Source organism: Phyllobacterium lublinensis, from assembly GCF_020164435.1.
In the GTDB taxonomy this organism is placed as follows: Bacteria; Pseudomonadota; Alphaproteobacteria; order Rhizobiales; family Rhizobiaceae; genus Phyllobacterium; species Phyllobacterium lublinensis.
The window spans coordinates 228,709-285,082 of sequence record NZ_JAIUDQ010000001.1; the positions used below are offsets into that span (position 1 = coordinate 228,709).

The following is a 56,374-nucleotide window of genomic DNA, read 5'->3' on the forward strand; positions in this document are numbered from 1 at the left end:
GCTTGGTCGGGAAGGAACACTGGCCCGACGACCCTGACCTTGCGGTTGGGATCGAGCGGCTTGTCCTCTGTCAATGGTTTTGGCTTCTCTGTCTTTTCTGCAGCAGGCTGGCCCAATTGAATGATTGAGGAGGGTTTTGCCTCCGGCGCGGACGTATTGGTTTCAGCCGGTTTCGCCGGCTCCACCTTGGCTTCTACCGGCTTGGCCTGCGGCGCTTCAGGAGCCGGAACGGGTGCCGGCTTTACTGGCTCGACTGCCGCTTGCCCCGGATTTCCCAAGGTCTGGAATTTTCCGGCACTCTTCTGGCAGGTGCACTGCGCTGTGGCGGTGGCGCCGACACTCCTGAATTTGAACGCGTTCGGCATGTTCTTGTAGACGTCGCCCCGAAGCGAAATCATCGTCTCGGGGTTTGGCCTGTCGGTCGGCTGGTAGTAAAGCTTCGCGCCCGGGCATTGGGCCTGGCATTGGGTCTGGTCCCGCGAGAAGTTCTCGGCACCGGTTTCGTAGGAGATAGGGAAATAATAGCCGTCGCAGCTGCGCACGCACAGGGTCTGATACCGCCCGCCATAGACCGGTGCCGTGCTCAGTTCAGGCTCGATCACTTGCTGTTCGGTTCCCAGAATCTCGTAGTTTGGTTGCTGCGCTGCCTCGCGCTGGGGCTCCTCACGCACAGGATAGTCACGCTGCGGCTCCTCGCGAACCGGATAGTCACGCCGTGGCTGGTCGCGTAGCGGAAGATCATATTGGGGATCATCCCCGAGCGGCTGATCGAGTATGGGGCAATCATTTGCATCAAGCGCGGCCACGATGCGGTCACGGCGAAGGGAAAGCTCGTAATCATCCGAATCGCTCTGGCTGTCGAGGCTGTCGAGACGCGCCTGCATCCGCGAGCAAATATCTGAATTGGCAAACGAAAGCTGCGTTGTCGCCATGATGGCGCCAACGGCAACGAGGACTATCTGCAAATTTCGGTACATTCCGCCGCCTCGGTTTGTCATGCGTATTCCATCACTGTTGGCAACCGAACACGCATGAGACCATCCATAATCATGCGGCAGCAATGAGACAGTCATTCAACCCGCTGCGAGGCCTCTACCACCGCAAGTGCAGTCATGTTCACAATGCCGCGCGACGTGACCGATGGCGTCAGGATGTGCGCGGGTTTGGCCGCGCCCAGCAGGATCGGACCAACGTGCAGGGCGTCGGTTACGGATTTGACGACATTCAGCGTGATGTTCGCGGCATCGAGATTGGGGAAGACCAGCAGATTGGCTTCACCATTCAGGTTTGAGTGAGGGAATACACGCTCCCGCAGTACCTGGGAAAGAGCCGCGTCGCCGTGCATTTCACCGTCCTGATCGAGCTCAGGCGCCTTGGTGCGCAGAATTTCCGATGCAAGGCGCATTTTGACCGCGCTTTCGGAATCCCGTGAGCCAAAGTTGGAATGAGAGAGCAGTGCTGCATTTGGCTCGATACCAAACCGGCGAATCTCGTTGGCGGCGAGAACAGTCTTCTCGGCAATCTCCTCCGCTGTGGGATCGGTGGAAACATAGGTGTCGGTCAGGAACAGCACGCCGCGCTGCGAGATCAGCAAGCTGAGTGCCGAGAAATTGCGAATTCCCTGCGCCTTGCCGATGATCTGGTCAACATTTCGTAAATGCCGCTCGAAACGGCCTTCCAGCCCGCAGATCATTGCGTCGGCTTCGCCGCGCACGATTGCCAGGGCCGCAATGACGGTGCTGCTGGCACGGACCATCGTGCGGGCAACCTCAGGTGTTGTGCCGCGCCGTCCAGTCAGGCTGACCAACAGATCGACATAGTCACGATAACGCGGATCGTCCTCGGGGTTGATGATATCGAAATCCTTGCCGATCCTGATCTTCAGTCCATAGCGCTCCAGGCGCGATTCGATGACCTGTGGCCGCCCGATCAGTGTCGGAATGGCAATGCCCTCTTCCAGAACAACCTGTGCGGCGCGCAAGACGCGTTCGTCTTCGCCGTCTGAATAGATAACGCGCTTTTTCTCGGCCGTCTTTGCCGCCGTGAAGATTGGCTTCATGATCAACCCGGAACGGAAGACGAAACGGTTGAGCCGATCAAGGTAAGCATCGAAATCCTCGATTGGCCGTTCGGCGGCACCGGTTTCCATGGCTGCCTTGGCGACTGCAGGGGCGATGCGCAGGATCAGGCGCGGATCGAAGGGCGAAGGGATGAGGTAGTTCGGGCCGAAGGTTGGGGTTTCGCCGGAATATGCACGGGCGGCGACATCGGATGGTTCTTCGCGGGCAAGGGCTGCAATGGCCCTCACTGCCGCCATCTTCATTTCCTCATTGATCGCCCGTGCACCGCAATCGAGGGCGCCGCGGAAGATGTATGGGAAGCAGAGAACATTATTAACCTGGTTGGGGAAATCCGAGCGGCCGGTGCAGATCATCGCGTCGGGGCGAACCGCACGCGCCTCTTCCGGCATGATTTCGGGATTAGGATTGGCGAGCGCCATGATCAGCGGGTTGGGCGCCATCTGCTTGAGGAGTTCAGGCTTCAATACGCCGGCAGCAGACAAGCCGAGGAATACATCGGCATCGCCGATCACATCGGCAAGAACGCGCGCATCGGTCTTCTGAACGTAAACCGACTTCCAGCGGTCCATCAATGTGTTGCGCCCTTCATAGACGACGCCATCGAGATCGCAGACCCAGATGTTCTTCCGGTTTGCACCAAGCTTGACCAGCAGGTTGAGGCAGGCGAGGGCGGCTGCACCCGCACCGGACGCAACGATCTTTACCTTGGACAGATCTTTGCCTGCCAGTTCCATCCCGTTCAGGATCGCGGCCGCAACGATGATGGCGGTGCCATGTTGATCGTCGTGGAAAACGGGAATGTTCATCCTGGCGCGAAGCTGTTCCTCCACCTCGAAACATTCCGGAGCCTTGATATCCTCTAGATTGATGCCGCCGAACGTCGGTTCGAGGGCGGCAACGACTTCAACGATCCTGTTGATTTCCGGCGCATCGATTTCGATGTCGAATACATCGATATTGGCGAACTTCTTGAACAGAACAGCTTTGCCTTCCATTACCGGCTTGGAGGCGAGGGGACCGATATTGCCCAGGCCAAGCACCGCAGTGCCGTTGGAGACAACTGCAACGAGGTTGGCTCGGCCCGTATAGTCGGCCGCCGTTGCCGGATCCTTGTGAATTGCCAGACACGGAGCGGCAACCCCTGGCGAGTATGCAAGCGCAAGGTCACGCTGATTGCCCAGAGTCTTCGTCGCCTGGATTTCCAGCTTACCTGGTTGAGGAAAGCGATGATAAAACAGAGCGCTTGCCTCAAGGTCAGAGCTGCTGGGTAAGTTGTCCTTGGCCATGGAACAGGTCCTCCGGGAATTTTGGTCAGGCGGTCACAAATCTTCGATTAACGTTGTGTAGCATGCTTAAATAACACCCCGAGGCATAAATGAAGTCTATTTTGTTACAAGTGTTTATCTTCCCAAAACCCCCACTTTTCGGGACCGTCATATGATTGTGACATGAATCGGGTTTCTGTCAGCGCAACCGGATGCCATTGCGTCAGCGCTGAACGGAGATCAGCCCATGGTCGAGAACGAGACCCGTAAATTCCGCACGCTATTCCTGTCCGACGTTCATCTCGGATCGAAGGGCGCAAAGGCGGGGTTTCTGCTGGATTTCCTGAAGCACCATGATGCGGACACGATCTATCTCGTCGGCGATATCGTAGATGGCTGGCGTTTGCGCCGCAGCTGGCATTGGCCGCAGGAGCACAATGACATTGTGCAGAAGCTCCTGCGCAAAAGCCGCAAGGGCGCGCGTATCCTATACATTGCAGGCAACCACGATGAGTTCCTGCGCGACTTCCAGGGGACGCATTTCGGCGGCATCGAGGTCATGGATCGCACGATGCACGAAACGGCGGATGGCCGGAAGTTTCTGGTCATCCATGGTGATCAGTTCGATGTCGTGGTGCGCAATGCCCGCCATATCGCCTATCTCGGCGACTGGGCCTATGATGCAGCGCTTGCCATAAACACCATCATGAACAAGGTACGGCGCACGCTCGGTCTGCGCTATTGGTCGTTCTCCGCATGGGCGAAATTCCGTGTCAAGAAAGCGGTTAATTTCATCGGCTCTTTCCAGACGGTCGTTTCAGACGAAGCGCGCCGCATCGGTGCCGATGGCGTGATTTGCGGGCACATCCATCATGCAACGATCGAACACATCGACGGCATCGAGTACATCAATACCGGGGATTGGGTGGAAAGCTGCACGGCGATTGTCGAGCACTTCGACGGTCGCATGGAACTCCTTTCCTGGACACATCTGATCGGCGAGCAGGCCGGGTTTGCGCCTGTTGTCCGGCTGGACTCGAAGCGTCCAAAGGCGGCGAATGCCGCCTGAGGGAAACGCCCAGCCAAAACGGCTCGTCATTGTTTCGGACGCCTGGCACCCTCAGGTGAACGGTGTCGTGCGGACCCTGACAAAGCTGCGCGAACAGATGGAGGCTCGCGGCTTTGAAGTAACCATCATCTCCCCCGCCGACTATCATTCCGCACCGTGCCCCACCTATCCGGAAATTCGTCTGGCGCTGACCCTTCCGATCTCTGTCAGGGCTCGGATAGAGGCGCTCCAGCCGGCGTTCGTCCATATCGCTACCGAAGGGCCGCTTGGCATCATGGCGCGCAGCGCATGCCTGAAGAACAATTGGCGCTTCACCACCAGCTTTCATACGCGCTTTCCCGAATATCTGCGCGAACGGCTGCCGATCCCGCTTTCATGGTCCTATCGCTTCCTGCGGCGTTTCCACAATGCAGCGGAAAGTTGCCTTGTCCCGACGCAATCCATCCATGACGAACTCTTGGCGCGCGGCTTCAAGACCTTGAAGGTGTGGACGCGCGGCGTCGATCGCCAGCTTTTCCGCCCCCAGCCCGAGGTGGATATCGGCCTGCCCAAACCGGTTTTCCTGTGTGTCGGCCGCGTTGCACCGGAAAAGAATCTCGAGGCATTCCTGTCACTTGATCTGCCCGGTACGAAACTCGTCGTTGGCGCCGGTCCTGACCTCGACGAACTGAAGCGCAAATATCCCGACGCGGTGTTCGCCGGCAAGAAGGAGGGCGAAGAGCTTGCCCGCTACTATGCCGGTTCCGACGTCTTCGTATTTCCGAGCCGTACCGATACGTTCGGCCTCGTGCTGCTGGAGGCCATCGCCTGCGGCCTGCCGGTTGCCGGTTATCCCGTACCGGGGCCAAAGGACGTGATCGGCGTCTCCGGGGCGGGGGTCCTGTCCGATGATTTGCAGACGGCCGCTCTCGAAGCGTGGAGGATGGGCCGCGTCGATCCGGAAGTCAGGCTTCAGGGATTCAGCTGGGAAGCCTGCGCCGACATTTTCGAGAGTATCCTCACCACCGTCGTCGGGAAGAGAGAACTGCCGGTCGGCAGCGTGAAACCAAACCGGATTGCATCGGCGCGCTAGATCGCGGTGGCGATGGACAGTTGGACATTCCCGCCGGCAATGGCGCGCAGATATCAATCTGTCACTCCGGCCTCGCAGTTGGTCTGCGCGACCAGGTTTGGCAACGACATAATTTCACCCGCATTTCTAGGCGTCCGTTGAATTTCGTGATAGTTGCGCATTGTGGGCAACGCACGGTTGCGATTCTGCCTCGACCAATCCGACCTTCCGAAAGTCCTCCAATGATAGCCGCCGCCTCAGCGGACACCTACCAGGAAAAGCCGCCTCGTTTCGAGCTGCGTGTTGCCCTGGCCTATTTCGCGATCTTCACTTCCAGCGGACTGCATCTGCCTTATTTCCCTCTATGGCTGGAATACCGTGCGCTGACGCCGACCCAGATCGCCATTGTCCTGTCGATGCCGCTGTTCGTCCGGGTCATCGCCGCGCCACTCGTTTCCATGCTGGCGGATCGATCGAACGACAGGGCGCATATTCTCAGCATTGCGACTGTCCTGGCCGTCATCGTTGCGGCCTTCTATTTTGTGCCATTCGGCTTTGTCGGCATTCTGATCGTTTCACTGGCGCTCGCGCCGCCGTGGACCTCACAGGTGCCGCTTGCTGATACGATCGCGCTGTCGGGCGTGCGCCGATATGGCGCCGATTTTGCGAAGATGCGGGTGTGGGGATCGATTTCGTTCCTGCTGACCTCCTTCATCGGTGGAATTTTCATCCAGCGGGTGGGTGAACACATCATCCCGTGGGCACTCCTCGTGCTTCTCGCCGCCGCATGTGCGGTAAGTTTCATCGTCCCGCGTATCGGCAAGCCGCGTCGATTGTCGCCGCTTTCAGATGTCGACATGGCCGATGCCGGCAGGGCGTTGCGCAGGCCCGCCTTCGTTACGTTCCTGATAGCGACCGGCATCACACAGGCCAGCCATGCCTATGGCTACAGTTTCTCAGCGATCTATTGGAAGTCGATCGGCATTGAGGAAACGATGATCGGTGCGCTCTGGTCGATCTCGGTTGTTGCTGAAGTGATCATGTTCACCTGCTTTCGCCGGGTCTTCGGTAGCATACACCCGGCCAGGGTGTTGATGATCGGTTCGGCGGTGGCCATGTTCCGGTGGACAGCGTTCCCGCTCATAGCCCCGGCGGGTTTCGGTGTAGTGGGATTCCTGCTTATCCAGAGCCTGCATGCCTTTTCATTCGCGCTGTCGTTCCTGGGCATGCAGAAGATGATTGCGCTGACCATCCCCGAAGAACGCGGTGGGACCGCGCAGGGGCTGTCGACGTTTTTCATCGGCACGTCGCTTGCCATCGTCACGATGGTTTCAGGTCCGCTTTACAGTCTAAGCGGGATTTACGGGTTCTATGTGATGGTGGCGCTTGCGGCGTGCGGCCTCTTGCTGGCGAATGTCTCGCTGAGGCTCGAACAGCGGGAGAAGTAGGTTGCGCAGTCCAACCTACCCCCATAATGCCGGCTTCGGCGGCGACACGCGGCTGCCCTCGAAAACCAGGCCAGGCCTGCGATCTTCCTTCAGGATCAACGGTCCGTCCAGATCAACAAAATCGGCGTCCTGAGCAAGGAGCACGGCGGGAGCCATCGCCAGCGACGTTCCGACCATGCAGCCGACCATGATCCCGAAGCCGAGCTCGCGCGCACGCTTCTGCATGCGCAATGCTTCGGTCAGCCCGCCCGTCTTGTCGAGTTTTATGTTGATGCTGTCATAACGGCCGAGCAAAGTGTGAAGATCGTCCGTGCCGTGGGCACTCTCATCCGCACATATCGGCACCGGATGGGGTATCCTGGCCAGAATCGCGTCCTTTCCGGCAAGCAAGGGTTGCTCGATCAACACGACTCCAGCCTTGGCGGCAGCCAGCATGTTCTCCACAATATTGTCGTCGGTCCAGCCTTCATTCGCGTCGAGAATGATGCGGCTTGCGGGTGCCGCCCGTGCGATGGCGCGAATGCGCTCGGCGTCGTTTTCGCCGCCAACCTTGACCTTAATCAAGGGGCGGTCGGCAAACGCCATTGCCGAGGCGGCCATGGTGTGGGCATCGCCAAACGAGATCGTCACAGCGGTCGTCAAATCGCGCAAAGGCGGCAGCCCTGCGATCTGTCGCGCGGATGTTCCGCTCCGCTTAGCCTCCAGATCCCACAAGGCGCAGTCGACTGCATTGCGGGCTGCACCGGCGCCAATCAGCTTTTGCAAGTCCTCTCGAGTGATGCCGTTTGTCAACGCGTCCCGCAGGCTTTCGATTTCTGCGCAAACCGAATCGAGACTTTCGCCGTAACGGCCGTAGGGCACGCACTCGCCCCGACCGCTATGGCCGTCCTCTGTCAATGTGCACAGTACCACGGCCGCCTCGGTTTTGGAGCCGCGTGAGATCGTGAAAGTTCCTGCGATCGGCCAGCGCTCGACGCTCAACTCCAGTCGTATTGTCATATTCCCTCCGGCTGAATGCTTCAGTCCAAACCTGACAGGGTCTAATTGTTCAAGTGACATCAGCATAGAGACTCGATATGTGTGTGTGATGTTGACCGATAGAGCAAACAATTCAAGTGCTTCTACCGCCGCACATCCCCACGTTGAATTCAGCAAGGATGGCGATCGTGCGACGATCGCGCTATCGGGCGCATGGACAACGCGCAACGTCCGTCGCGTCGACGACCGCATGCGCGAGATTGGACACGCGAATGGCTTCTCAAGCGCAGTAATTGACCTTTCGGGCGTGCAAATGCTCGATACTGCGGGAACTTGGCTGGTTGAGCGCCTGCGAACCGCGCTCATGCAGGCTGGCAAGGAGGTCCGGATCGAGGGGCAGTCCGCGAGCTGGGGGGCCCTGTTCGATGCGGTGGGCGAAGCCGCCGCAGCACCTTCGGACGTGGTTCCGGTTGAGCATCCGTCGTTGCTGATTCGCTTCCTGGAGACGATTGGGAAAACCGTCTACGCCTTTGGCGGCGACTTCATGAAATCCATGCACATCCTGGGAGCGACCGTTCGTGGTGCCCAGATGAAGGGCAGCGGAAGAAGCGGCATCAGACCTGCAGCCATCGTCCATCAGATCGACAGCATGGGCATCGGAGCAGTTCCAGTCGTCGTGCTGATGTCGACCATCATTGGTGCGATTATCGCGCAGCAAGGCGCATTTCAGCTTCGCTACTTCGGCGCCGAGATATTTGTCGTCGATCTCGTCGGCATTCTTGTATTGCGCGAGATCGGCGTATTGCTGACCGCGATCATGATCGCCGGCCGTTCCGGAAGCGCCATTACGGCTGAAATCGGTTCGATGAAGATGCGCGAGGAGACCGATGCGCTCACCGTCATTGGTCTCAACCCCGTCGGTGTACTGGTATTCCCGCGGCTGGTGGCGCTGGTTATTTCCCTGCCGTTGTTGACCATCATCGCCGATTTTGCAGCGCTTGGCGGAGCAATCGCAATTACATGGGCCTATTCGGGAATCACACCCGATGCGTTCATCCAGCGATTGCGCGATGCCATCGACCTGTCGAGTTATCTCGCCGGTCTGATCAAGGCGCCCTTCATGGCGATGATAATTGGCATCATGGCCTCGGTCGAAGGCATGAAGGTTGGCGGCAGCGCAGAATCGCTCGGCCAGCGTGTGACCGCATCAGTGGTCAAATCAATCTTCGTCGTTATCGTGGTCGATGGTATTTTTGCCATCTTCTATGCATCGATCAATTTTTGAGCGCCGCGGAAATGACACCAACAGCCAGCAGACAGAACGGCGGACCGGACGCAAGGGAGGTCATCCTTTCCGTTGAGGATGTCAGCGTGTCGTTCGGCCGGGCTAAAATTCTCGACAAGCTTTCGCTTGATGTCTACCGCGGCGAGATACTGGGCTTTGTGGGAGCGTCGGGGACTGGCAAATCGGTGCTGATGCGCGCGATCCTGGGCCTGAACCAGAAGCAAAGCGGCAAGATTACCATATTCGGCCATGATCTGGATCGCGCGTCAGAACAGGAACGGCTGGGCGTCGACATGCGGATAGGCGTCCTGTTTCAGCAGGGCGCGCTGTTCTCATCGCTGACTGTCCTGGAGAATATTCAGGTTCCGATGCGCGAGTATCTCGATATCCCGCAACGGTTGATGGATGAACTTGCACGTCTGAAGATAGAACTGGTCGGCCTGAAACCCGATACGGCGGAAAAATATCCTTCGGAACTCTCGGGCGGCATGATCAAGCGTGCCGCACTCGCCCGCGCCTTGTCGCTCGATCCGGAGATTGTCTTTCTCGATGAACCAACCTCGGGCCTTGACCCGATCGGTGCTGCGGAGTTCGACGAGCTGATTGCGAATCTGCGCGATACGATGGGTTTGACAGTATACATGGTGACCCACGATCTCGACAGCCTGTTCGCCGTTTGCGACCGAATCGCTGTATTGGGTAAGAAGAAGGTTCTCGTCGAAGGAACCATCGAGGATATGCTGGCGTTTGACGATCCGTGGGTTCAGGAATATTTCCGCGGTAAGCGAGCTCGCCAGATTGTTAACAACGGTACTGTCAGGCGGCGTTCGGGAGGCGATCGGGCCGCGCCAGGCCCCGTTCAGGAACAGCAGGGTCAATAAAGCAGGCAATGGAAACCAAAGCCAACTATGTTCTGGTCGGTATCTTCACGCTGGTGATCTGTGCGCTCGCTTTCGGATTCGTCTATTGGATTGCGCGTTACGGCGACCGGAGCGAAACCGCGACCCTCGAAATCCGAATTCTTGGATCGGTTACTGGTCTGTCGGAAGGCAGCCAGGTGCTGTTCAACGGCATCAAGGTCGGCAGTGTGCGGCGGCTGTTTATCGACGCCAACAATCCGGATGCGGTTATCGCACAGACAGAAGTCAATGCCACGACGCCGATCACGCGATCGACGCAGGCCACGCTTGGCTTTGCCGGCCTGACCGGACAGGCCTTCATTGAGCTCAAGGGTGGCAAGCTCAACGAACCGAACCTGCTGGAGGAGGCCGCCAAGGACGACCAGGTGGCCCGCATGGACGCCGACCCCTCCGTGGTAAACAACCTTTTGCAGAAAGCACAGGCCATTCTCGAGCGTGTCGATGGTGCGGTGAGCACCATCGAGAGCTTCATCACCGAAGTGAAGGGGCCGCTGGTCGATACGGTCAACAACACGAAGAAGTTTACCGACGCACTTGCCAGCAATTCCGAGGTTATTGACAAGTTCAGTCAAAGCGCTGAGGACGTACAGGCTGTCGTCCAGGAAGCGCGTGAAATGATGACGAAGCTCAACTCGGCATCAACACGAGTTGATGGCGTTTTGGCCAAGCTGGACAAGCAATTGTCGGATCAGGATGGCAGTGTCGTGCGCGAAGCGCGCGATACGCTCAAGTCCTATCGCGTCATGGCCGACAATCTCAATGCCCGGCTCGGACCCATCACCGACAACATCAACCGATTCTCCGGCCAGGGCCTTCGCGATGTTCAGGCGCTGGTTACCGAGAGCCGTCAATCGGTCCAGCGCATCGAGCGAGCCATATCGGATCTTGAAAAGAACCCGCAGCGCGTGATTTTCGGCGGCGGCGGTAGTGTTCCGGAATATGACGGTCGCACGCGCCGTTGACTTTAACCGATTCGCAACGCATGAAGGTCATGAGACCGAAGTGCTTCGTGGGGACAGGGATTGGTGAACTCGAAAGTGACAGTTGCCGTTCTGCTGATGGCTTTGTCCGTTTCAGCCTGCGCCAGCTCCAAGAAGCTTGATACGTTCGACCTCACCAGTGCGACTCCTTCCGTGACTTCACCGAGGAAGTCAGGTCGACAAATCCTTATAGCAGCACCATCGGCACTCAAGGCACTCGACGGCGAAAACGTCGTCGTCAGATCGGGACAGAATTCGATTTCCTATCTCAAGGGGGCCCAGTGGGCCGATCGACTGCCGAACATCGTGCAGTCGCGCCTGGCACAGGCATTCGAGAGCACCCATCGTCTTGGCGGTGTGGGGCGGCCGGGCGATGGGCTTGCTATCGACTACCAGGTCATCAGCGAAATCCGGACCTTTGACATAGATGCCTCGGCGGGCGAAACCGCAGTCGTCGAAATAGCGGTCAAGATCCTGAACGACAAGAACGGGACAGTGCGCTCATCACGTGTGTTTCGGTCGACCTCTCCAGTTGGCGGTCCTGGCAATGCGTCCTACATCGCCGCCCTCGACCGGGCATTCGAAAGCACGACAGGCGACATAGTCACTTGGACGCTGTCGATCATCTGAACCCAGACGCTATTTCATTTTGCAACAATGTCTGCGTGGTTCGGGAACCACGCATCATGGCTTGCACGGTTCTACTTCCAGAGCTTACCAACAAAAAACGCGGCCCTGGAGGCCGCGTTTTTTCGTGTCATTGGCTTCGCGCTAGCGCAGGCGATTACTCGCGTGGGCGAGCATCGTATAGACCTTGCCGGTATCCGACGTCAGATAGTTCTGGGTCATGACATTGTCGCGGTCATTGCGCGTGACATCGGCGAGCAGGCGTTCGAAATCATCCATGTAACGATCGACGGCGCGGCGGAACTCGCTGTCCGACTGATATTTGCGCTTGATCTCGTCAAATGTCTGCTGGCCCTTGAGCGTATAAAGGCGACGGGTGAAGACATTGCGCTCACCGGCGCGGTAACGCTGCCACAACTCGACCGAAGCCTCGTGATCAATTGCCCTGGTGATGTCGATCGACAATGAATTCAGCGATTCGACAACCTGTCCGGGTGAACGTCCAGTCGCCTCGGGCGTGGTCGCCTTTGGCTCGGCCTGGGCTTCGTCGCTCGATGCGCGGCGAAGCAGATCCGACACCCAGCCATTGCCGGCCGGACGCGCCTGAGCCGCATTGCCACGCACATCGAGGGTACCGCGAATGGCGGGGGCCGCTGCTGCCGGAGCTGCCGGTGCGGTTGCCTGCGGTTGTGGTGAGGCGACAGGTTCGGAACGCTGGGGCTGGGCAACGACAGCAGCCGATCCACGGGCCGATGCGCGCGCAGCACGGCTTTCGCCAACATCAGTAAGCCGTCCAGACTTCTGAACAATTTCAGAAAGTTCCTTTAGCGCATTGATCTGCTCGGAAACGGCCTTGCGCATCTGCGCGGTCGACTGCTTGGCCTCTTCCGGCATGTCCATGACGCCACGCTTCAGTTCGGAACGGGTCTCTTCCAGCTCAGCCCGGATCGCAGCAGACGAACGCCGGATTTCATCGGTTGCATTGGCGAATTTCTGCGATGCCTGTTCGACGACTTCGGAGATTGAATTGCGGATCTGCTCGGTCGTCTGCGATGCGCGGCCTTCGGCACGATCGAATGCCGAGGACACCAGCGATTCAAACGAACGCATGGTCTTTTCAACGTTCTCGGACTTTGCAATCAGCCCATCGGCAAGTTGCTTGAGCGCTTCCTGGCGTTCATCGAAGGTCGAAGCAAGATTCGACTGCGATGCACCAATCAGTTCGGACGCAGAACTCAGCATGCTGCCATGCTCTTCGAAGCGCTTGGCGATGGCGGCGATGTCCGTCAGCGTCGAGTTTGAAAGCTCCGACAGCTTGCCGAGATTGCCGTCGATGAGGCGTGTCGAGGTCTGGAACGATTCCGCGGCCTTGGTCGCATTTTCAGCGAATGCCGTGGTCGTATCCAGAAGCCGCCCGTCAATGTCACCGAGGTTCTTCGTCGCCATGTCGATGAGTTCGCCGAGCTTGGCGTTGGAGGCCGAGAGCCGGTCAATCAGATTGCTGACGTCGTCGGTGAGACCAGCCTTTGCGGCCTGGACCGCAGTGATGGTCTCAGCGGTACGGCTGGCGATCGCATTGATCAGCGCGGCGTTCTCGACACGCAGGCGTTCGGTTGCGGCCGTGGTTGCCTCGACGAGCTGCGAGGCGAGGGTCCTGCCATTGTCGGCAAGACTGTCGACCAGCGGCTGTGCCGTATTGTCGAGAATACCGATGATCTCCTGTGAACGCGCCGAGAGAACTTCATTGAGCTCACGTGTGCTCTCGGCAAGCTTGGATGCCGTGGTATCGGTGGCCGCCGAGAAGCGCGCTTCAAGCGCTTCGAGATTGGCTGCGGCTTCACGTGCGCGCTCGCCGAGACGGTTCTCTGTCTGGGCCAAGCTCTCGTTCATGCGCTGGCTGAATGCTTCGCCGTGACCGTCGAGCGCTTCGCCAGCCTTCTGTGCTTCTCCGGTGAGCGAAGAAGCGGCCTCGGAGATCTTTTCGCGCAGGGTGCGTGCGACCACCGATGCGCTCTGTTCCAGGGACTTGCGGACATTGTCGACGCCGATTGCCAGGGCATTCTGCATCGTTGTGGTACGCTCGTCGATCGTGCCGCCGTGGTTTTCGAAGGCTTTCGCCAGAACCTCGGCGCTGTCCTGCAGGACGGCCTGGAGTGCAACAGTGCGGTCGCTGATAGCGCTGGCCCGGCTGTCCAGCGTCTGGTCAAGCACGGCAGCTCCCTGTTCCATGGCGGCCCTGATGCCGGCGATGCGCTCGTCGAGCTGGCTCGCATGGGCATTCAGCGTGTCGCCAATGCGGGTGTCGCTCTCGGAAAGGGTCGCTCTGATCGTCGCGGCGCGTTCGTCGATGGCGCCGATATGCGAACCAAGCGTCTCGCTGATCTGGCTGTTGCTGCCTTCGAGCAGCGAACGGATGTCCGAGGTACGCTCCTCGAGTGCACTGATGTGGGAGGCAAGTGTATTGCCGATCTGATCGTTGTTGCTGTTCAACAGCGAACGGATGTCCGAAGTGCGTTCCTCGAGTGCACTGATATGCGAGGCGAGTGTCTCGCCGATCTGGTCGTTGTTGCTGTTCAGCAGCGAACGGATGCTTGACGCGCGATCCTCGAGAGCAACGACATGCGAGGCGAGTGTCTCGCCAATCCTGTTGTTGCTCTGGTCGAGAACGGAGCGGATGCCCGCTGTGCGTTGCTCGATATGATCTGAGTGCCGGGCAAGGGTTTCGCCAATTCGGACGTGGGTATTGTCCAGCGCTGTCTGGATTCCTGCGGTTCGTTCATCAATCGCAGAAGCATGCGAGGCCAGCGTCCGGCCAATCCGCTCGTCGCTGTTGGTGAGGGCCTGTTCGATGCCGGCCGTACGATCTTCGATGGCGCTGGCATGGGATGCAAGCACATCGCCGATGCGTGCATCGCTGCTGGTAAGCGCCGATTCGATGCGATTGGTGCGATCGTCCACGGATTCGATGAAGCCGCCAAGCGTGTCGTCGATGCGCGCGCCGCTGTTGAGCAATGTCGACTGGATCTCGGCATTGCGGGCATCGATGGCATGGGTATGGGCAGAAAGCGTCTCGCCCAGTTTGATATCGCTGCTGGAAAGCGCCAGGTGGATTTCCTGGTTGCGCTCATCGAGGCTCTTGGAGTGCTGATCGAGCGTCTGCGCGATCTTGGCGTGCGTGTCGACGAATGCGGCGCGCATGCCCGATGTGCGGTCGTCCATGATTTTGGCATGGGCGTCGAGCGTTTGGCCAATTCTGGAATCGTTGGCCTGAATGGCGGTTTCGATCTGGCCGTTGCGGGCGTCGATCGTGCGAACGTGCTCATCAAGAGTCTGGCGGATCTTGGCATCCGTGTCCGAGAAGGCAGCATGCATGCCGGAGGTACGATCTTCGATCGCCTTCGCATGCTGGTCGAGGGTAGCTCCGATGCGAGCATCGTTGTCATCAAGCGCCGAACGCAGTCCTGCTGTCCGCTCGTCGAGGGAAGCGGTATGTCCGGCGATGATTTGGCCGATCGTCGACGTGCTGCTTTCAAGCACGCTTTTCAGATTGGAGGCATGATCGCCAAACTGTCCGGCACGCTGGCTGATGATCGAAGCGGCCCGTTCCGTTTCGCCCGAAAGCGTTGCGGCCAGTGCTTCGCGGTTTTGCACAAGCTTGTCGGCAAAGGCGGCTGCGTTGGTAGATAACAGGCTTTCGACCGATTCCGAAAGGCTCGACAAATCATTGCCGATCTTGGCCTTGGTCTCGTCGACGATGCCATCAATCGAAGCGCGTCCATCGGTGAAGGTCTTGGCAATGTCGCGGGTGCGTTCAATCAACTGTTCGTTGATCTGGCGCGCACGGGCCTCCAGGGCCGAATTGAGACGTTCCGTGCTGGTATCAAGCGACTGGGCACGGGTTTCGAACTCGGCAAGCAGAGAACGTCCGCGTTCGTTGATCGTGGTGTCCAGGCCGGCAAGCCGGCTGTCGAATTCGCCGACCAGCGTCTGGGTGGCATTGCCCAGCAGCGAAAGCATGCTGTTGGTGCGGCCATCCAGCGTATCGGCCAGCTTCATCGTTACGGCATCGGTCTGCTCTGAAAGGGCAGCGATGCGCATTTCCAGAAGGTTTGCAAAGGCTTCGCCGGAAGTGCTGATCTTGTGCGAGATGTCGTCGGAACGCGATGTAATCGATTCCGAAATTGCTGCGCCGCTCTGGGTAAGGCGGTCGATCAACGTCTCGCCAGACTGGCTGATGGACATCGTCAGGTTGGTCGAGGCATTCGAAAGGTTCTCGCGCAGCGATTCACCCGCCTGCGACAGCTCGTCCTTCAACTGTTCGTGGGCACTCGAAATCGAGGCACGGACGCGTTCCGCGTGGCCGATGACCGATTCGCGCTCGCCGCCCAGGCGGTCGACGAGTGTGCGGATGCGGAATTCATTGTCGGTATAGACGCGTTCAAGCTGATTGACTTCGGTCTGAACCAGAGTCTCGAGCTCGACGGCACGGGCGAGGGTGCGTTCGACGCCTTCGCTCATCGCCGCCACTTCGCGCCGTACAGCCTGTCCGAGCGAGGTAACGCGATCGGATGACAGCATTTCCGGCTCGGAAAGGCGCATGGCAGCTTCAGCCATGGAGCGTGCTGCATACTGCATCTCCTGGGCGCGGCGGACCATCAGGGCAAAAGCCCAGAACAGCATGATCGGTACGATGATGGCGACGGCGAGACCAATGGCATAGGGCGCTGCGGCAAAGTCCGAGAGCGAGCGGATGGACTGCAGCGATGAGCCGTAAAGAGCATTGCCGAGTGCGAAAATGCCGCCAGCCCAAAGGATGCTGACGATCGCGGTGATGAGGTTATAGGATTTGGGCGCCTGGGCTGCCGTTGCCGGGCGCGCTTTGGTCGTGGTGGTTTGCAGCAAATCGTCATTTGCCGGCTTGAATGTCTGTGTCGGTATGGCCGGTGCACGTGGCGGAGCGGGCGGAGCAGCGGGGATGGGATTGGCAGCCTTGACTTGCGGCTTGGGTGCCGGAAGCGGTACCGGGGGTTCCACGGCGACGGGTGCCTTGATTTCGGCGGTTTTCACCGGCTCCGGGTCAGCAGGCTGGTTGTGCTTCTCCGCTGCGAGCTCCTGGGCCGCCTGCGATATCTGCGCTTCCAGATCAGTGAAGGACAAGAAGTCGTCATCAACTGGCGACAAATCCATATCCATTCCAAGCGTCGACTCGTCGAAATCTATTTCTAGAGCCTTTTCAAGAGCTTGACCAAGTTCTTCCTCGGCCTTCACTGCTTTGCTTTTCGGGGCTGTGGCCATGTTTACCTCACAATATTGGGCGGTGACCACATGTGAAGCCCACCGCACCATACTCTTTACGCCGCTAGTGTATCGTACTGGCACATGGCTTGGAAAGAAACAATGGATTCGGGAAATGCTTAAAAGTTTAAACACAAGGTTAATTTTTTGAGGTGGAGCGAAATTTCACCTGAACATCAAAATTTACCGGACGTTCACCATAACCGCCTGTTTCTGCACATTGCTTGCCTCGTTTTAACCTTGAATCAGCGGCATTTGAATAAATTCGTTAGTTCATTTGTAAAAGCGTTCAGGAGCATCCAATGCCACAACTAGCCTCGATGGCCTTCGCACTACCCGGAGGTGAAAAATCGACGCCTTCACGCAAGCGGCCAATCGATCTCGTTCATCTCACCCGTGAGACGTTTGGCAACAGGGCCCTTGAAATCGAGATCCTGAACCTCTTCTCCCGGCAAACGTGCGGCATCGTCGATCGTCTTGCCCAGGCCAATCCCGACGAGCGCGCCCGACTTGCCAGATCACTGAAAGGTTCCGCGCAAGCGATCGGCGCATTTCGTGTTGCGGAGATCGCCGAGGCGATCGAGCAGGCGCCGGCCGACCTGAGAAAGGTTAAGGATTTGCGCCCGGCCGTGGATGACACGCGGGACTACATCGCGGCGATTACGCGCTAATAGGCTCTCGCGCCGGACGCCGCCCCCGCTGCGGGCTGCGTCAGGGAGTACAATTGAATTCCCCGTCCAAATCCCTATGTCAGCGTTAACTTTCCTGCTTGGGGCATTTTTTATGGCAAAGATCACGTTTGTCACTTTTGATGGCGCGCGTATTGAGGCGAACGCCGAAAACGGCTCGACCGTGATGGAAAATGCCATCCGCAACGCGGTACCGGGCATCGATGCGGAATGCGGCGGTGCTTGCGCGTGCGCCACGTGTCACGTCTATGTCGACGAGGAATGGACTTCGGTTGTCGGCGAGCCGGAAGCGATGGAAGAGGACATGCTGGATTTTGCCTATGATGTACGTCCGAGTTCGCGGCTGTCATGCCAGATTCGCGTCTCTGACGATCTGGATGGCCTGGTCGTGCATGTCCCAGAGCGACAGGCCTGAGCGCTCGCTCACCTGATTTTTTCTCATGAACCGATTAGAAAAGCCGAGATAGTCGACGTTTTCGGGCGTCGGCGAACCGCATTCTCTTGACCTTGTCGAGTGCAGTGTTTACGCGCTGTTCAGCCCGTGCGTCCTTTGAGCGTTGCATGATGCTCTGATGTACCAGCCATCCCTTTATCTCTGCACGGCATGCAGAACTATCTGGCATGAGGAAATTTCGATGAGTGAGATTATCAAAACCGATGTTGTGATCATTGGTGCCGGCCCTGTAGGCCTGTTCGCCGTGTTTGAACTTGGCCTTTACGATCTCAAATGCCATCTCATCGATATTCTGGATCGGCCGGGCGGCCAATGTGCCGAGCTTTATCCGGAAAAGCCCATCTACGACATCCCGGCATGGCCCATCATCAGCGGGCATGATCTGACCGAGAAACTGATGGAACAGATCAAGCCATTCTCGCCGCAGTTCCACTTCAACCGGATGGTCACCAAGCTGGAGCGTCAGGCCGACGGATCGTTCCACGTCGAGACCGACGAGGCAGAGGTATTCGAAGCAAAAGTCGTCGTGATTGCTGCGGGTGGCGGTTCATTCCAGCCAAAGCGTCCGCCGGTTCCAGGCATCGAGGCCTATGAGGGCAAGAGCGTGTTCTATTCGGTTCGCCGCATGGAAGAGTTCCGCAACGAGGACGTGCTCATTGTGGGCGGCGGTGACTCCGCCCTGGATTGGGCGCTGAACCTGCAGCCGATCGCCCGGAGCTTGACTGTCGTGCATCGCCGCGCAGAGTTCCGCGCCGCGCCCGACAGCGTCAAGAAGATGTTCGAACTCGTCGAGAGCGGCAGTGTCCGCTTCGAGCTTGGGCAGGTCTCTGGGCTGAAGGGTGAAAACGGCCAGCTGTCGCACGCAACGATCAAGGGCAGCGAAGGCGAGGTTGAAATTCCGGCGACGCGCCTGTTGCCGTTCTTCGGCCTCACCATGAAGCTCGGGCCCATTGCCGATTGGGGGCTCAATCTCAATGAGAACCTTATTCCGGTTAACGTCGAGACGTTTGAAACGTCGGAGCCAGGTATCTTCGCCATCGGCGATATCAACTGGTATCCTGGCAAACTGAAGCTGATCCTCTCCGGTTTCCACGAGGCGGCCCTGATGACCCAGGCGGCAAAACGCATCGTGAACCCGGGCGAGCGGGTGGTTTTCCAGTACACCACGTCCTCGACAAGCCTACAGAAGAAGCTTGGCGTCAGCTAAGCGCCATCTGCGTACTGCAAGCCTGGAGGTCGCGTTGTCGTCCTTCAGGGGTTCTTTCCGAACTCGCGGATGATGCGGAACGTCAGCAGGCGTCCAAACCTGTCATCGAAATTGATCGCCTCGACCTTGTCGAACTGCACTTGCGCGACGTCATGCTCCAGCATCAGTTTCGCAGTCAGTGCGTCGATGTCGGCCTTCATGGCCGCGCAATCCTTGCGCCAGGGCAGAGCCTTTATGCGGCGCTCCATGTCGCCGGCCGCCGTGCGTGCTATCGAGATGTGGCTTTCTTCATGACGCTTGATATCGGATGACAGCGTGTCCCACACGATGGCGAGGTCCGGATTGGCGGTGCGCCTCTGCTTCCAGCGTGGCAGGTAGACATGCGCGTGAACCGTGATGGTGGCGTCGACAACGCGGCAGCTGCTGCCGTTGGAGCCATACTTTATCCTGTTTTCAAAGCGCATTTTCGTCATGCCGGGATGACGCTGGCCTGTTCTTTGCAGCAGGGGGCCACGGCGATAGAGTTCGCGGTCGAGATCGGCGGCCGTGCGGCCGTTCAACACGAAATACTCGTACTTTCGCAACACAGTCGCTGCGTTGGCGGCGGAGGCGGCAACCAGAAAGAGAGTGGCGAACGCTACAGCCCTGGCAAGAATATGCATTATGTACTTTCCCTTTCAGCCAAGTCTGCCTGATCCTGACACTATCGTCAAAAACATTGCGGATGAATTGACGTCGCACACGAACTGATCAAAAACAGGATAGGGATCTGTGATGTCAAGGAGCGCACCAATGCAAAGGGAATGGAAGCTGGCACATGGCCGGTCTCTGACATTGGGAGATCAAGCGCTGATCATGGGCGTTCTCAATGTTACACCGGATTCTTTTTCGGACGGCGGCGTCCACTACGCGCTCGATCAGGCGCTGGCAGGCGCACGGAAAATGATCGCTGAAGGTGCATCGATCATCGATGTGGGCGGCGAATCGACACGTCCGGGTGCAACGCGGGTCGAACCGGCCGTCGAGCAATCCCGCGTATTGCCGGTCATCGAAGCGCTGGTCAGAGAAACCGATATCATCATTTCCGTCGATACCTATCGCGAGGAGACGGCCCGCCTTGCCGTCGCGGCGGGGGCACACATTGTCAACGACGTCTGGGGTGTGCAGCGCGAGCCGGCCATCGCCGACCTTGCAGTGGAGACCGGTGCCGGCCTCGTCATCATGCATACGGGGCGCGAGCGCGAGCGCGATCCCGATGTGATCGCCGATCAATTCGCATTTCTCAATCGGTCGCTGGAAATCGCCAAGGTTGCAGGTGTCACCCGCGACCGGATAGTGCTCGATCCCGGCTTCGGCTTTGCCAAGGACACGGCGGAGAACATTGCATTGATGGACAGGTTCGCGGAGCTTTCGGCGTTTGGTTATCCTTTCCTCGTTGGAACATCCCGCAAACGTTTCCTCGGGGCGACGTCGGGCGGCGAGGCCGAGCAGCGGGATGTCGCGACATCGGCGTCGTCTGCACTCCTGCGGCTGGCCGGCGCGGATATTTTCCGGGTGCATGACGTCGCGATGAACCGCAGCGCCCTTGCCTTGGCCGATGCCATGCTCAACGCACGCAGGCGGCGCGGTTGAGCGTGTCCATGCGCAAGGCCTGGCTTGGGCTTGGGGGCAATATCGGCGATCCCGTTGCATCGATGGGGAAGGCACTGCGCACCCTGCACAGGCGTAGTGATACGCGCGTCGTGGCAGTGTCTTCCGTCTACAAGACCCCGCCATGGGGCAAGACCGATCAGGACTGGTTTCACAACGCATGCGCGGAAGTCGAAACTTTACTCGGACCGGAAGCCTTGCTTGCCACCTGTCTTGATATCGAGAAACGCCTGAAGCGTGAGCGGCTCGAGCGCTGGGGGCCGCGTATCATCGACATTGATGTCCTGGCCTACGAGGGCGAGGAGACGTTCGAAAGCCCGACATTGGAGCTGCCCCATCCACGCATGACCGAGCGGGCCTTTGTCATAGTCCCGCTTGCCGATATTGCGCCGCAACTCGTCGTCGACGGAAAAAGCGTCGCGCAATGGTCCGCCCTTTGCGACCGCTCGGGCATTGAAAGGGCTACCGACGATACTGGCTGGTGGCGCGCGCCCTAGGCAACCCGCAACTCCGATCAAGTTGCCACCGCTTGCAACTGCGCGTTCGTGGCGTTCGTGCCTCAACCCCGCGATAAATGACGGACGCATCAAACATGCAAAGGGGTTTGAGGGCGAAGCAGCATGCAGCGTGCCCAGTGGGGCGAATTTGACATTCGCATTCCTTTCACATCACACGGGTGAAGCGAATGTCAAATTCAAGGCGCCACTGGAATATTTGGCTAGCTGGTGGTCTTTGATTCCGACATTTGCCTGCTCGGCCGCTGTGCAAATGTCGGAATCGACCACCAGCCGGTGCGTCGGGAGAATGGGCTACCCGACTGCGGCAACAGCCTTGCCTTCAACCTTGGAGGTGATCGATGCGGAGATTTCCGTTTTGCATCACCCTCATAATGAAAAGAACCCGGACTGGCTGGCAAGTCACGCTCAGGGTTCAATTCATATTATGAGGAAAGGGGGCGGGCGGTTGCTCGCCCTCACTCCAAGTCGATGATATCACGTCGCAACGCATTTTCTAGCAGCCACGTTAAAGTTAACGTGGTGCTTTGATCCGCCAGATCCTTGGAAACGAAAATGTCAGTTCTTCGCGATACTGCCGATGGCGGTCGCGTCAACCCGCTTCAACGTCATGCCGACAACGGGGATCAGTTGATCCTCGAGACGCACAGAAATGGTGACGTTCATGCTGTTCTGGCCGGTGAACTTCGCCTGCATCGCACCGCTTAGCTGCTTGCGGCTGATGGCAAGGACGACCCGGTCACCGGAAACATTGCCGCCGGTGATATCGAGACCCTTGCCGGCAGAGCCGTCGAGGAAGCTGCCCTTGTAGCTGTTGCCGGCACGTACAACGGTTGCCTTCATAGGCTGGTTGAAGATACCCACGCGGCAGCTTCCATCCAGTGTCATGCCGGCCTTCTGTTCGGGTGTCGTGCCGTCGAGCGTACAGGTGAACTTGGTGCCCTTGTACTTGCCGGCAACGATCTCACCGGGGCCAACCCATTGGCCCTCGATGGTCTGGAAAAAATCGGCATCCTTGTCCCTGGCTTGCGCCGGCAGCGCAAAAAGCGCGCAGGCGAACAGGGATAGGGCGGCGGCTGCTGCGCTTCTTTTCATCGACAAGACTCAACACAAATCATTGGAATGGCACTCGGAGCAATCATGGGGCCCGAATGGTTAACGGATAGTTGTCAATGACGCAAATCTTGCTCTGAAGGAAATTGCAACCCCTGGAGCCGACAGAACGACTTATTGCTTCTTGATGCCGCCTACGCGGGCCAGATCTCCGATGAAATCGCCGATTCCCGGACGCCTTTCGGCATTGAACTGGAAGGGGCGGACCAGGTCCATCGCCGAGATGCCGATGCGGGCTGTCATCAGTCCGTTGATCACGCCTTCGCCAAGCCGTGCAGACAGCCTCGCTGCCAGGCCATGGCCCACGAGTTGCTGGATGATGCTGTCGCCCATCGCCACAGTCCCGGTTACGGCGAGATGTGCGATGACGTTACGGGTAAGCCGCAGGAAGCCCAGTGTTCCCGGCCTGCCGCCGTAAAGTTCGGAAAGACGCCGGATGAGGCGCGCTGACTCGAATACCACATATCCGATATCGACCAGCGCGCGCGGGCTGACGGCAGTAACGATGGAGACGCGTTTGGAAGCGGCAAGGATCATGTCGCGCGCCTGCCGGTCGAGCGGACGCAGCAGCTCGGTCTCACCGAGCCGGATCAGGTCGCGGCCATCGATGACATCGTCGCGCAGGTCATGGAGCAGCGCGCGGCCCTTGGCTGTCGCGGGCAGGGTCGCCGCAATGGCAACAAGTTTGCCGACCGCCGCCTTTGCGGCGCGGACATCATTGGTGACCGCTGCCTTGGCTGCCTCCTCGCGCAGGTTTTGTACGGAGGCGAGGCGGCGCAAGGCAAGTCCTTCCCTGATGACGATGGCGACCAGGGCAAAAAATGCGAGGATCGTGACGGCCAGCGCCAGCCAGCCCAGCCAGGGAGCACGTTCGAACAGCGTGCGGATGAGGTTGTCTGCCCATAGTCCCACGGCAAGCGAGATCAGGATCCCCAACGCCCCGGTCAGCAGGGACGCAAAGGAAAACCGCCTTTTTTGCACAAGCGCAGGCGGCGGGGTCAGCGCGTCAAGTTCGTCTGCCACTTCTGCGACATCATCGAAAACATCGATTGCTGCAGGCACTATGATAGCGGCATCCTTGATCGCGGCGGGCCGACGGGCCGTTGCGGCAGGGCCGCTCTTCTTCGCGGCCGGCTCCTGCGGTTCCAGTCGAAATGCTGCAGGTTTGCGGATGTCCGTCATGCGAGGCGATCTCCAATGAGGAATTGTAGTGCGCGATCGAGCCTGATATGCGGCAACGACAGTGTGAAGCCTTCGGCGGTCTTTTCCAGCCGGGGCGGCCTGAAGCGAACAAAGCGGATGGCCGGGTCTTCGGATACCGATTCCGACAGTTCAAATATTGAATCCGGTTTTTCCGGTAAGTCTCCGGGAAATATGGCGGTTTCCGTCTTGCCGTCGAACCGCTCACCATCAATTGTCTCGCCCTTTAGCGGCGTTCCCACGATGACCGGCAACGTCTCCTTGCCTTGGGTTACCGTCGCCTCACGGGTCGTACGAACCGCTGCCATGGCCAGCACGTCAACGCTCGCGCCGGAAAAATCAGCGCGGCTGAGCGCCCGGTCGACCAGGCGGCGGACGATAGCCTGCAGCCTGTCATGGCTCTCGTGATGCAGATGGTCGGCCTTGGTCGCGGCCACGAGTATGCGGCTGATGCGCCGCTGCACGAGGCCTGTCAGGAAGTTGGTGCTTCCCGGGCGAAAACAGGAAAGGATCTCGGTCAATGCCCGTTCAAGGTCGGCAACGGCCGCAGGTCCGGCGTTCATTGCCTGCATGGCATCGACGAGCACGATCTGCCGGTCGAGCCGGGCGATATGTTCGCGGAAGAACGGCTTCACCACATGGGTCTTGTAGGCTTCGTAGCGCCTTTCCATCATTGCAGCAAGCGAACCCGGCCGGAGCTTGCCTTTCCCCATGCCCGGTAACGGCGCAAAGGTCAGAGCAGGCGAGCCGTCCAGATCGCCTGGCATCAGGAAGCGGCCGGGCGGCAGTGTCGACAGGGCACGCTCGTCCGCCTTGCCGGCCCGGAGGTAATCGGTAAAGCTCCTGGCGAGGCGCTGCGCGGTCATCTCGTCGGCAGGGGCGTCCGCATAGGCACTTCCTGCTGCCTGCAGCCAATCCACCGCCAGGTCGCGATGGCTCGCGAGTTCTGCCAGCTCGAACGAATCCTTGGAGAACTCCGCATAGGATTTGCCGAGGAGCGGCAGGTCAAGAAGCCATTCGCCCGGATAGTCGACGATATCGACGGAGAGCTTGCCACCGGAAAATACGCGGTTCCACATCGAGGCGGACTCATATTCGATTGTGAGGCGAAGCTCCGAAATGGCCCGCGTCGAATCCGGCCAGATGCGCTCGTCGATCAGGGATTTGAGGTGGTCTTCATACTGAAAGCGCGGGACCGCATCGTCCGGCTGCTCTTCCAGGTAGGCGCGGGCGATACGGCCGGATTTTTGCGCCTGGAACATCGGGAGCCGTCCACCGTGAATCAGGTTGTGTACGAATGCGGTTATGAAGACGGTCTTTCCGGCGCGTGACAGGCCGGTAACGCCGAGCCGGAGCGAGGGGGAGACCAGCGCACTTGTCCGGTCCGCCAGTGTGTCCAGTGCGATCTTCGCTTCGTCGGTGAGTGTCGTCAGTGTTCCCAATCTACGTTCCCGTTGCAATGACTCATTGGCCCAGCCCATTTGGGGGCCCGCCGTAGCAAAGGCAAGAAATTTGGTGGATCAATGATGTGCGGATGCGAAGAACGCCTGCAACGTCCCTGTCCCGGTGCGGATTTCGGCAAGCGGGTCATCGAATTGGATGACGGCAAGGCCGGCAGTCGGGAAACCGGACTGCAAATCAGGGTGGGATGGCGGCTGGCCGCGCCCGGCAAGTGCGATGGCCAGATCCTCCATCATGGGATTATGGCCGACCAGCATCACGGAGTTTGCCTTGTCATGTTCGAGCCCGGCCATGCGTATGGTCATGAGATAGGCATCCGGTCCGCCCGAAAAGAGCTTCTCGGATTGTTCGAGAACAAACGGAGGCTCGAGATCGAGATATTCGAGCGTCTGGCGCGCGCGAATTGCCGTTGAACAGATGACGATCTCCGGTTTCAGGCCGGATCGCCGCAGTTCCTGCCCCAGAATGCGGGCATCATCGATGCCGACAGTATCCAGCGTCCTGTCGAAGTCTTTCTGGCCCGGAGAGGGCCACACCGCTTTGGCATGACGAAGCAAAAATACCTGGCTCATCTTAGAGCCTTTCATGGTTACCCGGAATCATTCTGCCGGTGATGGTTTGGGACTTGGCCTGTCCTCGGGCCAGCCGACGGCTGGACCCGGGGGTCGAGGGTTGCGGCGAAGGCCGGGCTGGCCGCCCGGACGAGCCGGAGACCGAAGGATTTGGCCCAAACCGGCCCGGCCCTCTGATCGAACCGCGTTTAGGAGAAACGCGGATAATTCGATCAGCGGGTTTAACAGCTTGCTGGTTTGCATCTGCAAACCAACGGCTGGGTTTCCGTTTGGCGGGCGCCCACGGCGTCAGGCCGCTCGCCCAATGCACCACATCGAGCTTCGCATCCTTCCGCCGCCCCAAACGAGAAACAGAATGACTTCGTGTAATCATGAAAGGCTCTAACTCCACTGAGTCGGTATCCTGGATAACGTGCCCTAGATAAGGTGTCATGCTTCGCAAAAAGACACAAATGGTCGGTGAATCTGGGCAACAGACGGCAAAATTCATCAAATTATTGTGCAAAACCCCCATGAGAAAATTCTGTGCGCTGTGCGGTTTAGCAAGGCAGGTACAACTGGTAGTAGTGCGTTGGAACTAGAAAATATCAGAAATAGAGCGCTTTTCCTCATCTTTCGGTTCAGAAAATCGAGAAATGTCGCGGGATTTGCCGCAAAATTGAGCAGATTTCGTGGGCCTCTTTCTTTGATTTACATGTCTTTTTGTAGTTGTGTGGCTCTGTGACAGGACCTATATAGGCCTCCTCGCGTCTCATAGGTGCAGGGTGATTCAAAGATGAATGAACTGATCGATCTTGACTACAAGCCCACGGATGACGAGCCCTTCATGAGTGATCGGCAGAAATCCTATTTTCGTGAAAAACTCATCAACTGGAAAAACGACATTCTGCGGGAAGCGCGTGAAACGCTTGAAATCCTGCAGCAGGAAAACGCGAACCTGCCGGATATTGCAGATCGTGCATCTTCTGAGACCGACCGCGCGATCGAACTGCGCGCTCGTGACCGCCAGCGCAAGCTGATCTCCAAAATTGATGCTGCGTTGCAGCGCATCGACGACGGGACTTACGGATTCTGCGAAGAGACGGGCGATCCGATCAGCCTCAAGCGTCTGGATGCACGTCCTATCGCGACCTTGTCAATTGAAGCTCAGGAACGTCACGAACGGCGCGAGAAGGTGTATCGCGACGACTGAGCAGACAGCAGCGAATTAGAAAAGGCCCGGTTTTCCGGGCCTTTTTCATTTCTGCACGAGCCGATCAGCGCTTGTCCGGACTGGAAAGGTCTCCCAGCAGGCGCTCCATCTCGTCTTCGATGCTGTCGGCCTTTTTTGGCTTTTCGCCGTTGCCGGGTGCAATATGGAGTTCGCCCTCGGAAGTGCTGTCGAAGGCATCCTCGAAATCCATGTCGCCCAACGAGACTTCCGGCTCCACCGGCTCCGGAGGTCCTAGAATATCAAGCGCTGGTTCCTTTGTTGCCGTCGCCGTTTCCTTTGCTGCCGGCGATCCTTCGTTGCGGACCGCAAAGGGAAAGGCTGCAGCCGTTGTCGTCCGGGCTTCCACTGGCGCCTCGCGGTCCAGAGCAGGCATGTAGACAGGTGGTTCGCTCCGCCGCGGGGTGCCGAACGAAGGTGAGGCCGTTCGCTGCCATCCATTTGCGGTGTCCTGGGCTGCGGCAGTTGCCGCGACGGCGGCGACCACCGGTGCTGCTGCGGCTGGCGAGGCGACGGGCGCCGAGGCGGCGGGAGCCGCAGCCGCTGCTGCTTGCGCCCCGGTTTCCGGTATCGGTGCTGGCGCGGGCGGCTGGGCGTGTTTTGGAGGCTCGGCGAGGCGCAGATCCCTTGGCGGTGAAACCGGGTGCGGCTGTGCCGAGCGGAGCGGAATTTGTGGCGCCTGAGATTGAGCGGCGGGCGCCGGCCGCGGTGCCGGAGCCTGGGCGGGCGGCGTTGGTCGCGGCGCAGCGGCCGGTGCTGCCCGCTCCGCTGCAGCTGGCGCTGCTGGCTGCTGGACGCGTGGCACTTCCGGGGCGCCATTGGTGTGCTTTGGTTCATGCTCGGCCGCGGCCGGTTCGACCCGCGGATGCTGTTTGGCGAATTGGCGAATATTCTGCTCGATCACCACGTCGCTCGGGCCGCCGATAAGGATGAGATGCTCGACGTCGTCGCGACGGACGAGCACAAGCCGGCGCCGGCTATCAACCGCTGCCGCGTCGGTGACCGACAGCCGTACCTGCCGGTTGCGGCCGCCGGCAACGAAAGTTCCGCCTGTCACCCGTCGCAGGACAGCGAATACGACCAAGAGGAGCGCAATCACCAGAAGGAACAGCAGGATAAACCCCACGATGGGGGCAGCGGTGTCGCCAACAAGTGTGGCCAGCCAAGCGTTCATGAAGAACTCTCCTTTGGGAACCAAGCCCGAAACTTGTTACCCGACACGGGCTTCGGAGCATTACTTTGTGTGACACGAGGGCCAAGGCCCATTGATCTGGTCGAAATGGTATGAGGCTTTTCGTTTGGATACAAGGAGCAAAGACGATGGAAATGTGGTTCATTTTCAAGTCTTTGCGACACAGTAGCCGAACGAAAAGACCATATCCTGCGGACGCCGAAACGGCTGCAAGCTGCAATGTCGAGCTGCTCGGCCGGGAGAACGCCCCGACCATCTCAGCTCTCCTCGCATCTTTTTGCCGTTTCGAGCGCCATTGTCGACCGTATCAATGGGTCTTGGCCCTGATGCTTGCGAATGTAAGCCGCAACCCTGATGGCGGAATGGCCACTGATCAGATGCGGCAACGTCCGAAACGGGCAATTGTCGAACGGAATGGTGGAATACCCGGCGCCAGACAAAGGATGGGGTTTATACGGCCGCAAAGATATGATCCAAACGATTCGGTAAAAGTCTGCACATGCTCGATGCGTGGCGATGATGAAGAAAAAAGGGGTTTGAGACGCATGTCTCAAGATACGAATAGCGATCTTTATCCGGAACCGATCATCGCCAACACGAAATCGAACAGGGCCGGTCTACGGCTGGTCATTCTCGGTGTGTTGCTGGTCGGCGTTTCGATCCTCTATTTCATCTATCGTGACCAGCTCGGGCAGCAATTCCTCCTCGGACTTCTCGGCACGCTCGCCATGACGGGCGTGTTCTACCTGTTCGGGTCGGCTATCAATGTCATCCAGTTTACCCCGCGCGGAACCAGCGACGAGCTCACGCGCGCCTTTGTCGATACCTTGCCCGAAGGTACGGTCGTGGCGGATCAGAAGGGCCGGATCGTCTATGCGAACAGGGCCTATGCCGAGCTGACCGGCGTAACCAATTCCAACGATGTGCGGGCGATCGAACATATTCTGTCCGGTGAAGCGGCCGCATCCGACCCGATCTATCGTCTCGCCAATGCGGTGCGCGACGGGGTTTCAGGCCAGGAGGAGTTGCGTCTGTCTCGGCCACTCGATCCGTCTCGCGAACCCGTCCCCACGTGGTACCGGGTGAAAGCGCGGCCGGTCGCAGGCATCCCCGATCAGACCGCGCCGGTCTACGCCTGGCAGATCGCCGATATTTCCGCCGAGCGCGCCGAACAGGAGCGTTATTTCCAGGATATTCAGGAGGCCATTGACCATCTCGATCATGCCCCGGCCGGCTTTTTCTCAGCCGATCCCGACGGCCGCATCATCTATATCAATGCGACCCTCGCCGAATGGCTAGGCGTTGACCTGACGCGGTTCACGCCGGGATCGATGATGGTTCGCGATATCGTGGCCGGCAATGGCATGGCCTTGATCAATGCCGTCAAGACCGAGCCCGGTACCAGCCGCAACACGGTCATCGACCTTGATCTTGCCAAGGCCAACGGCCAGAGCCTTGCTGTGCGCTTCTATCACCGGGTGCAAGCGCAACGGGATGGCAGGCGTGGGCCAACGCGCACCATTGTGCTCAACCGCGCCGAGGGCGAGGACACCTCCGCGGCGCTGCGTGCAGCGGAGGTGCGGTTCACGCGCTTCTTCAACTCGGCATCGATGGCGATTGCCGCCGTCGATGCGACCGGCAAGATCCTGCGCACCAATGCGCGATTCCTCGGCCTGTTCTCGCCGGTGGTCGACCGCGACGACATCGACCGGCGCATCCCGCTGGAAACGGTTGTGCACGAGCGCGATCGCGAGGCGTTCGACCGTGCGCTTGCGGCGGCCTTTGCCGGCCAGGCGGAGATTTCGCCCGTCGACACGGTGATCCCTGGCAACGAGGAACGGCACCTGCGCTTCTACATAAGTCCGGTCTTCGATGCCGGTTCGGAAGATGGCGCAGAAGAGGCAGCCATCGTGTCCGTGGTCGAGACCACGGAACAGAAGGCGCTGGAAGCCACCATGGCGCAAAGCCAGAAGATGCAGGCCGTCGGACAGCTCGCCGGCGGCATCGCCCATGACTTCAACAACGTGCTTACGGCGATCATCATGTCGTCCGACCTGCTGTTGACCAATCATCGCGCATCGGACCCATCCTTCGCCGACATCATGAACATCAAGCAGAATGCCAACCGCGCCGCTTCGCTTGTGCGCCAGCTCCTGGCATTCTCACGCCGTCAGACCTTGCGGCCTGAAATCCTCAATCTGACCGACGTGATTGCCGACGTGCGCATGCTGTTGACGCGACTCGCCGGCACCCAGGTCAATCTCAAGATCGAGCATGGCCGTGATCTGTGGCCCGTACGCGCCGATCTCGGTCAATTCGAACAGGTCGTGGTCAACCTCACGGTCAATGCCCGTGACGCGATGCCCGAAGGCGGAGACCTCATCATCCGCACTCGCAACATGAACGCCGATGAGAGCGCCGAACTCAATTACCGGGATCTGGTGCCAGGCGACTATGTGTTGGTGGAAGTAGCCGACACGGGCACCGGCATGACGCCGGAGGTGATCGAGAAGATCTTCGAGCCATTCTTCACGACCAAGGAAGTGGGAAAGGGCACGGGTCTCGGCCTGTCAATGGTTTATGGTATCATCAAGCAGACCGGCGGTTCGATCCATGCCGAGTCGGAGCTTGGAAAAGGCACGACATTCCGCATTTTCCTGCCGCGTTTCGTGGAGGAAAAGCAGGCTCAGGTCCTTAGCCCCGATGGCGAAGCCGTCGTGGCCGAAACGCCGAAGAAGGAGAAGAAGACGGAAAAGGCCACCGATCTCTCCGGTTCTGCAACCGTCCTCCTGGTCGAGGATGAGGACGCCGTCCGCATGGGCGGGCTGCGCGCGCTGCAGTCACGCGGCTATACCGTCCACGAAGCATCAAGCGGCGTCGAGGCCCTGGAGATCATGAAGGAACTGGACGGCAAGGTTGACATCATCGTCTCCGATGTCGTCATGCCCGAAATGGATGGTCCGACACTCCTGCGCGAACTCCGCAAGGAATACGGAGATATCAAGTTCATCTTTGTGTCCGGCTATGCGGAGGATGCCTTTGCCAGAAACCTGCCGGAAGATGCCAAGTTTGGCTTCCTGCCAAAGCCATTCTCGTTGAAGCAGCTGGCAACTGCGGTCAAGGAAATGCTGGAGAGCGAGTAGCTCGGGCTGAATTTGCTGGCTTTCGCTGAAGTGCGTGGTTCGACAAGCTCACCATGAGGGATGTGGCGTGGTTGTCGGGGCCAGTTCGGCAGCACTCCTGCATTGCAGGGTCCAGACGGGCGGCCCCGCGCCGCTGCCCTTCGCAACGCGTCCGGTCATCGGTGCAGCCCACCATATCCCTCATGGTGAGCTTGTCGACCCATGCACAGCGCTACGGCCAGTCCAGTGAATTCCTCGTCCGCACCCTAGCGTGAACAGGCGAGGAATACCGGAAAGCAATGGCCATGTACCGCAGTGCCTATTCCAATCCCTCGAACAGCAGGGTGGACAGATAGCGCTCGGCGAAGGAGGGAATGACGACAACAAGGTTCTTGCCCTTGTTTTCAGGCCGGCTGCCAATCTCTATGGCAGCCGTCAGCGCCGCGCCCGAGGAAATGCCGACGGGAACGCCTTCCAGCCGCGCCACGAGACGGGCATTGGCGAAGGAATCTTCGTTCGAGACCTGGATGACCTCATCATAGATGTGCGTGTCTAGAACCGCGGGTGCAAACCCGGCGCCGATGCCCTGGATCTTGTGCGGGCCGGGGTTGCCTCCCGAAAGCACTGGCGAATCCTTCGGCTCGACTGCAATGATCCTCACGTTCGGATTGCGCTGCTTCAATACCTGGCCGACGCCGGTAATGGTGCCGCCGGTGCCGATGCCGGCAACAAAGATGTCGACCTTGCCGTTCGTGTCGTTCCAGATTTCCTCGGCGGTGGTCCGGCGATGAATCTCGGGGTTGGCAGGGTTGTCGAACTGGCCGGGAATGATCGCATCCGGTGTCGTCTCGACAAGCTCGTTGGCCTTGGCGATCGCACCCTTCATGCCCTTTGCGCCTTCAGTCAGGACGAGTTCGGCGCCCAGCAGCTTCAGCATCTTGCGGCGTTCGACGGACATGGTTTCGGGCATCGTCAGGATCAGGCGGTAACCCTTCGCAGCAGCAGCGAAGGCGAGGGCAATGCCGGTATTGCCGGAGGTCGGCTCGACAAGCGTGGTCTTGCCGGGCGTTGCCTTGCCCTGGGCTTCGAGCGCTTCGATCAACGCCACGCCGATACGGTCCTTGACGCTGGCAATGGGATTGAAGAATTCGAGCTTGGCCAGAAGATTTGCGCCGACACCCTTCTCCTTTGCCAATTTATCAAGGCGGATAAGCGGCGTATCGCCAATCGTGTCCACTATGGAATTGTAGATGCGGCCACGGCCCGGTTTGCGCACGTTATCGCTCATGAATATTCTCCCAATGCTGGATTGCGTCGTGAGCCGATCTTATGGGCCCCATCTGAAAATTCATAGTCGAAGCCATCCGCAAACCGTCGACCTGTTAGAAAAATCTACTAACGTCTCCGAATGGATAGTATGGAAATCTAAGTTAGCTGCGCCCTGCAATCGCCAGTGCGGCGCCGGCCATGAAGGCGGCCGCCGTCCGGTTGAGCCGTTTCAAAGCCCGCGGCGAGGCGAGAAGTCCGCGCGCCTTTGCTGCCAATGCCAGGTAGGGCACCAGCACGATCAGCAATACCAGGACGGTGAGTGTGGCCAGGATCGAATAGTCGGCAAGCGTGATCGTATGAAGGTCAACCAGCGTTGGCGTCAATGCAATGTAGAAGAGCATTGTTTTCGGATTGCCAAGCGTCACCGCGAGACCAGCGAGCACCGCCGATAATGCGCCGCCCCGGCTTTGCTTTGCTTCGATCTTTTCCGCCGAAATGCCGGACGTCCACAATCCCCACGCGAGATAGGCGAGGTAGGCGACACCTGCCCATTTGACCACCAGGAAAACCGTCCCGAAGGTCTGTGCCACCATTGCGAGGCCGAGCACCACTGCGGTCAGATAGGTAAGGTCGCCGATGATGAGACCGATCGACATGAACAGCGAGGAGCGGAACCCCGAGCCAAGTGCCCGCGCGACAAGGGCCGTTACGCCCGGTCCCGGGATGGCGGCAGCAATGGCAAGTGCACCCGAATAGGCAACGAAACCGGCAAGTGTCATGACGAAACTCGAATTAATGGAGGGTAAGCGGAGGCGGACGATACTCCTGTGCGCGATTTCTGTCCATGGGACAAAACTCGGGCGACCGGTCTTGAATGCAGTGTTCAGGCGATATAGTTTAGAACTATTCTAAATCTTGGGTGATATCATGTTCAGCCGCTTCTTCGGTCACCGCCACTACGACCTTGCGTCCCTCTCCGAACAGCAAATCCTCGCGCTCGCCATTTCGTCGGAGGAGGACGACGCGCGGATCTATCTCGCCTATGCGGACGGGTTGCGCGAGGATTTCCCACAAAGCGCCAGGGTATTCGAAGACATGGCAGAGGAGGAGAACAGTCACCGCCAGACGTTGATCGACCTCCACCAGGCGCGTTTCGGCAGCCAGATCCCGCTGATCCGCAGGGAACATGTGCGCGGCTATCTCGAACGCAAGCCCGATTGGCTGGTTCGACCCCTCGGTATCGGCAAGGTGCGCGAAATGGCAGAGAAGATGGAGGACGAGGCCTACCGTTTCTATTCGGAAGCGGTGAAACTCGTGAGCGATGCTTCAACGCGCAAGCTGCTCGGCGACCTTGCCATTGCCGAGAAGGCACACGAATCGCTCGCGCATCGGCTCGGTGTGAAGCATACACCGGACAATGTGCAGGAGGCCGAGAAGCAGACCGAACGCCGGCAGTTCATCCTGACTTATGTCCAGCCCGGACTTGCCGGGTTGATGGATGGTTCAGTCTCGACTCTTGCGCCAATATTCGCTGCTGCCTTCGCCACGCAGGATACGTGGCAGACATTCCTGGTGGGCCTCTCCGCCTCCCTCGGGGCAGGCATATCCATGGGCTTCACGGAAGCAGCCCATGATGACGGCAAATTGTCAGGCCGTGGTTCACCGCTCAAACGGGGTCTTGCCAACGGCCTGATGACAGCCATCGGCGGCCTCGGACATGCGCTTCCTTACCTCATACCCGACTTCTGGACGGCAACCACAATTGCCGCACTTGTTGTCTTCGTCGAGTTGTGGGCCATCGCCTACATCCAGCACCGCTACATGGAGACGCCGTTCTTCCGGGCGGCGATCCAGGTCGTGCTCGGCGGCAGCCTGGTGCTGGCGACCGGCATTCTGATCGGGAATGCCTGAGGAAAATTTCATGGCAGCGCATCGTCAATACAATCCGTTTGAAGCCCGCTAAAGCCTTGCCTGTCACTGCCATTTTCGTGGTGAAAAACCCTTCCTGCCCAACTGGTTAAAGCTAATTTTTCATGAATTCATCTGATTTTAACCAACGGCGTTCAGGAGGTGTTCATCTTTATGAGTTAAATTTTAGCTAATTAATAGCTATCGGCTCGCCCGGTAAGCCAGAACTACGAGACCCGAAATGATGAACATGATGATCCAGCTGCGCGATACGCTCCGCATTGTCCGTGAATTCGTTGTACCGAGCTACCGGCCAGAACGCCATTATATGCGTGGTCCCGGTCCGGCCTGTGCCCAGCGCAATCACGGCCATGGCGTTCAGGCATCATGAAAGGCCTGCGCATCAAGCGGAGCCTGATCACGGGCGCGCAACCCATAGTCACGCACAACGGACGCAATCCTCAACCGGTAATCGGCAAAGATCCCGGCTCGGCCGTCGCGTTGGGCCATGCGATGTTCCTCGGTCTGGCGCCAAGCCGCCACTGACGCTTCGTCGCGCCAGAACGACAGGGACAAATAGCGGTTCTCGTTGGCAAGGCTGCGGAACCGTTCCACCGAAATAAAGCCATCCATTGTCTCAAGCAGTGGCCGCAGGTCCGCTGCCCTGTCAAAATAGTCCTTGCTGCGTCCCTCGGCAGGCTCCACCTCAAAGATCACTGCAATCATCGTATCAATCCTCCGTTCTTGCCCGTCACAAGGTGCAGGAAGGTGCGGTCCTCGCGGCGGATGAACCGTTTCTCCCTGGCAAATTCATAATTGGCCCTGCCCACGGGGTCAGCTTTCAGCCGGGCGCGGTAGGCTTCATAGGCGGCCAAGCTCTCGATGTTATAGGCCGCATAGGCCAGTGTCGCCGAACCTTCATGCGGTGCATAGTAACCAATCAGATCAGCACCGCAGCGCGGGATAGCCTCGTTCCAGTTGCGGGCATACTCCTCGAATGCCTCCTTCTGGTAGGGATCGATGTCGTACTGGATGAAGCACGTAATGGTCATGGTGGTCACTCCTTTGCAATTCGAATGATCCCGGTATAGCCCGCAAGCGCGGCTTGATACTTCGACCAATTCCGAAGCATTCTCCTGCGGGTTGCAGGACAATCCGGCCAGACGAAAACCACGGAATCTATCATGTCGAACAATGCAAGATTTGCGGAAATAGCGGCGTTGGCCGGTGATCCGGGCCGTGCCAGCATGCTCAACGGTCTGATGGATGGCCGTGCGCTGACAGCAACGGAACTCGCGCGGCTTGCCGGTATCACGGCACAGACGGCGAGCAGTCATCTGACGAAAATGACCGAGGCCGGACTGCTTCTCGTCGAGAAACAGGGTCGCCATCGCTACCACCGGCTTGCATCGCCGGCCGTGGCGCAGATGATCGAAAGCATCATGCGCATCGCCGCGCCAGAAGCGGTCGTCAGACAACTCCGCACCGGTCCGCGCGACATGGCGCTGAGGGCAGGGCGCACCTGTTATGACCACCTGGCGGGCCATCTCGGGGTATCGATCACCGATGCGCTGATCGATGCCGGTCATATTGAACTCGGCCTCGATGCCGGCGAGGTTACCGATAGCGGTCTCGCCCTGTTCGACCGCGCGGGCGTGGACATCAAGGCGGCGGCCGCCAAGCGCGGCCGCATCCTGTGCCGGCCGTGCCTCGACTGGAGCGAGCGTCGCCCCCATCTGGCGGGCGCCATAGGCGCGGCACTGTGCGCCCACTGCTTCAACCATGGCTGGATCAGACGCATCGAGGGTACGCGCGCCGTCTCCGTCACGCCAAACGGCCACAGACATCTGCGCGAGACCTTTGGCGTGCGCTATTCATAGTGGGTCAAGAACGGCAGACGGGGCACCAATACCGTTGAAGGTGCCCTGTGCGTGGTTCGTAGCTCGATAGGCTCGTTATGATGAAGTTCACCATGAGGATGTCGTGAACTGCAATGAAGCGTGCCGAATCTGTCAAATGCCAACCACCCACATCCCTCATGGTGCGCTTGTCGAACCACGTACAGGACCAACTGATTCGTATTCCACGCGTGCGTCGTTATTTATACATGCCGGGTGAACGAATTCAGGTTATTCGACGGGTCAGTAAATTTTGAACAAACTTGAGAAAATGAGTCAAAAGTCGAATTGAAATGATTGAAGGAACTGTGAGAATCTACCCGTCATCTTGATTAGAAAGCACATGACGATGGCAATCGCTTTTGATACGCCTGGTTATTCGAAAAGGTTGCGTGCCGGCGGCATCGACCAGCAGCACGCAGAGGCTCACGCCGTAGCTGCGAGGGATTTCATCGTGTCCGAACTGGTTACCAAGTCCGACTTGACGGCGGCGATAACAACGCAAACGCTCGCGCTGACACTTCGCCTCGGCGTGATGATGACCGTCGGATTCGGTGCTCTGGCAACGCTCATGAAGCTGCTTTAGCGCTAACTGGGTTTTGTCTGCCCGGCAACGTTGGGGGCACGTCGATGAACGTCGCTGCTGAGTTGCGTGGACATGAAAAGCGCGGCGTTGTTCTAGATTTTCCTCTCCCTTCTTTTGCCCGAATCGCTTGTATATTCCCGTCAACATCCAACCGGGGACCTGATTCCATGATGAAGAAACTTGCCATCAGCTGCCTTGCAGCTACCTTCCTTGCCGGCTGCACGACGACCGATCCCTATACCGGCCAGCAAAAGGTGTCGAACACTGCTGGCGGTGTCGCGCTCGGCGCGCTGGCAGGGGCCGGTCTGGGCATGCTGGCGGGCGGCAATGATCGCCGTAACGCGCTCATCGGCGCCGGTATCGGAGCGCTCAGCGGCGGCGCCATCGGCAACTACATGGATCGCCAGGAATCGGAGCTGCGCGCGCAGTTGCAGGGCACCGGCGTCTCGGTCACGCGCAGTGGCGACCGGATCATCCTCAACATGCCATCCAACATCACTTTCAATACCGATCAGGATCAGGTGAAGCCGCAGTTCTTCGAGACACTGAATTCGGTTGCCATCGTCCTGCGCAAGTTTGACCAGACCACAGTCGATGTAGCCGGCCATACGGACTCCACCGGCAGCCTGCAACACAACCAGCTCCTCTCAGAGCGGCGTGCGCTTTCAGTATCCAACTACCTGACGCAGCAGGGCATCGACAATCGCCGCTTTGCCGTCCAGGGCTATGGCCCGACGCAGCCTGTCGCGACCAATGCCACCGAGGCCGGCCGTGCCCAAAACCGCCGCGTCGAGATTTCGATCGCGCCGCTCACCTAGGCCGCAACGGAGGCGCGAATTTGACAGCATTCGCGCCGAGGATGTGGACTGCAATGATAATCCTGGCAGAATTTGGCGCCCTGCAATTACTCACCTTTTTCATCCAGAGCTTGTCGAAGGGCGCATGGCAGCACTGCCGGCCACGTTTGCCAGCATCGTCATCTTGTCACTTTTACCTGAGTCCATGCAGGGCAATGGCAATGCGTGCTGCCAGCCGGGCATTGTTCTCGACGAGGGCGATGTTCGCCTTAAGGCTTTCGCCCTTGGTGATGTCGAGCATTTCGGCAAGAAGAAACGGCGTCACGGCCTTGCCGGTGACGCCATTTTTTGTGGCGCGGGCAACGGCTTCGCGAATATGCCCCTCCATGATCTGTGCCGGAATTTCGCTGGCTTCGGGGATCGGGTTGGCGATCAGCATGCCGCCAACAACGCCAATGGCATCGCGCGCGGCCTGGAAGCGGGCTATGGCCTCAGCACTATCGAGCCGTAGCGGCGCTTTCACCGGTGACTGGCGCGACCAGAAGGCGGGCAGCACATCCGAGCCATGGACGACGACAGGGACGCCTTTGGTTTCAAGCACTTCCAGTGTTTTCTCGATATCCAGAATCGCCTTTGCGCCGGCTGATACGACGATGACAGGGGTGCGGCCAAGCTCCTCCAGGTCGGCGGAAATATCGAAGCTTTGCTCCGCGCCCTTGTGAACGCCGCCAATACCGCCGGTTGCGAAGACCCTGATGCCGGCAAGGTGCGCGGCCAGCATGGTCGCGGCAACCGTGGTGCCGCCGGTGCGGCCTTCCGAGAGGGCAAAGGCAAGGTCGGCGCGCGACAGTTTCATCGCGCCCGTGACCTGCGCCAGCGCTTCACGTTCCGGGGCCGAGAGCCCAATCTTCAGCCGGCCGTTGACGATCGCGATGGTCGCGGGGACAGCACCTTCCTCGATGATGATGGCTTCGACATCCGCTGCCATGCGGCTGTTGGCCGGATAGGGCATGCCGTGGGTGATGATCGTGCTTTCCAGTGCAACGACCGGCTTGCCTTGATCCAGCGCTTGGCTCACTTCGGGGGCTATGTCGGTGAACGGATTGAGGGACATGGCTGTCATGATCGTTTCCTTTGTCTTTCAGCTAAGCGGCACAGCAGCTGGAATGCACTCTAATGCATGGTCGAATTCCGATGGCGAGAAACGCGGACTTGCGGAGTGGGTCTGCAACGTCAGCATCGACGCGGCCATGCCTTCTCTCACGGCCGCTTGAAATGTGTTGCCGCGCATCAGCGCGGCGATGGTGCCCCCGGCCAGCGCATCACCGGCGCCGGTCACATCGGCAATGCCATCAACTGCCGGTGGCTGGATGGCAAGTGCTTCGTCGCCGGAAAAGGCGAGGGTGACATGGCCGCCATTGCTGACAACGACGCCGCGCAGTTCCAGTGCCCGCAAAGCCAAATGGAGGTCGTGCAGCGGTGCATCCGGCCCCAGACCCGTCAGCGCCCGTGCTTCGCGCCGGTTCATGAACAGGCAGGTGAGATTGCTGAAGATGGGCCGCAGCCTCTCAACCTTCGCAGGCGAAATCGCCAGCGCAAACAGTGGGCGCATTCCAGCCAGACCCGCGACCCGTTGCAGCGCCTCGGAAGGCAGGTTTGCGTCGCAGAAGACGGCATCGGCGGCGGCGATTGCATCGCGCACCTTCCGCCGCAGCAATTGCCGCGGCAGTGCAACGTCATAAAGCTCCATGTCGGCAATTCCTGCGACCACATCGCCGTGTTCGTCGAGGATGGCGGTATAGCTCGGCGTTGCACGGTCCATATAGACAGCCGATCCGTCCTTGATGCCGGCCTTGTGGATGGCATCGCCAATGAGGTCGCCGATCCGGTCGCCGCCGCGCACCGAAAGGATCTCGGCCGCCACCCCGCGCTGTACGACGAGCCGCAGCGCGTTGAACACCCCGCCACCCGGTTCCTCCCGCATGATGCCCGGGTTCGACGCGCCCGGCACGAAGGGCACGCTGCTCTGGCCGCGCCGGTCGAGATGAGCGCCGCCAACGGCAAAGAGCAGCGGTTTGTGGGCTTGGGTCATGATTGATTTGCTGTCCGGTCAATTCACGTCGAGGCTTGCGCCTGGGTTTCTGTAGAACGCCCGGTAGGGAGACGCAATCGCGCAACCGATTCGAACCACCGCGCGCGGCTGCTGCTTCGCCGCCGCAGATTCGCGCCGGAACGGCGTCTGCGGCATATCATCCCGACGACAAGAACATTTTGGCAACATTTTTCAGATATTGTGGTTTTACAATGGGTTATGGCTGTTGCCAAACAAGAACAAAACAGATACAAATAAGTTCATATAGAGGAACATCCGTACTTCATGGATAGCACAGGGGTAGTGTAACATGGCTCAAAATTCTTTGCGGTTGGTTGAGGGTAATTCAGTGGATAAAACGAAAGCTCTGGATGCGGCATTGTCCCAGATCGAGAGGGCCTTTGGTAAGGGCTCGATCATGCGGCTTGGCCGCAATGAGCAGGTGGTGGAGATCGAAACGGTCCCGACAGGCTCGCTGTCACTGGATATCGCCCTTGGCGTCGGCGGTTTGCCGAAGGGCCGCATCGTGGAAATTTACGGGCCGGAAAGCTCGGGCAAGACGACGCTTGCCCTGCATACCATTGCCGAGGCGCAGAAGAAGGGCGGTATCTGCGCCTTTGTCGATGCCGAACATGCGCTTGATCCCGTCTATGCCCGCAAGCTGGGTGTCGACCTTGAAAATCTGCTGATCTCGCAGCCCGATACGGGCGAGCAGGCGCTGGAGATCACCGATACGCTGGTGCGTTCCGGTGCCATCGATGTGCTTGTCGTCGACTCGGTTGCCGCGCTGACGCCCCGTGCCGAAATCGAGGGCGAAATGGGCGATTCGCTGCCGGGGCTGCAGGCGCGGCTGATGAGCCAGGCGCTTCGCAAGCTGACCGCGTCCATTTCGCGTTCAAACTGCATGGTCATCTTCATCAACCAGATCCGCATGAAGATCGGTGTGATGTTCGGTTCGCCCGAAACCACGACCGGTGGCAATGCGCTGAAATTCTATGCGTCCGTGCGTCTCGATATCCGCCGTATCGGATCGCTGAAGGAGCGCGATGAGGTCGTTGGCAACCAGACGCGTGTCAAGGTCGTCAAGAACAAGCTTGCGCCGCCCTTCAAGCAGGTAGAGTTCGACATCATGTACGGCGAAGGGGTTTCCAAGACGGGTGAGCTGGTTGATCTCGGCGTCAAGGCGGGCATCGTGGAGAAATCCGGTTCCTGGTTTTCCTACAATTCACAGCGTCTCGGTCAGGGCCGCGACAATGCGAAGCTCTTCCTCAAAGAAAATCCGGAGGTCGCCAATGAGATCGAGCTGGCGCTGCGCCAGAATGCCGGCCTTATTGCCGAGCAAATGCTGGACAAGGGGCCTGACGACATCGAGGATGATGGCCCTGACGCCGCCGAAGGCTGATCACCTGGCAAGGGTCGTTTCAGGTTTTTGACATCAAACCCGCATCCAGGATCTGGCTGCGGGTTTTGCTTTGGGCAGCTTCCGGTCCCGTTCCCATCATGGTGAGCTTGTCGAACGACGCACAGCCGCCATGCGTGCTTCGATAGCCAGCGTTGATACCGGTAGAGCATATCCAAACCACCCGGATTTTCTGGACAGTTTGCAACCGCCTCGCTACAAGCGTTGCGTTCCGCCTTTTTGCTCCGGCATAGGGCCAATTCCGCTTTGGATAAAAGAAGTCAGAGGCAAGAAACATGAGTGGCGTCAACGAGATTCGGTCGACATTTCTGAACTATTTCAAGAAGAACGGCCATGAGATCGTGGCGTCAAGCCCGCTGGTGCCGCGCAATGACCCGACGCTGATGTTCACCAATGCGGGCATGGTCCAGTTCAAGAATGTGTTTACCGGTATCGAACAGCGCCCCTATAACCGCGCTACGACATCGCAGAAGTGCGTGCGTGCAGGCGGCAAGCACAATGATCTCGACAATGTCGGTTATACCGCCCGTCATCACACCTTCTTCGAGATGCTCGGCAATTTCTCCTTTGGTGATTATTTCAAGGAAGAGGCGATATCGCTCGCCTGGAACCTGATCACCAAGGAGTTCGGCCTCCCCAAGGACAAGCTCACAGTCACCGTCTATCATACCGACGATGCGGCCGCCGGATTCTGGAAGAAGATTGCCGGCCTTCCGGAAGAGCGGATTATCCGTATCGCCACAAGCGATAATTTCTGGGCGATGGGTGATACCGGTCCGTGCGGTCCCTGTTCGGAAATCTTCTATGATCACGGCGAAAGCATCTGGGGCGGCCCTCCCGGCAGCGCCGACGAAGATGGCGACCGCTTCATCGAGATATGGAATCTGGTCTTCATGCAGTTCGAGCAGGTGACGAAAGAGCAGCGCATCGACCTGCCGCGCCCGTCCATCGATACGGGCATGGGCCTGGAGCGTCTTGCCGCGGTCCTGCAGGGCAAACATGACAATTACGATATCGACCTGTTCCAGACGCTGATCCATGCCTCGGAAGAGGCGACGGGCGTCAAGGCCGAAGGCAAGTTCCGCGCCAGCCACCGGGTCATTGCCGATCACTTGCGTTCTTCGAGCTTCCTGATCGCCGACGGCGTGCTGCCTTCCAATGAAGGGCGCGGCTATGTGTTGCGCCGCATCATGCGCCGCGCCATGCGGCACGCGCAGCTGCTTGGTGCAAAGGAGCCGCTGATGTGGCGCCTGCTGCCAGCACTCGTGCGTGAGATGGGCCAGGCCTATCCGGAACTGATCCGGGCCGAGTCGCTGATTTCCGAAACATTGAAGCTGGAGGAAACGCGCTTCCGCAAGACACTGGAGCGTGGCCTCGGCCTGCTTGGCGAAGCCACGGAGACCTTGGGCGAGGGCGACAAGCTCGACGGCGAAACCGCATTCAAGCTCTACGATACCTATGGCTTCCCGCTCGACCTGACGCAGGATGCGCTGCGCCAGCGCGGCATCGCCGTCGATACCGACGGTTTTGACGCTGCGATGGAACGGCAGAAAGCCGAGGCACGCGCCAGCTGGGCGGGCTCCGGTGACGCAGCCACGGAAACCGTGTGGTTCTCCGTACGCGACAAGGTGGGCGCAACCGATTTCCTTGGCTACGAGACTGAAAAGGCGGAGGGCGTCATTACCGCCCTCGTGCAGGACGGCAAGCTGGTAACAAGTGCCGCGGAGGGATCCGATGTCGCCATCGTCGTCAACCAGACGCCATTCTATGGCGAATCCGGCGGACAGCAGGGCGACACTGGTATCATCTCCGGTGAGGGTTTCAGCGTCGCGATCACTGACACGCAGAAAAAGAATGATGGCGTCTTCGTCCACATCGGCAAGGTGACCAAGGGCACAGCCAAGTTGGATGCTGCCGTCGAGCTGAGGGTTGACAGCGTGCGCCGCACCCGCATCCGCTCCAACCATTCGGCTACGCATCTCCTGCATGAAGCCTTGCGCGAAACATTGGGCACCCATGTGGCGCAGAAGGGCTCGCTTGTGGCGCCTGACAGGCTGCGGTTCGACTTTTCGCACCCGAAGCCCATTTCGGACAAGGAGCTTGCCGTGATCGAAGATCTCGCCAACGAGATCGTCCTGCAGAATGCACCGGTGACGACACGTTTGATGGCCGTCGACGATGCCATTGCCGAAGGTGCCATGGCGCTGTTTGGCGAGAAATATGGCGACGAGGTGCGCGTTGTTTCCATGGGTACCGCACTGCATGGCGACAAGACCGGCAAGAGCTACTCGACAGAACTCTGCGGCGGTACGCATGTCCGCGCCACCGGCGATATCGGCCTGATCCGCGTTGTCTCGGAAGGCGCGGTGGCGGCCGGTGTGCGCCGGCTTGAGGCACTGACAGGTGAGGCTGCCCGCCGTTACCTTGAGGAGCAGGACGACCGCGTCAAGGCGATCGCCGGCGTATTGAAATCGACGCCGGCCGATGCGCTCTCGCGCGTTACGGCGCTGGTCGATGAACGCCGCAAGCTTGAACGCGAACTCACCGAAGCCCGCAAGCAGCTTGCCCTCGGTGGCGGTTCGGCTGCGGGCGGCGCACAGTCCGAAACCGTCAATGGTGTCGGCTTCATAGGCAAGGTGGTCTCCGGCGTCAATCCGCGCGATCTGAAGCCGCTGGCAGACGATGCGAAGAAGACAGTCGGCTCCGGCGTCGTTACCTTTATTGGCGTGGCCGATGACGGCAAGGCAAGCGCAGTGGTCGGCGTCACCGACGATCTTGTCGGCAAGTTCAGCGCGGTCGATCTCGTGCGTGTCGCTTCGGCAGCCCTTGGCGGGGCCGGCGGTGGCGGTCGGCCCGATATGGCGCAGGCGGGCGGCCCGGATGGCTCAAAAGCCGAAGAAGCCGTTACCGCCGTACGCGAGGCGATTGCGGGCTAGTACTTCTGAATGCACCAGCCGCGTGTATTGCGGCTGGCGGCGCAATGCGGATAGTACCGGCTAGCCCTCCCGCGGGCTCTGCGCCGCTGCCAGGTGCATGGGTGCAATGCTGTAGCTGTTCAGGCCGGCGAGCACAGAAGGGTCATTCTCGGCAAACTGCACCGCCTCGTCGTGATGCATCACCTCGAGCAGGGCCATGCCGAACCAGCCGTCCGGATCGCGGACGGGGCCGTAGGCGAGCACGGTTCCAGCATCGAAATATTCGCTCATGTAGGTAATGTGCTGGCGCATCAGTTCCTGTTCGTCATCGTCCATGTCTTCGGCAAAGGTCGGGCGTGGTGGGATCAGGCGGAAAAAGAACTGCTGCTTGGTCATGGCTCATCCTCCGGTATGATGCCCCATCATCATACCTTCACTTCTCCAAATGACAAAAAGCCCCGGAAAACCGGGGCTTTCAGTTGCTTTGACGCGATCGTCAAAGGGGCTCGGCCCCTCAGGCAGCCATGGCCTTCGACAGGTTCTCATTGATCTTGTCGAGGAAGCCGGTGGTCGAGAGCCAGGGCTGGTCCGGACCGATCAGCAACGCCAGATCCTTTGTCATGTAGCCGGCTTCAACCGTGTCGACGCAGACCTTCTCAAGCGTGTGGCTGAAGCGTTCGAGCTCGGCATTGCCGTCGAGCTTGGCGCGATGGGCAAGGCCGCGGGTCCAGGCAAAGATCGAAGCGATCGAGTTGGTCGAGGTTTCCTCGCCCTTCTGATGCTGGCGATAGTGACGGGTAACGGTGCCGTGCGCAGCTTCGGCTTCCACGGTCTTGCCATCCGGCGTCATCAGCACGGAGGTCATCAGGCCAAGCGAACCGAAGCCTTGGGCCACGATGTCCGACTGTACGTCGCCATCATAGTTCTTGCAGGCCCATACATAACCGCCCGACCACTTCAATGCCGAGGCAACCATGTCGTCGATCAGGCGATGCTCGTAGAAGATCTTCTTCTCGGCGAACTTTGCCTTGAATTCCGCATCGTAGATCTCCTGGAAGATATCCTTGAAGCGGCCGTCATAGGCCTTGAGGATCGTGTTCTTGGTCGAGAGGTAGCAGGGAACGCCGCGATTATAGGCATAGTTGAACGATGCATGGGCGAAATCGCGGATCGACTCGTCGAGATTGTACATGGCCATGGCAACGCCGGAACCGGGCGCGTCATAAACCTCGTGCTCGATTGTCTCTCCATCATCGCCGACGAACTTGATCGTCAGCTTGCCCTTGCCAGGGAACCTGAAGTCGGTTGCACGGTACTGGTCACCGAAAGCGTGACGACCGACGATGATCGGCTGCGTCCAGCCCGGGACCAGGCGGGGCACGTTCTTGGCAATGATCGGCTCGCGGAAGATCACGCCGCCGAGAATGTTGCGGATCGTGCCGTTTGGCGACTTCCACATCTTCTTGAGGCCGAATTCCTCGACGCGCTGCTCGTCCGGGGTGATCGTGGCGCATTTGACGCCGACACCATATTGCTTGATCGCATTGGCCGCATCGATCGTCACCTGGTCATTGGTGGCATCGCGGTGCTCAATGCCAAGATCGTAATATTTCAGGTCGACATCGAGGTAAGGATGAATCAGCTTTTCCTTGATATACTGCCAGATGATGCGAGTCATTTCGTCGCCATCGAGCTCGACGACCGGATTTGCAACCTTGATCTTAGCCATTGAGTGTCAGCCTCTGTTTCGCTGCGTGTGGGTATCAGCTTGGGATTAAAGTGAGGGTTCGCGCCCCTATAGCACCGCGATTGCAGAACGCAAAGTGAGGGCTCTGGTGTTTGATGTAGTTTCTGAAATATTCCGCATTAGCGCTCTGTTGGGTCGGCAAGGCGCTGTGCGTGGTTCGACAAGCTCACCATGAGGGAAGCAGGGTTTTGCAGGGCGCTAGCGTTGAACCATTCCTGCTGCGAGCAATAGACTCCCTCATGGTGAGCTTGTCGAACCACGCACAGCAGCATTGCCCAGCAAAAAAACCCGGGCTATGAGGACTCCAGCAGAGCTCAAGGAAGAAGAATGGCCGGAACAGACAGACAGCGCACCCTCATCGCCGAAGGCCCGGCGATCATTCTGGTCGAACCGCAACTGCCGGAAAATATCGGTATGGTGGCGCGCGCCATGGCAAATTTTGGCCTGGCGGAATTGCGCCTTGTCAAGCCGCGCGAGGAATTTCCCAACGACAAGGCGCGTTCCGCCGCCAGCCGGGCCGATCATATCATCGATACGGCGCAGGTGTTCGAGGACCTTCCGTCAGCGATCCAGGACCTCAATTTCGTCTACGCCACCACGGCGCGCGAACGCGACGCGTTCAAGCAGGTGCGCGGCCCGGTTGAGGCCGGACAGGCCCTGCGCCAGCGTTTCAACAAGGGCGAGAAGACAGGAGTTCTTTTCGGCCGCGAACGCATCGGCCTCAATAATGACGAAGTCAGCCTTGCCGATGAATTGGTGACGTTTCCGGTCAATCCGGCATTCTCGTCTCTGAACATTGCACAGGCGGTCTTGCTCATGTCCTATGAGTGGATGAAATCAGGTCTCGAAAAGGATACGGATACCGCGTTTCGCGGCCCGGATCTTGAACCTGCGCCAAAGGAACATCTGCAGGGTTTTTTTAATCATCTCGAGGATGCACTCCAAGCTCGCGGCTATTTCCGGCCAATGGCGCGCAAGGAGATCATGGTCAACAATCTGCGCGGAGTCCTGACGAGGCCAGGCTTTTCGGAGTCCGAATTGAAGCTCCTGCGCGGCGTCGTCGTATCGCTCGATTATTTCTCGCCGAAGACGCCGCGGGGTTCGGGCGCGCCGGAAGGGCGCAAGCGCGAAAAGTCTGCGGCAGTCGAGGCCTCCACGGAGGATTCATCGAACGATGAATGATGCGAGCAGCCGTCCGATCATTGCCTTCGACAGCGGGATTGGCGGCCTAACGGTGCTGCGCGAAGCGCGCGTCCTCATTCCGGACCGCCGCTTCGTCTACATTGCGGACGATGCCGGCTTTCCCTACGGCGACTGGGAGGAGGAGGCACTGAGGCAGCGGATACTGCGACTGTTCGATGGTTTCATCGCAAAATACGATCCGGAGATCGTGATCATCCCCTGCAATACGGCCTCGACGCTGGTCCTTGATGATCTGCGCCGCGCATTTCCATCGGTTCCCTTCGTCGGCACCGTCCCTGCGATCAAGCCTGCGGCGGAGCGTACCTCATCCGGGCTCATCAGCGTGCTGGCAACACCGGGCACGGTCAAACGTGCCTATACGCGCGATCTCATCCAGTCCTTTGCCACCAAATGCCATGTCCGCCTGGTTGGCAGCCAGAGCCTTGCCCGCATGGCCGAATTGCACATGCGCGGCGAAGGCATCGACGACGAAGCGATCCGAGCAGAGATTGCACCCTGTTTCTACGAGAAGGATGGCGCGCGCACGGACATCGTCGTCCTCGCTTGCACGCACTATCCTTTCCTTGCCAATGTCTTTCGCCGCCTCGCGCCGTGGCCCGTGGACTGGCTCGATCCAGCGGAGGCGATTGCCCGCCGCGCACTGTCATTGCTTAAGCCGAACGGAACAGGCGTAGAGCCGGAACATGGCGACGACATCGCCGTCTTCACATCGGGAATTCCGGATTTTTCCACCCGTCGCCTGTTGCAGGGCTTCGGCCTGGAAACGCAGGTCGTTGCCTAGTGGCGGCGAACGTCCGGCAACCCGGATTTTCCCGTCCCGTTGCAGGGACTTGCGCGCCGTTCCTCTCGCTGCCTGAGTTGGTAAATCCTGGTTCTGTGGGAGCAAAGTAAGTTCCAAAATAAATACGACTTTTGTTCAATAGACACCGCAGCTACAAGTTGATTAGTATACCGGCCACAAACTACAGCGTGTATACACTTCATGGTATTGCCTGTTTTGTCCTTTGGCCAAACTGCCTCAGGATGCTTCTTTGCATCGCGTTGCAAAATCAACCTTATCAAATGAGTTAAACATATCTTGTTGGTTGGGAGGTTGGGATGAAGTATTGGATTCCGATAATTTCGACATTTGTCTTGCTGGCTGGTTGCGATGGGGATTCCGGCAAGAGCGAAGCCGACGGTACATTTACCACGGCGCAGCTCGATCCCCCGATCAAGGCTCGGGAAAATCCGGAGAAAGATAAGTCCATCAAGACCCTCGCTCTCAGTCTGCCCGAGGATCATGTGGTGGAAGACAGGAACGCTTATAGCGCGGCAGCGAATGCGAGCCTTCCGCGAGAGGCTGTGGACGAGACACCCGCGGTCAAAAATCACCAGGCAATGATCGACGGCAAGCTGATCAGGTACACTGCCTCCGCGGGCCACCTCATTTCCTATGCGCCGAATAAAACCGTTGCGCAGGCCTCTCTGTTCTATATGGCCTATACGAGGCAGGACTTGCCGAAAGAAAATCGCCCGGTGACGTTCTTCTGGAATGGAGGTCCAGGCAATTCATATGTCTGGTTGCAACTGGGCTCGTGGGCCCCGAAGCAACTCAAGATTTTTGCCCGGGATTTTTCAAAGAGCGAGAAGGATGGTTTTTCGTGGATCGACAATGCCGAAACGCTTCTCGACAAGACTGACCTTGTGTTCGTCGATCCGCCCGGAACAGGATTCTCGCAGGCAATCGCACCCTACAGGAACAGCGACTTCTGGAGCGTGGAGGCCGATGCGCTGTTAAATCACGACTTTATCGTGCGTTTCGGCGATCGGTTCGGACGCCAGCGCTCGCCGAAGTTTCTCTTTGGCGACACCTTTGATGGCATCCGCCTGCCGATCGTGGCCAATCTGCTGGTGGCTGGCAAGAGCAGCACTTCCGGGGCTGACAAGAATGGCAAGAAGCCTGTTGCACTGTCGGGGCTCGTTCTGAGTTCGCCCATGCTGGACTTGCGTACCAACTGCGGCCAGAGCAGCGATGCCAGCTGTGCGGGCTATCTGCCTTCCTATGCCATGGTGGCTGATTTCCACGGCAAAACAACCAGCCGAGGAGCCGCATCCGCACAGGAATACATAGACAAGCTGCGCATATTCGTTGCTGAGACCTACGATCCTGCGCGCAAGATCTGGTATTCGCCCGAGCTGACCAGGGCAAAGGCCGTACTTGCTGAGGCCGTCAGCCAATACGGCCACATGACCAGTCTATGGTCAAATGCCGCCAGTGCCCGTCAATGGGCTCTCAATGTGGAGACGCGGCCGAATGCCATCGACGAAGCAACCAAACTCGCAAGAGTGCTTCTTGCCGATGATGCGGAACGGGTCCGGTTCGTTCTGGGATTCTTGGCTGATCCACTGGATGCGCTGAAGCAATTCGTTGCCGACGCGAAACAACAGGTCGAGACGGCCTTGACGCCTGCATGGCGGGACTTTGCGCAGACCCAGGCGGGTACAGCCTTGTTCAAGGATATGACGAGCATTACCGGGCTCGATGCCGATTGGCTCCGCGAGTTGGACATCTCCCCGATTCAATTCCGGGACAGACTCTTCCCCCGCGACAATCTCGATCTCCTTGACGCCCGGCTGACCGGCTCCAGCCCATGGATTCCCGCAGCCGAACTTGATTCCAGTCCTCAGTTTGCCGATGCAATCCGGACCGTCCTGCCTGACATGTTCAACTATCGTCACACATCGCCCTACAGGCTCGGCCACAACATCATGCGCCCCTCCTGGCGGTTCGAGCGCGAACAGCAATCCTTCGAGACTGGGCTTCCGGATCTCGCCAGGACATTGGATAGCGACCCGTCGGTAAGGGTGCTCGCTTTGCACGGTTACTACGATCTGCTCACGCCGTTCCATCAGACCGAGCTCGATCTCGCTCGTGCCGGCTTGAGCGATCGCGTCCCGGTCGAAGTCTACGAAGGCGGGCACCTGTTTTTCCATGATGACAAGGGGCGCGCTCAGGCGAGCAAGAGGCTCGATGCCTTCTATGACGGCCCGAACCCTACCAGATCACCTGTCGTGTTGAATTAGGTCCAATGGACATTCAGGTTTCGGGCGTGGCAATGGCAGACCCCTTGCCGGGATTGCTATGCGCGCCCGATCCGCCCAGTTCCTTCCTGATCACCGGTGCCACTTTCGTGCCGTAGAGTTCGATCGCCCTGAGCGTGTTGCTGTGCGGCAGGCTGCCGAGGTCGATCTGCAGCAGGAAACGGTCATGCTTGAAATAGCTGTGCTGCAGCATGATCTTGTCGATGACCTCCTGCGGCGAACCTACCAGCAGGGCGCCGCGCGGCGTGCGTCCGGCCTCGAACTGTGTGCGATTGCTCGGCGGCCAGCCGCGCTCGCGACCGATCTTGGTCATGACGACCTCATAGCTTGGCCAATATTCGTCGGAGGCGGCCTGTGATGTCTCCGCCACGTAGCCGTGCGAATTGATGCTCACCTGCAGCTTTTCGGGTGCATGGCCTGCCTTCGCGCCGGCTTCGCGATACAGCTCGACCAGCGGCATGAAACGGTGCGGCTCTCCGCCAATGATCGCCACCGCCAGCGGCAGGCCGAGCGTGCCGGCGCGGATCACCGATTCCGGCGTGCCGCCAACGGCAATCCAGACGGGCAGGGGATTTTGAAGCGGCCGCGGATAAACGCCAAGATTGTTCAGCGGCGCACGCAGATTGCCGCTCCAGGTGACGCGCTCGCTCGCCCGCAACTTCAGGAGCAGATCGAGTTTTTCCGCGAAGAGTTCATCGTAGTCGTTGAGATTATACCCGAACAAGGGAAAGGATTCGATGAACGATCCGCGACCGGCCATGATCTCGGCCCGGCCGGACGAGATCAGGTCGAGCGTGGCATATTCCTGGAACACGCGAACCGGATCGTCGGAGCTCAAGACCGTTACCGCGCTGGTCAACCGGATGTTCTTTGTGCGCGCCGCTCCCGCTGCCAGTACAACTGCAGGTGTCGAGATGACGAAATCCGGCCGGTGATGCTCACCCACGCCGAACACATCCAGACCGACCTGGTCCGCGAGCTCCATTTCCTCGATGAGGTTCTGCATGCGCTGGTGCGCGTCGATGGCGACGCCCGTTGCGGGATCCGGGCTCGTGCCCGCAAATGTATAGATGCCAAGTTCCATGGTGCGGCCTTCGTTTGATCGTTGCTGCACAATTAAGCACAGCTCCGCTAGAAGTGAAGGACGCACCTTATGGTTGCCGAGGCACCGGAAGGATACCGGCGTTCAGACCGCCGCACCTGCCCATTGCATCAATAAGCCACGGTAAAGCGCGCTCTGCTGTGCTGCGGCTTTTCCGCCTCGTCCACGATCGCCACAGCCAAGTCCCGCACGCTGATCGCACTCTTGCCCTCGGCATCGAATATCGGATGGTCCTTGCCGAGGCGGTACTTGCCCGTGCGCTCACCGGGTGCGAGGGCAAAGGGCGGGGATATGAAACTCCAGTCAAGGTCGGTTTCGCCGCGCAGGTCGTCCAATGCTTGCCGGGCGCCGAGGGCGCCTTCCAGATACTCCGCGGGGAAGGTGATGTCATCGACGAACTGGCCGCCATTCGCCTTGAGGAGGCTGCCCGCACCGCCGATGACGATAAGGCGGCTTATATCAGCCTGCTTGGTTGCCTGAGTGATCGACTTGCTGGCCTTGATATGAATATCCTTGATGTTCGGGTTGCCCCAGCCGGGATTATACGCGGAGACGACGATATCATGCCCCTTCAGCTTGGCGGCAAGGTCCGTGGTATTCAAGGCATCCACCTCGACTCCCGTGACGCCATCCAGATTTTCAACCTTGCTCGGGTTGCGAACCAGGGCAGTGACAACATGGCCGCGCGAAACGGCTTCCTTGCGGACTTCCTGGCCGACAAAGCCGGTGGCGCCGATCAATGCAATTTTCATCGAAATGCTCCTTTGATGCGGGTACGCATCGTTATCTGGTTACCAATAATAACTAAATATGCTAGAAGCGGGACGAGGAGAAGAACGCACCTTTTCCGTTTCAGGGAACATCAAGGTAACTGCCCGCAGACAGAGGAATATCTGACATGAGCATTCATGCAAGGACCGAAGGCGACGTACCCCTTCTGGAAACCATGCCGGCGATGGAATGGGACGGCAATTCGTGTCCAATGCGCGAAGTGCTCGACATCATTGGCGATACCTGGAGCTTGCTGACGATCATCAACCTCCAGTCCGGTCCGCGCCGTTTCAATGTATTGCGCCGCATGATCGAGGGAATCTCGCAACGCATGCTCACCGTAACGCTTCGTTCGCTGGAACGTGATGGCCTGGTGACACGCACCGTCAAGCCGACCTCTCCTCCGGAGGTAACCTATGCCCTGACGGAAATCGGCCATTCGATCGCCGGGCCGATAGGCGCGCTTGGCGATTGGGCGGTAAAGAACCGCGATCACCTGCGGGCAGCGCGGAAAGTATTCGACGAATCCGATGCGGGTTAGATGCGCCACGCACAGCACCTTGGCCTGCTCCAGCAAGCTTCATCCTGACCACGCCACTTTGGAACCCCCGCCAATGCTTCGCGTTTTCCCACCTGTGCACCATCTCACAGGGAGAACAGTGATGCCTGCAAAATCCCAAGCCCAGCAAAAGGCAGCCGGTGCGGCGCTGTCGGCCAAGCGCGGCCAGACCAAGAAGAGCGAACTCAAGGGTGCGTCGAAAAGCATGTACGATTCCATGAGCGAAAAGCAGCTGGAAGAATTTGCCGAGACCGACCGCAAGAACCTGCCCAAGAAAAAGACCAAGCATTAGACCAGTTCGGATATTGCCCTCATGCCATCGGGTGCGCGCATGCTCAGTCACTGGCAGATGCGCGCTTCGCATTTTCTGCCGTGGCAGCCAAGATCGAGATGCAGATTGCCCTGATGGGCCGCGTCGCCGTCCGGTCCGATCACTGTCATGAAGCGATCGCAACTCGCCTTGTGCAGCGCGCGCCAGAATGTCTGTTCCTCCGGCTTGCCTTTCCAGCCTGAACCAAGTTCCGTTGTCTTTCCGTTCCTGAACTTGAACGAGACGATGTCGACGGCGTTGGCAAAGGCATGTTCCGAGACGCGCCCCTTGTGACCATTATTGACCTTGCGGCACTGGTAGTCGGAGCCCGTCGTGATGCTTTCGATCTCGGCGCCGAAATTTGCCTGGGCTTCCTTTTGCACATCGACGACCCAGTTGGCCAATGTACCCGCCATGGCGCAATTGGTCGTGATGGGCGCTGCGAGCTTCACGGGATTGTCCTTGCCTATGGCCGTGATCTTCAGTGGCGAGCGCTCGCCGCACATGCCCTCGGACAAGGGCGGGGTGAGCTCACCCTTGACTTCTCCGTTCATCAATGCCGGGCAGGCGTTCTGGTAGACCCGGTCGTGCGATACCGAGGGATCCGCCTTTTCGACGCTGTCCTCATGTTCAGGCTTCGGCTCGTCCTTGCCCGCTGTTTCGGATTTCGGCAACGGGTTCGGGCCGAGCTGCTCACCAGCACTGGCTGGCTCCTTGGGTTTTTCGGCAGGTTTGGTTTCCGGCGCCGGCCGTTGCCCGGGCAGTGGCGTTTGCGGGTCCGCCTTCTCCATTTCTTCGGCAGGCTTCTCAACGGGCTTCGGCGCCTGCGCGGCTTCGGCACGAGGGTTGTCTATGGGCACAGGCGGCACGGCGGGCAGGGCAACAACCGGCGGTCGTACGACCTTTGCGCGGTGCCCACGCCGGTGCCGCGCGTCAGCATCAACCGCAGAGGTGATCAGCATCGTACTTGCAATACAGGTTGTGAGGGATAGAAGAACGAGTGTCGAGAAACGCGATTGCCGCGAGAATAGGGTCATTACCGGCTCTACTCCTGTTGAGCGTTCAAGCCTAACGCCTCAAATGCGGCATCGGTTTCAATTTATGTGATCCGGTGAAACATGGGCGCACCGCTTGACATCGCCTAACCTTCCCACTAGAAGCCACCCCAGCGCAGGGCCCGAACGGCTCTGCGTTTCATTTGACGTGTCCCGTGAGTGATTTCGCAAAGCGTGCGTGAATCATTCTGTCAGTCTTCACACACAGGAGGCAGAGGAGGGCGCGTTTCCTTGAACCGGAGTGTGAGCTTCGGTTCGTATTTGTTTGAAAGGAAATGCGATGAGCAAGCGCGAATCGTCCAAGTATAAAATTGACCGCCGTCTCGGCGAAAACATCTGGGGCCGCCCGAAGTCCCCGGTTAACCGCCGTGAATATGGCCCCGGCCAGCACGGCCAGCGCCGCAAGAGCAAGCTTTCCGACTTCGGCGTGCAGCTGCGCGCGAAGCAGAAGCTCAAGGGCTTCTACGGCGATATTTCGGAAAAGCAGTTCCGCAAGACCTATGAGGAAGCAGCTCGCCGCAAGGGCGACACCGGCGAACAGCTGATCGGCCTGCTCGAGTCGCGTCTCGATGCGATCGTATACCGCGCCAAGTTCGTTCCGACGATCTTCGCTGCGCGTCAGTTCGTCAATCACGGCCATGTCAACGTAAACGGCCGTCGCACCAACATCCAGTCCTACATCTGCAAGGCTGGCGACGTGATCGAAGTGCGCGAGAAGTCGAAGCAGCTCGTCATCGTCCTCGAGTCGGTTCAGCTTGCTGAGCGCGATGTTCCTGAGTACCTCGAAGTCGATCACAACAAGATGGTTGCCAAGTACAACCGCGTTCCGGCCTTCTCCGACGTGCCGTACGCCGTGCAGATGGAACCGAACCTGGTTGTCGAATTCTATTCGCGTTAATCAGATCGAAGTTTTAGAAAAGAGCCGCCGGAGAAATCCTGGCGGCTTTTTTTTCAACTGGAGTTTTGCATGACTGACCTTCAGGCTGTTGTCGATAGTGTCTATGGCGATCTTGCCGGCCGGATCGGCGAGGGCAAGCTTGCCGATTACATTCCCGAGCTTGCCACGGTCGATCCCATGCAGTTTGGCATCGCTCTGGTCACCGTGGACGGGCAGGTCCATACGGCAGGCGACGCCGAAACAGCCTTCTCCATTCAAAGTATCTCGAAGGTCTTCACACTTACCCTTGCGCTCGGCAAGATCGGCGACGGCCTGTGGAAACGTGTCGGGCGCGAGCCCTCGGGCAATGCCTTCAACTCCATAGTCCAGCTTGAGCAGGAACGGGGCAAGCCGCGCAATCCATTCATCAATGCGGGAGCGATTGCGGTCGCAGATGTCGTGCTGGCCGGGCACCTTCCCAAGGAAGCTATTGGTGAGATCGTGCAGTTCATCCGCCACGTTTCAAATGACGATTCGATCGCGATCGACCACAACGTCGCCCGTTCCGAAACACAGACCGGCTACCGCAATGTGGCCCTGGCCAACTTCATGCGGTCCTTCGGCAATCTCAACCATCCTGTCGAACATGTTCTGGGTGTCTACTTCCACCATTGCGCCATCGCCATGTCGTGCCGCCAGCTTGCCCATGCCGGTCTTTATCTTGCCGCCGCCGGCCGCAACCCGCTCAACGGCGGCAGTGTGGTTTCTTCAAGCCGCGCCCGCCGCATCAACGCACTGATGCTGATGTGCGGGCACTATGATGGTTCAGGGGATTTTGCCTATCGTGTCGGCCTGCCGGGCAAGAGTGGCGTCGGCGGAGGCATTCTTGCCATAGCGCCGGGCAAGGCATCGATTGCCGTCTGGTCGCCGGGCCTGAACGACGTGGGCAATTCACTGCTCGGTTCAGCAGCACTCGAACTGCTGGCACAGCGCACCGGCTGGTCGGTGTTCGGGCAATAGCGCTCTGCCTTTCCGTCATCCTCGGGCTTGACCCGAGGATGACGGAAAGAGGTGTGGCGGCGATTAAAGCAAAAACTGAAAAGGTCTAGAAGCTCTTGCGTTCCAGCCGCTACCTTGTCAATGAAAGCGCAACGAGGTGTTCGAATGACCGTTCATGATCAGGAACTGACCGACGCGGCCGGTTGCCACCCGATGTTTCTGGGTGTGCCGTCCAGCGTGGAGTTCAACAAGCTGCGCAAGCGTCTGTTGCGCAATGCGCGTCAGGCGCTCGATGATTTCGCCATGGTCAAGCCCGGCGAGCGCTGGCTGGTCGGGCTGTCCGGCGGCAAGGATTCCTACGGACTGCTGGCGCTGCTGCTTGATCTCAAATGGCGGGG

At 59.0% G+C, this 56,374-nt stretch carries 51 protein-coding genes (3 of these 51 only partly in view); 30 read left to right on the top strand and 21 right to left on the bottom strand.

The window, feature by feature from the left end; all coding sequences use genetic code 11:
* A protein-coding gene (gene gltX / locus K9U38_RS01100; protein ID WP_224492491.1) for a glutamate--tRNA ligase crosses the window boundary here: on the top strand, positions 1-37 show its 3' portion. It extends 1,337 nt beyond the left edge of the window; only the last 37 of its 1,374 coding nucleotides appear in the window; the start codon falls outside the window, past its left edge; its stop codon occupies positions 35-37.
* Here the strand turns inward: gltX and K9U38_RS01105 are convergent.
* Both K9U38_RS01105 and K9U38_RS01110 read right to left on the bottom strand, forming a co-directional pair.
* On the bottom strand, positions 1-998 hold the 5' portion of the coding sequence (locus tag K9U38_RS01105; RefSeq protein ID WP_224492492.1) for a DUF2865 domain-containing protein. The gene continues 46 nt to the left of window position 1, outside the view; 998 of the gene's 1,044 nt are visible here — the first part of the coding sequence; it begins with the start codon at positions 996-998; the stop codon falls past the left edge of the window. The two genes, gltX and K9U38_RS01105, sit on opposite strands and share 83 nt — an antisense overlap.
* Before the next feature lie 71 nt (positions 999-1,069).
* Positions 1,070-3,367 (bottom strand): NADP-dependent malic enzyme, encoded by a 2,298-nt coding sequence (locus tag K9U38_RS01110; protein ID WP_224492493.1) that lies wholly within the window; start codon positions 3,365-3,367, stop codon positions 1,070-1,072.
* Between the two features lie 226 nt (positions 3,368-3,593).
* Between K9U38_RS01110 and K9U38_RS01115 the strand changes: the two genes are divergently transcribed.
* The 3 genes from K9U38_RS01115 (at position 3,594) to K9U38_RS01125 (ending at position 6,914) form a co-directional block, all read left to right on the top strand.
* Entirely contained in the window at positions 3,594-4,415 is an 822-nt protein-coding gene (locus K9U38_RS01115) for a UDP-2,3-diacylglucosamine diphosphatase (protein ID WP_370631798.1), read from the top strand.
* Complete coding sequence (locus tag K9U38_RS01120; RefSeq protein ID WP_224492494.1) at positions 4,405-5,487, top strand: glycosyltransferase family 4 protein; 1,083 nt, start codon at positions 4,405-4,407, stop codon at positions 5,485-5,487. Before K9U38_RS01115 ends, K9U38_RS01120 begins: the two co-directional genes overlap by 11 nt.
* 221 nt (positions 5,488-5,708) lie before the next feature.
* On the top strand, positions 5,709-6,914 hold the full coding sequence (locus tag K9U38_RS01125; protein WP_224492495.1) for an MFS transporter: 1,206 nt from the start codon (positions 5,709-5,711) through the stop codon (positions 6,912-6,914).
* 15 nt (positions 6,915-6,929) lie between these two features.
* On the opposite strand, the gene dgcA is transcribed toward K9U38_RS01125, so the two are convergent.
* Positions 6,930-7,913 carry an N-acetyl-D-Glu racemase DgcA gene (gene dgcA / locus K9U38_RS01130; RefSeq protein WP_224492496.1) on the bottom strand — a complete coding sequence of 328 codons (984 nt, stop codon included), beginning with the start codon at positions 7,911-7,913 and terminating at the stop codon, positions 6,930-6,932.
* A gap of 88 nt (positions 7,914-8,001) precedes the next feature.
* Between dgcA and K9U38_RS01135 the strand changes: the two genes are divergently transcribed.
* From K9U38_RS01135 to K9U38_RS01150, 4 genes are all read left to right on the top strand, one after another.
* Positions 8,002-9,177 carry an ABC transporter permease gene (locus K9U38_RS01135; RefSeq protein WP_224492497.1) on the top strand — a complete coding sequence of 392 codons (1,176 nt, stop codon included), beginning with the start codon at positions 8,002-8,004 and terminating at the stop codon, positions 9,175-9,177.
* An 11-nt stretch (positions 9,178-9,188) separates the two neighbouring features.
* Positions 9,189-10,058 (top strand): ABC transporter ATP-binding protein, encoded by an 870-nt coding sequence (locus tag K9U38_RS01140; RefSeq protein WP_224492498.1) that lies wholly within the window; start codon positions 9,189-9,191, stop codon positions 10,056-10,058.
* Between the two features lie 8 nt (positions 10,059-10,066).
* Positions 10,067-11,059 (top strand): MlaD family protein, encoded by a 993-nt coding sequence (locus tag K9U38_RS01145; RefSeq protein ID WP_224492499.1) that lies wholly within the window; start codon positions 10,067-10,069, stop codon positions 11,057-11,059.
* 96 nt (positions 11,060-11,155) lie between these two features.
* A complete protein-coding gene (locus tag K9U38_RS01150) occupies positions 11,156-11,707 on the top strand; it encodes an ABC-type transport auxiliary lipoprotein family protein (protein WP_224492850.1) in 552 nt (183 codons plus the stop codon).
* 141 nt (positions 11,708-11,848) lie between these two features.
* Here K9U38_RS01150 and K9U38_RS01155 read toward each other — a convergent pair whose 3' ends face one another.
* Positions 11,849-16,999, bottom strand: a complete 5,151-nt coding sequence (locus K9U38_RS01155) for an apolipoprotein A-IV repeat region-like domain-containing protein (protein WP_224492500.1) — start codon at positions 16,997-16,999, stop codon at positions 11,849-11,851.
* 302 nt (positions 17,000-17,301) lie between these two features.
* On the opposite strand from K9U38_RS01155, the gene K9U38_RS01160 reads away from it, so the two are divergent.
* From K9U38_RS01160 to K9U38_RS01170, 3 genes are all read left to right on the top strand, one after another.
* Positions 17,302-17,670, top strand: a complete 369-nt coding sequence (locus tag K9U38_RS01160; protein ID WP_224492501.1) for an Hpt domain-containing protein — start codon at positions 17,302-17,304, stop codon at positions 17,668-17,670.
* A gap of 112 nt (positions 17,671-17,782) precedes the next feature.
* A complete protein-coding gene (locus tag K9U38_RS01165) occupies positions 17,783-18,103 on the top strand; it encodes a 2Fe-2S iron-sulfur cluster-binding protein (protein ID WP_224492502.1) in 321 nt (106 codons plus the stop codon).
* A 220-nt stretch (positions 18,104-18,323) separates the two neighbouring features.
* A complete protein-coding gene (locus K9U38_RS01170) occupies positions 18,324-19,349 on the top strand; it encodes an NAD(P)/FAD-dependent oxidoreductase (protein WP_224492503.1) in 1,026 nt (341 codons plus the stop codon).
* 44 nt (positions 19,350-19,393) lie between these two features.
* On the opposite strand, the gene K9U38_RS01175 is transcribed toward K9U38_RS01170, so the two are convergent.
* Positions 19,394-20,011 (bottom strand): DUF922 domain-containing Zn-dependent protease, encoded by a 618-nt coding sequence (locus K9U38_RS01175; protein ID WP_224492504.1) that lies wholly within the window; start codon positions 20,009-20,011, stop codon positions 19,394-19,396.
* A 130-nt stretch (positions 20,012-20,141) separates the two neighbouring features.
* On the opposite strand from K9U38_RS01175, the gene folP reads away from it, so the two are divergent.
* Both folP and folK read left to right on the top strand, forming a co-directional pair.
* Positions 20,142-20,981, top strand: coding sequence for a dihydropteroate synthase (folP, locus tag K9U38_RS01180; RefSeq protein WP_224492505.1), 840 nt, complete (start codon positions 20,142-20,144; stop codon positions 20,979-20,981).
* Positions 20,982-20,989: 8 nt separating this feature from the next.
* A complete protein-coding gene (folK, locus tag K9U38_RS01185; RefSeq protein WP_224492506.1) occupies positions 20,990-21,496 on the top strand; it encodes a 2-amino-4-hydroxy-6-hydroxymethyldihydropteridine diphosphokinase in 507 nt (168 codons plus the stop codon).
* A 576-nt stretch (positions 21,497-22,072) separates the two neighbouring features.
* Here folK and K9U38_RS01190 read toward each other — a convergent pair.
* The 4 genes from K9U38_RS01190 to K9U38_RS01205 all read right to left on the bottom strand — a co-directional run bounded on the left by K9U38_RS01190 (position 22,073) and on the right by K9U38_RS01205 (position 25,875).
* A complete protein-coding gene (locus tag K9U38_RS01190; protein WP_224492507.1) occupies positions 22,073-22,609 on the bottom strand; it encodes a hypothetical protein in 537 nt (178 codons plus the stop codon).
* Between the two features lie 132 nt (positions 22,610-22,741).
* The gene (locus tag K9U38_RS01195) at positions 22,742-23,809 is read right to left on the bottom strand and encodes a YcjF family protein (protein ID WP_224492508.1); all 1,068 of its coding nucleotides are present in this window, start codon (positions 23,807-23,809) and stop codon (positions 22,742-22,744) included.
* The gene (locus K9U38_RS01200) at positions 23,806-25,269 is read right to left on the bottom strand and encodes a YcjX family GTP-binding protein (RefSeq protein ID WP_224492509.1); all 1,464 of its coding nucleotides are present in this window, start codon (positions 25,267-25,269) and stop codon (positions 23,806-23,808) included. The genes K9U38_RS01195 and K9U38_RS01200 overlap by 4 nt, the downstream gene beginning before the upstream one ends.
* Positions 25,270-25,347: 78 nt before the next feature.
* Positions 25,348-25,875, bottom strand: a complete 528-nt coding sequence (locus K9U38_RS01205; RefSeq protein WP_224492510.1) for a SixA phosphatase family protein — start codon at positions 25,873-25,875, stop codon at positions 25,348-25,350.
* A 760-nt stretch (positions 25,876-26,635) separates the two neighbouring features.
* Here K9U38_RS01205 and dksA point away from each other — a divergent pair.
* Complete coding sequence (gene dksA / locus K9U38_RS01210) at positions 26,636-27,052, top strand: RNA polymerase-binding protein DksA (protein ID WP_027231664.1); 417 nt, start codon at positions 26,636-26,638, stop codon at positions 27,050-27,052.
* Positions 27,053-27,116: 64 nt separating this feature from the next.
* On the opposite strand, the gene K9U38_RS01215 is transcribed toward dksA, so the two are convergent.
* Positions 27,117-28,244 carry a flagellar biosynthetic protein FliO gene (locus K9U38_RS01215; RefSeq protein ID WP_224492511.1) on the bottom strand — a complete coding sequence of 376 codons (1,128 nt, stop codon included), beginning with the start codon at positions 28,242-28,244 and terminating at the stop codon, positions 27,117-27,119.
* Positions 28,245-28,807: 563 nt separating this feature from the next.
* On the opposite strand from K9U38_RS01215, the gene cckA reads away from it, so the two are divergent.
* Complete coding sequence (gene cckA / locus K9U38_RS01220) at positions 28,808-31,405, top strand: cell cycle histidine kinase CckA (protein WP_224492512.1); 2,598 nt, start codon at positions 28,808-28,810, stop codon at positions 31,403-31,405.
* Positions 31,406-31,703: 298 nt separating this feature from the next.
* On the opposite strand, the gene cysK is transcribed toward cckA, so the two are convergent.
* Positions 31,704-32,672, bottom strand: coding sequence for a cysteine synthase A (cysK, locus tag K9U38_RS01225; RefSeq protein WP_224492513.1), 969 nt, complete (start codon positions 32,670-32,672; stop codon positions 31,704-31,706).
* Between the two features lie 142 nt (positions 32,673-32,814).
* Entirely contained in the window at positions 32,815-33,432 is a 618-nt protein-coding gene (locus tag K9U38_RS01230; protein ID WP_224492514.1) for a LysE family translocator, read from the bottom strand.
* A gap of 148 nt (positions 33,433-33,580) precedes the next feature.
* Between K9U38_RS01230 and mbfA the strand changes: the two genes are divergently transcribed.
* Both mbfA and K9U38_RS01240 read left to right on the top strand, forming a co-directional pair.
* Positions 33,581-34,564, top strand: coding sequence for an iron exporter MbfA (gene mbfA, locus K9U38_RS01235; protein WP_224492515.1), 984 nt, complete (start codon positions 33,581-33,583; stop codon positions 34,562-34,564).
* A gap of 241 nt (positions 34,565-34,805) precedes the next feature.
* Complete coding sequence (locus tag K9U38_RS01240; RefSeq protein WP_224492516.1) at positions 34,806-34,952, top strand: hypothetical protein; 147 nt, start codon at positions 34,806-34,808, stop codon at positions 34,950-34,952.
* Here the strand turns inward: K9U38_RS01240 and K9U38_RS01245 are convergent.
* A complete protein-coding gene (locus K9U38_RS01245; RefSeq protein WP_224492517.1) occupies positions 34,940-35,287 on the bottom strand; it encodes an antibiotic biosynthesis monooxygenase family protein in 348 nt (115 codons plus the stop codon). The two genes, K9U38_RS01240 and K9U38_RS01245, sit on opposite strands and share 13 nt — an antisense overlap.
* On the bottom strand, positions 35,284-35,613 hold the full coding sequence (locus K9U38_RS01250; RefSeq protein WP_224492518.1) for an NIPSNAP family protein: 330 nt from the start codon (positions 35,611-35,613) through the stop codon (positions 35,284-35,286). Before K9U38_RS01250 ends, K9U38_RS01245 begins: the two co-directional genes overlap by 4 nt.
* 132 nt (positions 35,614-35,745) lie before the next feature.
* On the opposite strand from K9U38_RS01250, the gene K9U38_RS01255 reads away from it, so the two are divergent.
* From K9U38_RS01255 to K9U38_RS01265, 3 genes are all read left to right on the top strand, one after another.
* Entirely contained in the window at positions 35,746-36,441 is a 696-nt protein-coding gene (locus tag K9U38_RS01255) for an ArsR/SmtB family transcription factor (protein ID WP_224492519.1), read from the top strand.
* Positions 36,442-36,808: 367 nt separating this feature from the next.
* Positions 36,809-37,045 (top strand): hypothetical protein, encoded by a 237-nt coding sequence (locus K9U38_RS01260; protein WP_224492520.1) that lies wholly within the window; start codon positions 36,809-36,811, stop codon positions 37,043-37,045.
* 167 nt (positions 37,046-37,212) lie between these two features.
* Positions 37,213-37,863: a YiaD family glycine zipper/OmpA-like lipoprotein gene (locus K9U38_RS01265; protein WP_224492521.1), complete on the top strand. Its 651-nt coding sequence runs from the start codon at positions 37,213-37,215 to the stop codon at positions 37,861-37,863.
* Positions 37,864-38,035: 172 nt separating this feature from the next.
* On the opposite strand, the gene K9U38_RS01270 is transcribed toward K9U38_RS01265, so the two are convergent.
* On the bottom strand, positions 38,036-38,965 hold the full coding sequence (locus K9U38_RS01270; RefSeq protein WP_224492522.1) for a pseudouridine-5'-phosphate glycosidase: 930 nt from the start codon (positions 38,963-38,965) through the stop codon (positions 38,036-38,038).
* An 18-nt stretch (positions 38,966-38,983) separates the two neighbouring features.
* Positions 38,984-39,934: a carbohydrate kinase family protein gene (locus K9U38_RS01275; protein ID WP_224492523.1), complete on the bottom strand. Its 951-nt coding sequence runs from the start codon at positions 39,932-39,934 to the stop codon at positions 38,984-38,986.
* A gap of 310 nt (positions 39,935-40,244) precedes the next feature.
* Here K9U38_RS01275 and recA point away from each other — a divergent pair, with 310 nt between their 5' ends.
* Entirely contained in the window at positions 40,245-41,336 is a 1,092-nt protein-coding gene (recA, locus tag K9U38_RS01280) for a recombinase RecA (protein WP_224492524.1), read from the top strand.
* Between the two features lie 293 nt (positions 41,337-41,629).
* A complete protein-coding gene (alaS, locus tag K9U38_RS01285) occupies positions 41,630-44,290 on the top strand; it encodes an alanine--tRNA ligase (protein ID WP_224492525.1) in 2,661 nt (886 codons plus the stop codon).
* Positions 44,291-44,350: 60 nt separating this feature from the next.
* On the opposite strand, the gene K9U38_RS01290 is transcribed toward alaS, so the two are convergent.
* Both K9U38_RS01290 and K9U38_RS01295 read right to left on the bottom strand, forming a co-directional pair.
* Positions 44,351-44,665 (bottom strand): YciI family protein, encoded by a 315-nt coding sequence (locus K9U38_RS01290; RefSeq protein ID WP_224492526.1) that lies wholly within the window; start codon positions 44,663-44,665, stop codon positions 44,351-44,353.
* A 118-nt stretch (positions 44,666-44,783) separates the two neighbouring features.
* Positions 44,784-45,998: an NADP-dependent isocitrate dehydrogenase gene (locus K9U38_RS01295; RefSeq protein ID WP_224492527.1), complete on the bottom strand. Its 1,215-nt coding sequence runs from the start codon at positions 45,996-45,998 to the stop codon at positions 44,784-44,786.
* Between the two features lie 345 nt (positions 45,999-46,343).
* Here K9U38_RS01295 and K9U38_RS01300 point away from each other — a divergent pair, with 345 nt between their 5' ends.
* The 3 genes from K9U38_RS01300 to K9U38_RS01310 all read left to right on the top strand — a co-directional run bounded on the left by K9U38_RS01300 (position 46,344) and on the right by K9U38_RS01310 (position 50,285).
* Positions 46,344-47,198, top strand: coding sequence for an RNA methyltransferase (locus K9U38_RS01300; protein ID WP_224492528.1), 855 nt, complete (start codon positions 46,344-46,346; stop codon positions 47,196-47,198).
* On the top strand, positions 47,191-48,000 hold the full coding sequence (murI, locus tag K9U38_RS01305) for a glutamate racemase (RefSeq protein WP_224492529.1): 810 nt from the start codon (positions 47,191-47,193) through the stop codon (positions 47,998-48,000). The genes K9U38_RS01300 and murI overlap by 8 nt, the downstream gene beginning before the upstream one ends.
* 317 nt (positions 48,001-48,317) lie before the next feature.
* Positions 48,318-50,285: a S10 family serine carboxypeptidase-like protein gene (locus tag K9U38_RS01310; RefSeq protein WP_224492530.1), complete on the top strand. Its 1,968-nt coding sequence runs from the start codon at positions 48,318-48,320 to the stop codon at positions 50,283-50,285.
* A gap of 13 nt (positions 50,286-50,298) precedes the next feature.
* Here the strand turns inward: K9U38_RS01310 and K9U38_RS01315 are convergent, their stop codons facing one another.
* Together K9U38_RS01315 and K9U38_RS01320 are read right to left on the bottom strand one after the other, a co-directional pair.
* On the bottom strand, positions 50,299-51,387 hold the full coding sequence (locus tag K9U38_RS01315; protein ID WP_224492531.1) for an LLM class flavin-dependent oxidoreductase: 1,089 nt from the start codon (positions 51,385-51,387) through the stop codon (positions 50,299-50,301).
* 128 nt (positions 51,388-51,515) lie between these two features.
* On the bottom strand, positions 51,516-52,157 hold the full coding sequence (locus K9U38_RS01320; protein WP_224492532.1) for an NAD(P)-dependent oxidoreductase: 642 nt from the start codon (positions 52,155-52,157) through the stop codon (positions 51,516-51,518).
* Positions 52,158-52,303: 146 nt separating this feature from the next.
* Here K9U38_RS01320 and K9U38_RS01325 point away from each other — a divergent pair, with 146 nt between their 5' ends.
* Complete coding sequence (locus K9U38_RS01325; RefSeq protein ID WP_224492533.1) at positions 52,304-52,717, top strand: winged helix-turn-helix transcriptional regulator; 414 nt, start codon at positions 52,304-52,306, stop codon at positions 52,715-52,717.
* A gap of 121 nt (positions 52,718-52,838) precedes the next feature.
* Positions 52,839-53,027, top strand: coding sequence for a DUF3008 family protein (locus K9U38_RS01330; protein ID WP_224492534.1), 189 nt, complete (start codon positions 52,839-52,841; stop codon positions 53,025-53,027).
* A gap of 47 nt (positions 53,028-53,074) precedes the next feature.
* Here K9U38_RS01330 and K9U38_RS01335 read toward each other — a convergent pair whose 3' ends face one another.
* Positions 53,075-54,082, bottom strand: a complete 1,008-nt coding sequence (locus K9U38_RS01335; protein WP_224492535.1) for an extensin family protein — start codon at positions 54,080-54,082, stop codon at positions 53,075-53,077.
* 298 nt (positions 54,083-54,380) lie between these two features.
* Between K9U38_RS01335 and rpsD the strand changes: the two genes are divergently transcribed.
* From rpsD to ttcA, 3 genes are all read left to right on the top strand, one after another.
* Positions 54,381-54,998, top strand: a complete 618-nt coding sequence (gene rpsD / locus K9U38_RS01340) for a 30S ribosomal protein S4 (protein ID WP_106709996.1) — start codon at positions 54,381-54,383, stop codon at positions 54,996-54,998.
* Between the two features lie 69 nt (positions 54,999-55,067).
* Entirely contained in the window at positions 55,068-55,997 is a 930-nt protein-coding gene (locus K9U38_RS01345) for a glutaminase (protein ID WP_224492536.1), read from the top strand.
* A 144-nt stretch (positions 55,998-56,141) separates the two neighbouring features.
* Positions 56,142-56,374: the 5' portion of a tRNA 2-thiocytidine(32) synthetase TtcA gene (ttcA, locus tag K9U38_RS01350; protein WP_224492537.1), read on the top strand. Its footprint extends 610 nt past the window's final position; only the first 233 of its 843 coding nucleotides appear in the window; it begins with the start codon at positions 56,142-56,144; its stop codon lies beyond the right edge, outside the window.

What these genes read in the sequence shown, in the direction of transcription:
- K9U38_RS01320 (WP_224492532.1), bottom strand. Translation starts at nt 52,157, where the DNA reads ATGAAAATTGCATTGATCGGCGCCACCGGCTTTGTCGGCCAGGAAGTC.
- K9U38_RS01330 (WP_224492534.1), top strand. Translation starts at nt 52,839, where the DNA reads ATGCCTGCAAAATCCCAAGCCCAGCAAAAGGCAGCCGGTGCGGCGCTG.
- K9U38_RS01125 (WP_224492495.1), top strand. Translation starts at nt 5,709, where the DNA reads ATGATAGCCGCCGCCTCAGCGGACACCTACCAGGAAAAGCCGCCTCGT.
- K9U38_RS01110 (WP_224492493.1), bottom strand. Translation starts at nt 3,367, where the DNA reads ATGGCCAAGGACAACTTACCCAGCAGCTCTGACCTTGAGGCAAGCGCT.
- alaS (WP_224492525.1), top strand. Translation starts at nt 41,630, where the DNA reads ATGAGTGGCGTCAACGAGATTCGGTCGACATTTCTGAACTATTTCAAG.
- K9U38_RS01255 (WP_224492519.1), top strand. Translation starts at nt 35,746, where the DNA reads ATGTCGAACAATGCAAGATTTGCGGAAATAGCGGCGTTGGCCGGTGAT.
- K9U38_RS01345 (WP_224492536.1), top strand. Translation starts at nt 55,068, where the DNA reads ATGACTGACCTTCAGGCTGTTGTCGATAGTGTCTATGGCGATCTTGCC.
- recA (WP_224492524.1), top strand. Translation starts at nt 40,245, where the DNA reads ATGGCTCAAAATTCTTTGCGGTTGGTTGAGGGTAATTCAGTGGATAAA.
- K9U38_RS01300 (WP_224492528.1), top strand. Translation starts at nt 46,344, where the DNA reads ATGGCCGGAACAGACAGACAGCGCACCCTCATCGCCGAAGGCCCGGCG.
- K9U38_RS01195 (WP_224492508.1), bottom strand. Translation starts at nt 23,809, where the DNA reads ATGACGGACATCCGCAAACCTGCAGCATTTCGACTGGAACCGCAGGAG.
- K9U38_RS01325 (WP_224492533.1), top strand. Translation starts at nt 52,304, where the DNA reads ATGAGCATTCATGCAAGGACCGAAGGCGACGTACCCCTTCTGGAAACC.
- cysK (WP_224492513.1), bottom strand. Translation starts at nt 32,672, where the DNA reads ATGAGCGATAACGTGCGCAAACCGGGCCGTGGCCGCATCTACAATTCC.
- murI (WP_224492529.1), top strand. Translation starts at nt 47,191, where the DNA reads ATGAATGATGCGAGCAGCCGTCCGATCATTGCCTTCGACAGCGGGATT.
- K9U38_RS01120 (WP_224492494.1), top strand. Translation starts at nt 4,405, where the DNA reads ATGCCGCCTGAGGGAAACGCCCAGCCAAAACGGCTCGTCATTGTTTCG.
- K9U38_RS01170 (WP_224492503.1), top strand. Translation starts at nt 18,324, where the DNA reads ATGAGTGAGATTATCAAAACCGATGTTGTGATCATTGGTGCCGGCCCT.
- K9U38_RS01205 (WP_224492510.1), bottom strand. Translation starts at nt 25,875, where the DNA reads ATGAAAGGCTCTAAGATGAGCCAGGTATTTTTGCTTCGTCATGCCAAA.
- dksA (WP_027231664.1), top strand. Translation starts at nt 26,636, where the DNA reads ATGAATGAACTGATCGATCTTGACTACAAGCCCACGGATGACGAGCCC.
- K9U38_RS01260 (WP_224492520.1), top strand. Translation starts at nt 36,809, where the DNA reads ATGGCAATCGCTTTTGATACGCCTGGTTATTCGAAAAGGTTGCGTGCC.
- K9U38_RS01335 (WP_224492535.1), bottom strand. Translation starts at nt 54,082, where the DNA reads ATGACCCTATTCTCGCGGCAATCGCGTTTCTCGACACTCGTTCTTCTA.
- K9U38_RS01275 (WP_224492523.1), bottom strand. Translation starts at nt 39,934, where the DNA reads ATGACCCAAGCCCACAAACCGCTGCTCTTTGCCGTTGGCGGCGCTCAT.
- K9U38_RS01245 (WP_224492517.1), bottom strand. Translation starts at nt 35,287, where the DNA reads ATGATTGCAGTGATCTTTGAGGTGGAGCCTGCCGAGGGACGCAGCAAG.
- K9U38_RS01310 (WP_224492530.1), top strand. Translation starts at nt 48,318, where the DNA reads ATGAAGTATTGGATTCCGATAATTTCGACATTTGTCTTGCTGGCTGGT.
- K9U38_RS01315 (WP_224492531.1), bottom strand. Translation starts at nt 51,387, where the DNA reads ATGGAACTTGGCATCTATACATTTGCGGGCACGAGCCCGGATCCCGCA.
- K9U38_RS01295 (WP_224492527.1), bottom strand. Translation starts at nt 45,998, where the DNA reads ATGGCTAAGATCAAGGTTGCAAATCCGGTCGTCGAGCTCGATGGCGAC.
- K9U38_RS01240 (WP_224492516.1), top strand. Translation starts at nt 34,806, where the DNA reads ATGAACATGATGATCCAGCTGCGCGATACGCTCCGCATTGTCCGTGAA.
- K9U38_RS01215 (WP_224492511.1), bottom strand. Translation starts at nt 28,244, where the DNA reads ATGAACGCTTGGCTGGCCACACTTGTTGGCGACACCGCTGCCCCCATC.
- K9U38_RS01150 (WP_224492850.1), top strand. Translation starts at nt 11,156, where the DNA reads ATGGCTTTGTCCGTTTCAGCCTGCGCCAGCTCCAAGAAGCTTGATACG.
- rpsD (WP_106709996.1), top strand. Translation starts at nt 54,381, where the DNA reads ATGAGCAAGCGCGAATCGTCCAAGTATAAAATTGACCGCCGTCTCGGC.
- folP (WP_224492505.1), top strand. Translation starts at nt 20,142, where the DNA reads ATGCAAAGGGAATGGAAGCTGGCACATGGCCGGTCTCTGACATTGGGA.
- K9U38_RS01250 (WP_224492518.1), bottom strand. Translation starts at nt 35,613, where the DNA reads ATGACCATTACGTGCTTCATCCAGTACGACATCGATCCCTACCAGAAG.
- K9U38_RS01145 (WP_224492499.1), top strand. Translation starts at nt 10,067, where the DNA reads ATGGAAACCAAAGCCAACTATGTTCTGGTCGGTATCTTCACGCTGGTG.
- K9U38_RS01140 (WP_224492498.1), top strand. Translation starts at nt 9,189, where the DNA reads ATGACACCAACAGCCAGCAGACAGAACGGCGGACCGGACGCAAGGGAG.
- dgcA (WP_224492496.1), bottom strand. Translation starts at nt 7,913, where the DNA reads ATGACAATACGACTGGAGTTGAGCGTCGAGCGCTGGCCGATCGCAGGA.
- K9U38_RS01135 (WP_224492497.1), top strand. Translation starts at nt 8,002, where the DNA reads ATGTTGACCGATAGAGCAAACAATTCAAGTGCTTCTACCGCCGCACAT.
- K9U38_RS01115 (WP_370631798.1), top strand. Translation starts at nt 3,594, where the DNA reads ATGGTCGAGAACGAGACCCGTAAATTCCGCACGCTATTCCTGTCCGAC.
- cckA (WP_224492512.1), top strand. Translation starts at nt 28,808, where the DNA reads ATGTCTCAAGATACGAATAGCGATCTTTATCCGGAACCGATCATCGCC.
- mbfA (WP_224492515.1), top strand. Translation starts at nt 33,581, where the DNA reads ATGTTCAGCCGCTTCTTCGGTCACCGCCACTACGACCTTGCGTCCCTC.
- K9U38_RS01290 (WP_224492526.1), bottom strand. Translation starts at nt 44,665, where the DNA reads ATGACCAAGCAGCAGTTCTTTTTCCGCCTGATCCCACCACGCCCGACC.
- K9U38_RS01175 (WP_224492504.1), bottom strand. Translation starts at nt 20,011, where the DNA reads ATGCATATTCTTGCCAGGGCTGTAGCGTTCGCCACTCTCTTTCTGGTT.
- K9U38_RS01155 (WP_224492500.1), bottom strand. Translation starts at nt 16,999, where the DNA reads ATGGCCACAGCCCCGAAAAGCAAAGCAGTGAAGGCCGAGGAAGAACTT.
- K9U38_RS01165 (WP_224492502.1), top strand. Translation starts at nt 17,783, where the DNA reads ATGGCAAAGATCACGTTTGTCACTTTTGATGGCGCGCGTATTGAGGCG.
- K9U38_RS01265 (WP_224492521.1), top strand. Translation starts at nt 37,213, where the DNA reads ATGATGAAGAAACTTGCCATCAGCTGCCTTGCAGCTACCTTCCTTGCC.
- K9U38_RS01270 (WP_224492522.1), bottom strand. Translation starts at nt 38,965, where the DNA reads ATGACAGCCATGTCCCTCAATCCGTTCACCGACATAGCCCCCGAAGTG.
- K9U38_RS01160 (WP_224492501.1), top strand. Translation starts at nt 17,302, where the DNA reads ATGCCACAACTAGCCTCGATGGCCTTCGCACTACCCGGAGGTGAAAAA.
- K9U38_RS01190 (WP_224492507.1), bottom strand. Translation starts at nt 22,609, where the DNA reads ATGAAAAGAAGCGCAGCAGCCGCCGCCCTATCCCTGTTCGCCTGCGCG.
- folK (WP_224492506.1), top strand. Translation starts at nt 20,990, where the DNA reads ATGCGCAAGGCCTGGCTTGGGCTTGGGGGCAATATCGGCGATCCCGTT.
- K9U38_RS01230 (WP_224492514.1), bottom strand. Translation starts at nt 33,432, where the DNA reads ATGACACTTGCCGGTTTCGTTGCCTATTCGGGTGCACTTGCCATTGCT.